Genomic DNA, 57202 nt, shown 5'->3' with positions numbered 1-57202 from the left:
CAGCACCTCCGCCGAGCCGTGCGGCCCGTCCTGGAGCCAGCTCGTGAGCGTCGTGTCCAGGAGCGCGAAGCGCGCGGCCCAGTCGGGGCACAGGCCCAGACGCTCGTCCAGGCCCCGGAACCGGCGCCCCAGCAGATCCGAGGGCTCCACCAACTGGTTGGCCAGCGCGTTCATCGGCGTACGGAAGAGCGTGTACGCCGCCCAGGGGGCGATCACCACCTCCACGCCGCTGAGCCGCCCGTCGTGCTCGCCGAGCCGGGCCCGCGACTGCATCCCGGCGTACACGGAGCTGTACGTCGACTTGGTGGCCCGCCCCGTGCCCGCGGCCTCCCACACGCTCAGGCGCTGCCCGAACAGGATCACCAACGTCGTCATGAAGTCGGGGAGTTCGAGCCGCCGCCGGGCCCTGGCCAGGTCGAACCGGAAGCCGCGGTAGCCGACGACGCCGGGCCTGAGCACGGGCGCCGGGCGGGCGGCGGCCCGCTCCCACGTTCCGTCAGGGCAGCACGTGTACCTCACCGGATCCCCCCGTCCCGTGTCCGACTCCGCCATTGTCAGCAGGAGGAGGGCGCCCCGGAGGCGGCGTTTTCGCGCCAGTGTCCCCGTCATGCGCATGCCGTTTATGCGCATGACGTGCGCTCTTCCGCGGGCGTACTTCCGCCCGTCACCCTGCATGAGCACGTAAGAGCCTGCGAGCGCACGCGGTCGGACAGGACGCCGGGTGCGCACCGCGCGTCCGGGACGAACCGAAGTCCGCCGAGAACCGCAGCCGTCGACAGTCGCAGCGGTCGACAGCCGCAGCCGTCAAGCACCGCAGCCGTCAAGCACCGCAGCCGTCACGCGCTGCGTCCGTCAGGAACCGAAGGAGCCCTTCCGTGCCCAAGGCCCGTATCCGCAGACCGAGCGTCCTCGCCGTCGCGACCGCCCTGGCCGCGCTCGCCGCCGCGGCCCCCGCGCAGGCGCACGCGCCCGGCGCCCTGCCCGCGCTCACCCCCCGGGCCGAGACGGCGCCGCTGTACGACGACGAGGCGGGCGGCAACTCCGACGCCGACGACCCGGCGATCTGGCGGAACACCGCGGACCCGGGCCGCAGCCTGGTCGTCGCCACCGCCAAGGAGGGCGGCCTGCGGGTGTACGACCTCGACGCGCGGCAGGTGCAGCACCTGCCCGCGCCCGCGGGGCCGGCACCCGGCGACGCCCCCGGCCGCTTCAACAACGTCGACCTGGTCCACGGTCTCAAGCTGTCCACCGGCCGCGCCGACATCGCGGTCACCAGCGACCGCGGCAACGACCGGCTGCGCTTCTACCGCATCGACCGCGACCGCCCCGGCGGCCCGCTCACCGACGTCACCGACCCGGCCGCCGCCCCCGTCTTCTCCGCCGACCAGGGCGAGATCAACGAACAGCGCACCGCCTACGGCCTCGCCACCTGGACCGACCGTGCCACCGGCCGCTCGTACGCCGTCGTGAGCAGGCGGGAGCGGACCCGCGTCGCCCTCCTGGAGCTGCTGCCCGGCCGTTCCGGCACGGTCGGCTACCGCACGATACGCACCCTCGACCTGCCGTCGGCCTTCCGCCTGCCGAACGGCACCTCCTGGACGCCGTGCGGCGAACCGGGCCAACTGCCCCAGGTCGAGGGCATGGTCGTGGACCCCGCCGACGGCACCCTCTACGCGGGCCAGGAGGACGTCGGCGTCTGGAGGCTGCGCGCCGACCTCACCGGCACGCCCGCCCTCGTCGACAAGGTGCGTGAGTACGGCGTGCCCGGCACCTACGACGAGGACACCGATGAGTGCGTGCCGGGCGCCGACCCCGGCTACGGCGGCAAGCGGCTCGCCGCCGACGTGGAGGGCCTCACGCTGCTCACCGAGCGCGACGGCGACGGCTACGTCCTCGCCTCCAGCCAGGGCGACAACACCTTCGCGGCGTACGACCGCGAACGCGGCGAGGGCAACGAGTACGAGGGCGGCTTCCGTGTCACCGCGGCCTCCACGACTCTCGACGGCTCCGAGGAGTGCGACGGGGCCGCCGCCCTGAACGCCCCGCTCGGCGCCAAGTACCCGCACGGGCTCCTCGTCGTCCAGGACGGCGACGAGACCCCGCAGGCGTCCGGGCGCGAGGCCACGGGCTTCAAGTTCGTCCGCCTCGACGACGTCGTGGACGCCCTGGAGGACTGAGCGCCGCCGGGGCGCCGGCAGCCGCGTGACGCGTGCGCGGCTGCCGGCGCCCCGGGGTTCGCGTGCTCGGGCTCGGGTGCGCCGGGTCCGGGCGGACTTCCGTGATCAGGCGGTGTGCAGGCGCAGCCCGTAGCGCCCGAGTATCTCGTTCACCGGCTGGTACCACGTCTCGCCGCCGCTGCTGCAGTTGCCCCAGCCGCCGGAGGTCACGCCCTGGGCCTGGTCGCCGCTGATGAACGAGCCGCCCGAGTCGCCGCCTTCGGCACAGACGCTGGTCTTGGTCAGCTGGTGCACGACCGTGCCGTCCGAGTAGTTGACGGTCTCGTTCTTGGCGAGCAGACGGCCGCAGTGCCATTTCGTGGTGGACCCGGAGCGGCAGATCGACGACCCGACGGGCGCCTCCGCCGAGCCGCGCACGAGCTGGTCGGGGATGGTGCCCCAGCCGAGGACGACCGGAACGGTCCACCAGCCGTGCCCGATGGACACGTACGCGTAGTCGTCACCCGGGAACGACGACCCCTGGAACGTGCCCATGGCGGACCCGTCCCAGCCGCGCACCGACGCGCCCGCGCGCCCGCAGTGCCCGGCCGTCACGAAGCCGCCGTGCACCGAGAAGCCGATGGAGCAGCGGACGTTGCCGGTGTAGTACGGGTCGCCGCCGACCGTCCCCGCGGCGAAGGTCCGCGGCCCCTCGGGAACCGTCGCCACCCGCACGGGCGCGGTGGCGCGGGCCTTCCGCAGGAAGCTGCTGACATCGTTGTCGCCGCGATGTCCGGCGACGACGTCGACGACGACACGGTTGGCCTTGTGGTCGACGCGCCAACTGGCCACGCCCGCGGGCGCGTCGAGCTTGTCGACGCGGGCCTTCGCCGCGTTCAGCTCCTTGGTGCTGTGCTCGACGAGGCGGGCGTCGGCGCCGGTCGCGCGGACGTCGGCGAGGGCGCCCCGCCGTGTCACGGCGACGGTGAGCCCGCCGCGCTTCTCGTCGAACCAGGCGCCGCCGAACGCGGCACCGGCGGCCTTGCGGGCCGCCCGTTCGGTCCTGGTGGCGCGCTGTTCGTCGGCGAGCCGCTCGCGGGCGGCGGCGGGGGTCAGGCCGAGGTCGCGCTCCATGGCGTCCAGGAGGGCGGCGGAGGCGGGGGGCCGGGAGGCGGGGGCGGTGGTCGGTTCGCGGTCGGCGGCAGCGGCGGAGGAGAGCCCGGTGCCGGCGCAGGTGGCCATCAGGAGCAGGGCGGACAGGCCGAGGCGGGTGCCGCCGGCGCGTCTCGCGGATGCGGTGCGTCTCACAGTGGGGGACCTCTCGTCGTTCCAACGGGGGTGGGGTGGACCAGAGTTGCTGAGAGCGCTCTCAGTTCGTGAGGGCAGAGCGTAGGGAGGCCGCGCGGGCAAGTCCATACCTTCGGCGCGGCTCGGCTCTTCGCGGGTCAGGTCTCGCGGCGGGAGCAGGGGGAGTCGTCGGGGCCCTTGAAGCAGGCGGTGATGGTCTTGCCGTCCGCCGTGGGGTGGATGCTCCAGGTGTCCGCGAGGGCGTCCACGATGGCCAGGCCGCGGCCGCTGACGCTGCTGTCGTCCGCGGAGCGCGGCGCGGGGGATCCCGGCCCGGAGTCGTGCACGGTGAGGTGCAGCCCTTTTCCGTCCCAGGTCAGCACCACCTGGGCGCTGGTGCGGGCGTGGTGGTGGGCGTTGGTGACCAGCTCGGACACCGCGAGGACCACGGAGTCCACCGCGTCCGGGTCCGCGCGCGCCCACCCCAGGGACTCCATGTGGGCGCGGGCCCACTCGCGCCCGGCCCTGACGCCCCGGGACACAGGGAAGGACTGGGCCCAGCCGACGGCCCGCAGCGAAGCATCCGACATGACGCACCCTCACACGGTTGGTTCAGCCTGCCCTCCGGGTACCCCGCCGCGTGCGCTTCAACGGCCCCCATGTACAGGGCACGGAGGCGAACACAGGGCACGGGAGGCGAATCGGTCCTCCGCCGTCCGCCCGCCGCTCCCGCGTGGCGGATTCGCGCGCATCGTGTGGCGGGAGCGGGGCACTCGCGGGGCCATGGGATTCGACGGTGTCGTACGCGACGGGACACGGCAGGCACGCCGAGTGGCGAAGGGACGTGGTGTCGGGGCGGCGGCGCGCGCCGGATTCGTGGCGCGGGGCGTCCTCTACGCGCTCGTCGGCGTCCTCGCGCTGCGCATCGCGTTCGCCGACGACGGCGGGAAGCAGGCCGACCGGGGCGGTGCCCTGACGGAGATCGCCGACAAGCCGTTCGGGAGCGCCCTGCTGTGGCTCCTCGGGCTCGCGCTCGTGGGCATGGCATTGTGGCGGCTCTCGGAGGCGCTGTTCGGGCAGGCGGGGCCGGACGGCCACCGGGCCAGGAAGCGGCTCGCGTCGGCGGGCAGGTCCGTGTTCTACGGCGTGGTCGCCTATTCCGTGCTCGCCTACGTCACCGGGGACAAGGGCAGCGGCAGCGGCTCGTCCGACCGCCAGAGCGACGATGTGACGGCGACCGCGCTCGGCTGGCCCGCGGGGCAGTGGATCGTCGGCGCCGTCGGCGCGGGCGTGGCCGCGACCGGCGTGTGGATCGCCGTCCGGGCGGTGCGGCGCAAGTACCACAAGCACCTGCGGATGCACGAGATGTCCACCCCGGTGCGGCGGACCGTGGACACCCTCGGAGTGGTGGGCGGCAGCGGCCGGGGCGCCGTCTTCGCCGCCGCCGGGGCCTTCGTCCTGGTGGCCGCCGTGCGGCACGAGCCGGGGGAGGCCAAGGGCATGGACGACGTCCTGCGCTCGTTCCAGGAAACCCCGGCGGGCCCGTGGCTGCTCGTGGCGGTGGCGCTGGCGCTGGTGGCGTTCGGTCTCTTCTCCTGGGCGTGCGCGCGTTGGCGGCGGGTGTGAGGGGGCTCGCCACCGGGGCGTGAGCGGCCCGGCCGGTCGCGTCAGCGCAGGGCGGCCGCGGCGGTGTGGAGGTGTTCGAGGGCGTCCAGGACGCGGGTGCCGCGATGCCAGGCCAGCCAGCGGCCGACCTGCTGCCCGACGGCCTCCAACTCGTCGAGCTGCGCGCGGGTGAAGCCGAGCAGGGGCCGTTCGTGGTGCGAGGAGACCATGCCGAGCACCGCTCCGCCCGGCCCCGTCAGGGGAACGCTGTGGCAACCGCGGCTGCCCGCCCGCAAGATGGTGCGGCGGGAGTCCTCGTCGAAGATGTCCGCGACGGCCACGTCCTTCACCGTCACCTGCCGCTGCTCCTCGGCGGCCCGCGCGCACGACGTCGTCGAGTCCTGCACGAAGGCGAAGAAGTCGGTGAACTCCCGGCTCAGCCCGGTGTGTCTCTCCAGGCGCAGCATCCCGTGCTCCACCACCTGCACGTTGCCCATCCCGGTCTGGGTGAGGTGCAGGACCCGCCGCAGCGTGGACTTCAGCACGGCACCGTGCCCGCCGCGGTCGCCCTCCGGCTCCACCAGGCCGGGCAGCGGCGGCGGGCTGTAGCGGGCCCGGCCGGGAAACCACAGCTCGGCGCCCGCGTCGGGTCCGGGCACCCGGACCACCGCGTCGGCCAGTGTGTGCAGCTTGATGTTCATCTGCTGCGACGTCCGGCGCAGCAGATCGAACGCGTCGCGGGAGGAGTCGAGGCCGTAGCGGGCCCTCAGCACGTCCTGGGCCCGCTCGACGCAGGCGTGCGCCAACTGACGGTTGCGCAGGGCGGTGTCGTGCTGCCGCGGTTCCGGCACCGCGTCGGCCGCGGGCGGTGCGGTGGCCTCGCGGCCGGAGTCGTTCGGGGGCGGGTCCAGGGGGTCCTGACTCACGGTTGGGTCTCCCTCGCAGCTCGGTCACAGTACACATCGGCGGTTCGCGGACACAGGGGTGTCCGCAGATCCTCGCGGCCGAACCTTTTCCCCGCTTCAGCCGTCAAGTCACCTGTTGATGTGCCTCTTTCCCAAGCACCCGCACCACGGTAGCGGCCGTCGCCGGTCCGCGCAGGGCTCTGCGTCACGCCGCCGATCCGCCGTGCGGCCCCGACCCGGCGGCCCCCTGGCCGTCCGCCGTCCGGCCCGCCGCCTCGACCAGGCCGGACTCATAGGCGGCGATCACCGCCTGCGCGCGGTCACGGACGCCGAGCTTGCCGAAGATGCTGGTGATGTAGTTCTTGACCGTCGAGACGCTGATGTCGAGCGCCCCGGAGATCTGCGCGTTGTCGAGCCCGGTCGCGATCAGCCGCCACACCTCGACCTCGCGGGGCGTCAGTTCGGCGAGGTCCACCGCGGGCGCGGCCTGCCGGGAGCGGTGCGGGGCCCGTACGTACGTGGAGATGAGCCGCGTGAGCAGGCGCGGGGCCACGGCCGCCTCACCGGCGTGCACGGTGCGCACCGCCGCGATCAGCTCCTCCGGCGAACTGTCCTTCGGCAGGAATCCGTACGCGCCCGCGCGCAGCGCCCCCACGACGTACTCGTCCATGTCGAAGGTGCTGAGCGCGAGCACCCGGCAGCGGGGCAGCACCCGCGCCAGCTCCTCGGTCGCCCCGACCCCGTCCAGCACCGGCATGCGGATGTCCATGACGACGACGTCGGGCCGCAGCCGGTGCGCGAGCGCGACCGCCCGCTCGCCGTCCTCCGCCTCGCCGACCACCTCGAACGCCGGGTCGGGGGAGAGGATCAGGGCGAGCCCGCGCCGCACCAGGGGCTGGTCGTCGGCGATGAGTACACGGACGCGGTCCGGCGGCTCGCTCGTCGGGACGGGGGCCCGGTCCCGGGTCCCGCTCATCGGGGCAGCACCTCCCCCTCGCCCGGCGCCAGCGGCAGGCTCGCCGTCACCGCGAAGCCGCCGCCCTCCAACGGCCCGGTCGTCAGGGAGCCGCCGTGCAGCGAGACGCGTTCCCGCATGCCGACCAGGCCGTACCCGGGGCGCGCCGAACGCGACGGCGCCTTGTGCCCCGCCGGCACGAGCGTGCCCCCGCCGTCGTCGCGCACCTCCACGTCGACCCGGTCGTCGCCGTAGGTCAGCCGTACCTCGGCCCGCGCCTCGCCCGCGTGCTTGCGGGCGTTGGTGAGGGCCTCCTGGACGATGCGGAAGACGGTGAGGCCCACGGTCGGCGGCAGCGGGCGCTCCTCGCCGTGGACGCGGAAGTCGGTGGGCAGCCCCGCGAGGCGGGACTCGGCGACGATGCGGTCGAGGTCGTCGGCACCGGGTTGCGGAGACGGGGGCGCGTCGTCCGGCTCGTCGTCCGCCCGCAGTACGTCGAGGAGCTGACGCATCTCGCGCAGCGCCATGCGGCCGGAGTCCTCCAACGTGACCAGGGCGCCCCGCGCGACCTCGGGGTCGTGCGCGAGATTGGCCCGGGCCCCGCCCGCCATCAACTGCATGGTGGTGATGTGGTGGGACACGATGTCGTGCAGCTCCCGGGCGATGCGGCGGCGCTCCTCGGCCACCGCCCGGTCGGCGAGGAGCCGCCGGTTCGCCTCCACGTCCCGCTGCCAGCGGTTGACCGCGGCCGCGGCGCCGATGACGAGGACCGTGGCGAGTGCCGTGCCCACGAGGTCCATCCGCGCGGGCCACGGCCCGTTGATCCGGTCGACGAAGGGCAGCGCGAGACTCGCCGCGCCCGCCGCCGCCGTCACCCGGACACTGCCGCCGCGCACCACCGTGAACAGGGCGACGACGAGTGCCGCCGAGAGACCACGCGGCCCCGCCATGACCAGACTGATCACCGTACCCAGCGCGAGCGCCCCGCCGAACGCCGCCACCGGATGCCGGCGCCGGAACAGCAGCGGCAGCCCCGACACGGCGACCGCGGCGAGCCCCGGCACCGTGGCCGGATTGCCCTCGTCCGCACCGCTCAGGGAGTAGCCGAACACGTCCAGGGCCGTCACACCGGCGACGACCAGACCGTCGGCGCGCGACCACGGCAGCGCGACGGCCCCCGGCGCCCGCTCGACGCGGTGTCGATCCGTCAGCATCGTGTTCCCTCTCCCTTGCCCGGCTCCGCTGCCGGGCCGGTGCCGGGTGCGCTGTGACGGTCGTACGAGAACCATTGTGGCACCGGGTGTCAGGGCGGGATCCGGCCCTGATGGGGAGCTCCGGACCAGGACCAGGGTCCTGGTCGGCGGCCGGCCACGGACCCCGGTCCCGGTGCCGTTCTCGTCCCTGGCCCGGACGAGAACGGCAGGCCCCGGTGATGGTCTTGAAGACGGCCGGGGACCCCCGGTGGCAGGCCGATGCCGGAGGAACGACGTGATCCGTGCCCTGACCGGGTTCTCCACCAGACATCCATGGAAGGTGATCGCCGTCTGGTCGGTGGTCGGCGTCCTCCTGGCCCTGGTGGGCCAGGCACTCATCCACCGCGTGACCCAGACCCAGACCGGGGACTTCCTGCCGGGCAGCTACGACTCGGCGGCGGCCCTGAAGGTCGCCGAGGAGAAGTTCGGCGAGAAGCCCGACGCGAACACCGTGACCCTGCTCGTCGCCCGCGCGGACGGCAAGCCGCTCACGGTGGCCGACCAGCGGCGCGTCCGCGAGCAGACGGCGGACCTCGGCAAGCGGCGCGTGACCATGCCCGAGGACGAGGACGCCGGGCCCACGGCGTTCCTGCGCGAGGACCACTCGCAGACCCCGCGCCTGCGCCCCGGCATGGTGGCGCCCGACCGGACCTTCCAGCTGGTCTCGGTCGGTCTGACCGGGAACTCCTCCGACCCCGGCCTCCAGGACGTGTTCCGGGAACTGCGGCACGACACCGAGGCCGCCTTCGCCCGCGACGGGATGCGCACCGGCTTCACCGGCGGGATCGCCGACACCGTCGACACCGCCGACGCCGAGGAGGACACCACGAGGATCACGGGCATCCTCACCTTCGGGCTGATCGTGCTCCTCAACGTGCTCGTGTTCCGCAGCGTCCTGGCCGCGATCGTGCCGCTGATCGCCGTCGCCGTGATCGGCGGCGCGGCGGCGGGTGTCGTGGTGGGCTTCGCGCTGCTCACCGGCGTCAAGCTCGACACCTCCACACCGCAGCTCATCAACGTCGTCCTGCTCGGCATCGGCATCGACTACTTCCTGTTCCTGCTGTTCCGCTTCCGCGAACAGCTGCGGGCCCGTCCCGGACAGCACCGGCGCGACGCGGCCGCCGAGGCCACGGGCCGGGTCGGCACCGCGATCACCTCGGCGGCCCTGACGATCGTCGCCGCCTTCGCCACCCTCGGCGTCGCCTCCTTCGGGCAGTTCCGTGTGCTCGGCCCGGCCATCGCCGTGTCCGTCCTCGTGATGCTCCTCGCCAGCCTGACCCTGATGCCCGCGCTGCTCGCCGTCACCGGACGCGCGATGTTCTGGCCGTCCCGGTCCCTGCGCCGCGCCCCCGAGGAGGGCTCCGCCGGGCGGTTCGGCGCGCTCGTCGCGCGCAGGCCCGTGACCCTCGTGCTCGCCTCGGTGGCCCTCCTGGGTGCCCTGGCCGCGGGCCTGACCGGCATCAAGATGAACTACGGCCAGCCCGGCGGCCCCGACGACACCCGGGCCGCGCGGACCGCGGCGGAGATCTCACGGGCCCTGCCCGCCGGAGTGTCCGACCCGACGACCGTGTACGTCACGGCGAAGGGCGGCGCGGAACTCACCCGCGCCGACACCCACGGCCTGACCCGCGCGCTCGCCCGCGTCAAGGGCGTGGGCAAGGTCGGCGCCCCCACCCTCGACAAGGCCCGCGACGCCGCCCGCATCGACGTGTACCTGTCCGCCGACCCGCAGTCCCAGAAGGCCCGCGACCTGGTCACCGGACCCGTCCGCGACGCCGTCGACCGGCACCGGCCGGACGGCACCGAGGCTCATGTCGGCGGCACCCCGGCGATCTTCGCCGATGTCTCCGAGGCCGTGGACAAGGACCTGCGGATCGTGTTCCCGGTCGCCGCCGTCCTGATCGCGCTGATCCTCTTCCTGCTGCTGCGCAGCCTGCTCGCCCCGGTGATCCTGATGATCTCCGTCGGCCTGGGCTTCGCGGCCACCCTCGGCGCGTCCACGCTGGTGTTCCAGCATCTCCTGGACAAGCCCGGCGTCGACTTCACGCTGCCGCTGGTCCTGTTCCTGTTCGTCGTCGCCCTCGGCACCGACTACAACATCCTGATCAGCGACCGCGTCCGCGAGGAGATGGAACGGCCGGGCCCGGCCCGCCCGGCCGTGGCGCGCGCCGTACGGCACACGGCACCCGCGATCGCCACGGCCGGCCTGGTCCTCGCGGGCTCCTTCGGCAGCCTCGCGGTGAGCCCGTCCTCGGGCACCCAGCAGATCGGCTTCGCCACGGCGCTCGGCATCATGCTCTCGGCGTTCGTCCTGTCCGTCGTCCTCGTGCCCGCCCTGGCCGCGCTGCTCGGCCGCGGCATGTGGTGGCCGATCCGCCCCGGCGGGGCCGGGCGTCACAGCTCCGCGCGGCACGCCGGGGACGCGGGCCCGGGGGATCCGGTCCGGGCGGGGCATGTGCCGCCCCCGCCCGGCGAGTTCTCGGTCAGGGAGTGACGCTCCCGGCGGCCGGCCTGGTGACGTTCTTGACGGGCAGGTCCTTGCTGGCCCCCGCGATGTAGTAGTCCTTCGGCGCGGAGAAGACCACGAACTCGTTGTCGTAGCCGCGGATCTTGGCGCGGACGGTGAACTTCCCGCTCGCGTCGGTCTTGGCCTGCGCGTTGTACGCCGACTCGTAGTACGTCCGCAGGAACACGCGGGTGCCGGCGACGGGGCCGTGCCCGGCGGGCCAGGTGACCTTGCCGGTGACGACGAGGGTGTCGCCCTTGCGGACCTTGGTGCGGTTGACCTTGTACGTGAGGGTGCTGGTGACCGGCTGGGCGGCGACCCGGGTGCCGCCGAAGTAGATCTCGTTGTCGTCGGGGTCGCCCGGGTCGTAGGACGCCTGGAACTCCACGCGGTGGCGGGGGAACAGGAAGACGCTGGGCTTGTTCTCCCAGCGGTCCGCCTTGACGTCGGGGAGCGTGAAGTCGCCCTTGGCGTCCGTGCGGACCGTGCCCAGGTTCAGGGTCTCCCGCTCGGTCGGGTCGATGGGGTCGCCCCACGGGTTCCAGGTGTCGTAGAGGACGGACTTGAGCAGCACGACCGGCGCGTCGGCCACGGGGGTGCCGTCGGCGCGGGTCACCGTGCCGGTCAGGTCGACGTCCCGGTGGGCGTAGTCGGTCGTGCTCTCGCTGCTGGTGAGGCTCACCGTGTACGGGGACGGGGGAGGGTCGTCGCTCGGGCGGGCGGTGTCCGCGGCGTGGGCGGGCGCCAGGCCGAGGGAGAGGGGGGCGAGGGTGGCGAGGGCGAGCGCGGCGGTCGCGGTCAGCCGGGCGACCGGTGGACGGGTACGCAGGTGCACGGGAACTCCGTTGGTGTCGTGGGTCGGTGACGCCGGTGCTCGCGGCGATGGCTCGCCTGTGGTCCCGGCGCAGGCTTCGACACGCGGCGCGGCACGGGTGGTTGTAGGGATCGCCGAGCGTGCATGCGCCGTACACGGGGCGTTCGACGGGGAGTTGACTGCCGGTACCCTTCGCGCTCGCTGTCCGCTTCCGGGGCCGGTGCCGCGGATCCCGGTTCACCCGCGACCGGCGTGAACCGTCAGACTGGCAGCGGGTTCTTCGCTCGACATGGCTCCGTCTCCCGTGAGGATTGATGAACGTGGCAAAGATTCTGGTGATCGGACTCCATCCGAGTGCGGTCGACTACAGCCTCTTTCCTGGCCTGGACGAGGCCACCCTGATCGCACTGGTCGAGCAGGGCCTCGGGGCCGTCCGGGCGGCGGGCTTCGACGCCCTGCACTGCGCGATCGGCGTGGACCCCGACGAGGCGGAGAAGACGGTGCGCGCGGCGGTGGCCGGGCATTCCGTGGAACTGGCCATGATCGGTGCAGGTGTCCGCACGCCGGCCGAGCACACCGAGCTTTTCGAGCGGGTGATCAACGTGCTGGTCGAGCTGGCCCCCGGGATCCGCTTCTGTTTCAACACCTCACCGGAATCGACGATCGACGCCCTGCGCCGCTGGAGCTAGGGCCTGTCGTCAAACTGCCGCCTGCGGGCAACGACGGCAGTTTGACGACAGGCCCTAGCCCCGCGCTGCCGCACCCGGGACCGCCGCGGCCGCTACCGGGACTGCCCCGGGGCGGCCGCCGCCCCGGGCGGGGCCAGGGTCTCCCCGGTGCTGAGCCGGGCGCGCACCCGTGCGTGCGCGTCGCGCGGCGCCGGTTCCGCGAGGGTCCTGCCCCGCTCGGAGACGTCCACGTCCCCCGTGACGTCGATGCCGGTGACCTCGCGGCTGCCCGCGGCCAGCAGATAGCGCCTGCCGGAGTCCGCCCGCCAGGTGGTGCTCGCCACGACGTGCTGGCCGAACCGGCCGCAGGCGGCGGTGGACCGGGCGCGGGCGATCACGGGAGCCGACGCGGTGTCCCGTGCCGCCGGTGCCTTGAACTGCAGGAGCACATCGCCCGGGCCGCGCCAGGTGGTGGCGCGGGCGCAGGACCACAGGGCACGCCCGTCGTCCTCCGGCAGGTCCTGCTCGGCGAAGTCCCAGACGTTGACCGACCGCGTGCCCCTGCGCAGCTCGGGCAGCTGGCAGGCGGTCCGGGCCCAGCCGGCGAGCGCCTGCGGGCTCATGGCCTCGCGGGGCTGGCGGGCGGGGGCGCCGGAGCCGGGCAGCGGCGTGTACGTGAGGTGGACGGGCAGCAGGCCGCCGAGGTCGGTGACCAGGAACGCGTGCTTCTCCACGATGCGTGAGGAGGAGCGCAGCTGCAGCGCGGGCCAGGCGTCGCAGGACCGGCCGATGGCGGGGTCGGGCACGGGCGCGGTGATCCCGTCGGCCGAGACCTTCAGGGGCGTGCTCGCGTCGTCGGGGCGCAGCAGGTCACGGGTGTGTGTCTCGGCGATCCACGGCGCGGTGAGGTACCGGGTGCGGCCGTCGTCACGGCTGACGGCGACCGCGGCGGCCGTGGTCACGTCGGCGTTGTCGGCGCGGGCGAAGTCGAGGGCGGGCTCGTCGCCGGAGGAGTTCTCGCTGTAACGGATGACGCGCTCCGCGTCGTGGAACAGCACGACGGTACGGCCGCCGACGACACCGGCGTACAGCAACCGCGGTGCGCGGCCCGGCGGTTCGGTGGACGTGGCCGGGGCGGACGTGACGCGCACGCCCCGGCCGGGGCGTGCCCAGACGGCGAGGGCGCGGACGAGCAGGGCGCGGTCGTCCGTCCGCGGCCCCCGGGGCGGCCAGGCGGTGAAGTCGACGCGGGCGGTGTCGGCCCACTCCGCGGCGGGGGCGCGGCGCAGCCGGTCGGCGGCGGCCGCGGCGGGCCCGGTCGAGGGGGCGGACTCCCGGTCGGCCTTCGCCTCCAGGCCGGTCAGGACCAGGCCGCTGAGGAGCAGCAGCGCCACCGCCGCCCAGACGAGCCGGGCCCGGCGCCTGCGCCGCAGCAGGTCGGTCGGCCTGGTCTGCACGGAACAGGCGTCGAACTCCCGGGAGCGCAGCAGCGTTTCGGCCGCCGGGCCCGCCATCTCCTCCAGGCGGTACGAGGCACGCAGCGCGTCCCCGGGCCGCTCGGCGCCCGCGGCGTCGAGCAGCTCCACGACCTCCGCGTCCGCGAGCCCGTCGAGGCGCCGCAGGACGAACGCGGCGCGGGCGGCGGGGGAGACCTGGGCGCAGGCCTGCCCGAGCGTGACCTCGTCGACCCCGCCCGCCCGCGGGAACAGCCGCAGCCCCCACACCACGGGCAGCACCAGGGTCAGCGCCCTCGGCGACGGCAGCCGTTTCGGCCAGCCGCGAGGACGCCGCTCGTACGCCAACGCCGCCCGTACCACGCGCAGCAGCAGCCAGGTGGCCCCGGCGGGCCCGCCTCCGGTGCGCTGCGCGGGGACCCGCGCGACCGTGTCCCGGGAACGGAAGCCCCAGGGGCCCGGCAGCGCGCGCTGCACCAGGGCGTGCGCGACGAGGACCCGGCGGTGCCGGGAGAGCGCGACCGGAAGGATCAGATAGGCGAGGCGCACCAGGTTGGTGTAGCGGTCGACGAGGGCCGCCTCGGCCTGGCCGAGAGAGATCCGCTGCGCGGGACCCGAGGTGCGGGCGTCGGACGTGGACATGGAGAGGCCGCCTCCCAAAGGCTGATGACATCGGCCGCTGCCCTCCGTCAAACGAGTGAATCTTGGGATGGTCACAGCCCGCGCCGCGGTACGCCGGCGGGCCGGCGTCACGCCGATGTGACGGGTGGGTCAGGAGCGGCGGACCACGACGATGTCGAACTCCAGCGTCACCTTCGCCGCGACCATGACCCCGGTCGCGGCGTTCCAGTTCACGCCCCAGTCCTTGCGGTTGATGGTGACGCCGCCCCGGAGGCCGACGCGGATGCCGTCCGCCGGGTCGTGCTCGGCGCCGGTCAGCTCGACGTCGACGGTGACCGGCTTGGTCACGCCCCGGACGGTCAGATCACCGGTGACCTTGAAGCGGGTCCCGTCGACCTGTGCCACCCGGGTCGACAGGAAGGTGATGAACGGGTGGGCGTCCGCGTCCAGGAACTTGGCGCGCAGGGGCTCGTCGCGCTTCGGGTGGTGCGTCTCGATGCTCGCGGCCCGGACGGTCAGGTCGGCACTCGACCGCGACAGGTCGTCGCCGTCCAGGTGCGCGCCGCCCTCGAACGAGTCGAAGTGGCCGCGCACCCTGGTGCCCATGGTGTGCCGGGCGACGAACCCGACCCGGCTGCGGGCGGCGTCGAGGACGTAGTCGCCGGCCAGCTCGCTGAGGGCGGTCGTGGTGGTCATGGCGGGTTGCTCCTAAGGGGCGAGGGGTGGGGCGGGGAGGTGGTGGGGCAGACGTCGCGCGGAGGTCGCCGCCGACGTCGCCGCGACATCTCATCCGACGACACAGCCCGGCGGGATGTGAGCCCGGAGGAGTCCGGGCGCGCCCAGGCGCTGCCCGCGCACCCCGTCCGTGACGCCGCCGCGCGCCCCCGGTCCGGCCGCCGACGCGCCGATCTCACATTTCGCGGGCCTGTCCCGTCGTACGGGTGACAGCGCACGCGACCGAGGGAGCCGACCGCACCATGACCACCCCTTCCGACTCCGGACCCGGCCTGCTCGACCCGGGCCTGGACGCGATCATGAGCGAGCGGCGGCAGCTGATCGGTGTCGCGTACCGGCTCCTCGGCTCGCTCGCCGACGCCGAGGACGTGGTGCAGGAGACGTACACGCGCTGGTACGCCATGTCCCGGCAGCGGCAGGAGGCCGTCGCGTCGCCCGGGGGCTGGCTGACGAAGGTCGCGAGCCGCATCTGCCTCGATCTGCTCCGCTCGGCACGGGTCAGGCGGGAGAGCTATGTGGGCGAGTGGATCCCCGAGCCGCTGCCCGGCCGTGCGGAGTGGGTCGACGGGCGGTCGGGCGCCGCCACGGCCACCGCCGACCCGGCGGACCGGGTCACCCTCGACGAGTCGATCACCATGGCGTTCCTCGTCGTCCTGGAGTCGATGACCCCGGCCGAACGTGTCGCGTTCATCCTGCACGACGTCTTCCGCTACTCCTTCGCTGAGGTGGCCGACATCGTCGGCAGGACCCCGGCGGCCTGCCGTCAGCTGGCCTCGTCGGCCCGGCGCCGGGTCCGCGACTCGGCGGCTCCCGCGACCCCGGCGGCCCAGCAGGCGGGCATCGTGCGGGACTTCAGGCAGGCGTGGGAGGCCAAGGACCTGACCGCCCTCATCGGCCTCCTCGACCCCGACGCCCTGGCGACCGGCGACGGCGGCGGCCGCGTCGCCGCCTCGCTCCACCCCGTGGCAGGCGGCCCGCAGATCGCCCGCGGCCTGATCGACATCGTCGGCCGGGTGCCGGACCTGGTCTTCCTGGAACGCACGGTCAACGGCCGCCCGGGGCTGGTGGCGCAGCAGGACGGCGCCACCGTCGGGGTGTTCGCGTTCGACGTCGCAGGGGACCGCATCACGCGCATCTGGGCGGTACGGAACCCGGAGAAGCTCAGGCCCTGGACGACGGGTTGACATCCAGGGCAGCCACCGCCGCGAAAGGGAGTTGAGCCGCTCCCTCGCCCTGGGAGAAGGTCTGACCATGGAATTCCTGTGCTACCACCGCGACCGGCCCGGCTCCCTCCCCCTGCGTGAGGAACTGCAGGAGGAGCACTGGTCCTACATGGACGGGTTCGCGAAGGAGCTGATCGCGCGCGGCCCGACCTTCGCCGCCGACGGCGAGACGCCCACCGGCAGCGTGCACATCGTCGACGTCCCGGACGCCACCACCGCCCGCGCGTTCGCCTTCGACGAGCCCGTGTACCAGGCAGGCGGCTTCCGCGACGTGCTCGTGCGGCGCTGGCGGAACCTCCTGGGGCGCACGATGTGGGACTTCCCCGGCGGACTGACCGGCGGCAACCGCTACTTGGTCCTCGGCCTCGGCTCCGGACCGGCCGCCGACACCGAGGTGACGCCCGACCGGGACGACCTGATCGCGTACGGTCCGCTCCTGTCGGACGACGGCTCCGCCTGGCTGGGCACGGCGGTGCTGATCGAGGCCCCGGACGCGGACGCGGCACGCGCCGTCCTGACCGCGGACCGGTACGCCGCCGTCGAGGTCCACGACTGGGAGTGCGGCGGACGCCGCTGACGCGCCTGTGCCCACGGCACCGCGGGACTCCTGGAGCCGACGGCCCCCAGAGGTGACCGTGATGGCCGAATGCCGTCTGTTCACGGGTGGGCGACGCCAATAGGCTCTGCGACCTTCACGTCGTGGGGGGTCTCGTGAACGGTCTCCGTGCGCTCCTGGTCTGCCTCGTGCTCGCCTGTGCCGCGGTGGTGTCGCCGGCCGCGCCCGTGCCGAGGGCCGCGGCGGCGACGCCGGGCTGGTCGGCGCTGCCCGTGCCCGCCGCCGCCTCGCCGGTGACGGTGCGGGACCTCGCCGCCCGCGGGCCGCGCGAGGCCTGGGCGACGGGCTACGAAGGCGATTTCACCGGCATGAAGCCGCTCCTGTACCGGTGGGACGGCGCGCGGTGGAGCCGGGACGCCACCTTCCCCGGCGCCGGCGGGCCGGGCTGGCTCGGCGAGGTGCAGTTCGTCGGCGACGAGGTGTGGATCCTCCACAACCGCGACGGGGAGGGCGAGATCCTGCGCCGCTCGGCGGCGGGGGAGTGGAGCGCCGTCCCGCTGCCGCAGACCCTGTGGGTCTACCAGGACTTCACCGCCGTACCGGGCGGCGCCTGGGTGGTCGGTGAGGACAGCACGGGACTCAAGGTGCTGCACTACGACGGCTCCCGCTGGACCACGGAGTCCACCCCGGACGACGTGCTGTTCCTGATGGGGGTCACGGCCCGCACCTCCACCGACGTCTGGGCCTGGGCGAGCACCCGCACCGGCGAGCGGACCGTCCTGCGTCACGACGGCACGGGGTGGCGGTACGCGGACGTGCCGCTGCCGCCGAACAGCAACGTGCACACGATCCTGCCCGAACGCTCCGGCCGGGTCACGATCGGCGGCAGCCAGTACACCGACGGCGTGGCGCGCACCTATCTCGCGACCTGGAACGGCCGTGCCTGGCGCACCACTTACCCGCCCCTGGGCGACACCTACACCGAGGACATGGTGCGCGGCCCGGACGGCGCCCTGTGGGTGCAGATGCGCAGCGACCGCGCGTTCCAGTCGAAGTACGCCCGCGTGGACGGCCCCCGCACCACCTTCAGCCGCGGCCCGGAACGCACGAACGCGATCGACGTGAAACCCCAGGCGCTGACGCGGGCCGGGTCCACGCTCCTTTCCATCGGCACCGTCGAGATCTACGGCTCGAAACCGAACCTGATGAGCGAGCGCCTTGGAGGCTGACCATGGCACCGAGACCGACCATGGCCCGCAGACTTCTCGTCGCGGCCCTCGCGGTCGCCATGACCGTCGTGGCCGTCATGTCCTCGGCCGCGGCACAGGCCCCGTCCTGGCAGCACGTTCCGGTCCCGGCGCAACTGCGCCCGCAGAGCGGCCTGAACGAGGCCGCGGCGTTCGGCCCCGACCGGGCCTGGGCGGTGGGCGCCGACGCCGTCGGCCGCGAGGCGCCGGGCTTCCCGCTGGTGCTGCGCTGGGACGGCGGCGCGTGGCAGCGCCAGAGCCTGCCCGGGATCCGCTGGCAGGGCGAGCTGCTCTCGGTCGCCGGGACCTCACCGACCGCGCTCTGGGCCGTCGGCCGCGACTCGGCGGGCGGCAGCCGCCTGCTCCGCTTCGACGGCAGGTCCTGGCGTGACAGCCGGCCGCCGAGCGGGGTCCGCCTCGACAAGGTCGTCGCGGGCGGCGGTGAGACCTGGCTGATCGGCGGCCGGGAGGGCGGCGCGCAGGCCCTGCTGCGCTGGGACGGACGCGCCTGGCAGGACCTGCCGGTGCCGCCGGGAGTCGTGTACGGCCTGCACATCAAGGCGGCCGACGACGTGTGGGCCGCGGGCGCCGCCAACGACGGCGCGGCCGTGGCGCACTGGGACGGCAAGGCGTGGCAGCAGACCCGCGTGGACGGGTTCCCGCGGTCGGCCGTCGGCAGCATCCTGGCGGTCTCGCCCACCGAGGTGTGGGCGGGCGGCACCGGTGGGTTCGTCGGCGGCCCGCCGGGCAAGCCGATTCCACCCCTGCTCGTCCGCTTCGACGGGCAGTCGTGGCACCGGGTGGCCATACCCGCCGACTTCGGCGGGATCACCTCGCTGGTGCCCGGCGCCTCCGGCGAGCTCGGCTGGATCGCGGTGGCCCGCTCGCTGAAGTGGGGCCCGCCGGGCAGCACGCCGCCGCTGATCCCCGGGCCCGACTTCCTCGCCTGGAACGGCCAGTCCTTCGCCGAGCACAGCGAACCGGTCGTGGCCGGGGAGGGCGACTCCTCGACGCTGCGTCTCGCGGCGGTGCCGGGCACGGCGACGGTGTGGTCGGTCGGCCGGGCCGGGGGGCCCGAGGGCACCTTCGCCCCGCGGATCCTGCGGTTCGGCTGAGCCGCGGCCTCCGGCGCGGCGACCGGTGTCTTCCGGTGCGGCGACCGGTGCCGTCCGGTTCCGCCGAGCCGTCGTACCGGACTCCGTCCCTCTCTCACCAGGAGCCCTGTCCTGACACCACCTGTGCCACTACATTTGGTGTCATGACTGCCATCACTCTGCGGATCCCCGACGCGATGGACCAGCCGCTGCGCGACGCCGCGGCCGACGCGCCGTCGCTGAACGACTACATCCTGCGCGCCGTGCGCCGACAGATGACGCTCGACGCCGGCCGCAAGCTCGCCCTGATCGCGCCGCTCGACCTCGACGGCGAGGGCGACTCCCTGTGACGATCGGCAAGGGCGACGTCTGGGACGTCGACACCGCCAAGGGCAACCGCACGGTGCTCGTCGTCAGCCTCGACGGCCTCGCCGAGGCCTACGGCGCCGTGGTCGCCCTGGTGCTGCACGCCCCGGCCGTGCACCCCGACACCGCGATGAGCGTGCGCCTGACCGCACCGGTCGACGCCTCGGTCGTCGCCGTCAACGTCCTGCAGCTCTCCGCGTCCCGCTTCGAGACGGGCACGCTGCTCGGCAACATCGGCCCCGAGCAGCAGTCCCTCGTCGACAACGCGCTCCGCGCCGTACTCGACCTCTGACACACAGGCATCCCGCCGCCGTGCCCCCGGCCGCCCCGCTGCTCCGTGATGCTGTGTAGTGGTACTCGGTACTACGCAGTACTGGAGGATCCGGAAGGGAGGCCCGCGATGGACGACCTGACCGAGATGTTGAAGGGCACGCTCGAAGGCTGCGTGCTCGAGATCATCAGCGGCGAGGAGACCTACGGGTACGCCATCACGCGTCGGCTGAACGAACTCGGCTTCACCGACGTCGTCGAGGGGACCGTCTACACCATCCTGCTGCGCCTGGAGAAGAACGGGCTCGTCCAGGTGACGAAGAAGCCGTCCGGGATGGGTCCCCCGCGCAAGTTCTACGCACTCAACGACGCGGGCCGCGAAGAACTCGGGAGGTTCTGGGTGAAATGGCAGTTCCTCTCCTCGCGCATCGACAAGCTCAAGGAGGGCGGGAGATGACTTTCTGGGAAACCATCACCGGCAGCGATCTCACCAGGGAGTACAAGGCGTTCGAAGCCCGGGCCACGGCGCTGCCTGTCGAACATCAGGACGCGTGGGAGCAGACCAAGCTGCACCTCACCCCCTACGGGGACCGGTCGAATTGCCCGACGGGCCGCTGCTCCCGGGGATCGTCGACTTCTTCGAAGGGGGAGTCGCGGCCGGAAAGGGCGTCCTGGAACTCATCGGCGACGACGTCGCCGCCTTCTGCGACGACCTGATCAAGGAATCCCGCACCAACGCGGACGTCTATCAGGAGTCCCTCGGCGGGAAGCCCGGCACGCCCGGGACGTAGGACCGCCCGGCAGCCGGAGCGCGTGAGACGGCGGGCGCCGGGACGGCTCTCTCAGCGCCCGCCGCCCGCCTGCGCCCGCAGCTCCCGGAAGAACCGACGCACGTCGTCGACGAGCAACTGCGGCTGCTCCATCGCCGGGAAGTGCCCGCCCCGGTCATGGTTCGTCCACCGCACGATGTTGTTGGTCCGGTCCGCGATGTGGCGCAGCGGTACGAAGTTGTCGTGCGGGAAGACGGCCAGCGCCGTCGGCGTCGGTGAGGGCAGTGGCCGGGTCCCCTGATAGTCGGCGTGTGCCCGCTCGTAGTAGATGCGGGCCGCCGAACCGGCCGTGCCGGTGAGCCAGTACAGCATGACGTTGGTGAGCATCTGGTCGCGGTCGACGGCCTCCTCCGGGCGCTCACGGGAGTCGGTCCACTCCTTGAACTTCTCCACGATCCAGGCCAGTTGGCCCACCGGCGAGTCCGTCAGGCCGTACGCCAGGGTCTGCGGGCGGGTCGACTGGATGTCCGCGTAGCCCTGCCGGTCCCGGCTCCACGCCTGGAAGCGCGCCCACGACTCCAGGGTGCGCTCGCGCTCGGCCACGCCGAGGGCCGCGAGCTCCGCCGCGTCGGGTTCCCGGGTGGGGGTAGCGTTCGGCAGCAGGTTCAGGTGCACGCCGATGACCCGGTCCGGCCGGATCCGGCCCAGCTCGCGCGAGATCGCCGCCCCCCAGTCGCCGCCCTGGACCCCGTACCGGTCGTGGCCGAGGCGCTCCATCAGCTGCCCGAATGCGGCCGCCACCCGCTGGAACTCCCACCCCGTGTCCCGGGTGGGGCCCGAGAAGCCGAACCCGGGGATGCTCGGCAGGACCAGGTGGAAGGCGTCGGCCGGATCGCCGCCGTGCCCGCGCGGGTCGGTGAGCGGGCCCGCGACCTCGATGAACTCGGCGATCGACCCCGGCCAGCCATGGGTCATCAGGAGCGGTGTCGCGGCGGGCTCGGGGGAGCGGACATGGGCGAAGTGGACGGTGGCGCCGTCGATCTCCGTGGTGAACTGGGGCCATTCGTTCAGCCGTGCCTCCGCCGCCCGCCAGTCGTACGTGTGCCGCCAGTGGTCCGCGAGTTCCCTGAGGTAGCCGCGCGGAATGCCGTAGTCCCAGCCCACCCCGGGCAGCTCGTCGGGCCAGCGGGTCCGGTCGAGGCGTTCGTGGAGATCGTCCAGGGCGTCCTGGGGGACGGCGATGCGGAACGGGTGGAGGGGCTGGCTGGTGGAGATGGCGGTGCTCCCGGGGTCCGGCGACGTCGTCATGCTCCGGGATGGTACGGGTGCCGGTCAGGACGCCCGCAGGGCAGGTTCCCGACGACGGCGACACCGTACGCGCCGCTCACACGCCCTGGTCGGGGCCGGACCGGATGCGGAACGTACGGCGGTAGGTGTCCGGCGGCACCCCGACCGTCCGGTTGAAGTGGCGGCGCAGCGTCGTGGCCGTGCCCATGCCGGTGGCCTCGGCGACGGCGTCGACGCTGTCGTCGGTGGTCTCCAGCAACTCCTGGGCGCGGTGGATCCGTTGCGTCAGGAGCCACTGCAGCGGCGTCGTGCCGGTCGCCGACCGGAACTGCCGGGTCAGCTGGCGAGAACTCATCCGCGCCCGGCGCGCGAGGTCCTCCACGGTCAGCGGCTCGTCGAGCCGCTCGACCGCCCAGGCGCAGAGCGCGGCGAGCGGATGGTCGGGCCGGGTCGGCACCGGCGTGGCGACGAACTGGGCCTGGCCGCCGTCCCGGTGGGGCGGGACGACCAGGCGGCGGGCGACGGCGTTGGCCGTCGACGAGCCGTGGTCGAGACGGACCAGGTGCAGACACAGATCGAGGGCGGCGGCCTTGCCCGCGGAGGTGAGCACGCTCCCGTTGTCCACGTACAGGACGTCCGCGTCGACCTCCACCCGCGGAAAGCGCTCGGCGAGCACGTCGGTGTGCGCCCAGTGCGTCGTCGCGCGCCTGTGGTCCAGGATCCCGGCGGCGGCCAGCACGAACGCGCCCGTGCACAGGGACGCCACGCGCGCGCCCGCCTCGTGGGCCGCGCGCACCGCGCCGATCAGGTCGGCGGGCGGGGCGACGTCGACGTCCGCCCAGGCGGGGACGATCACGGTGTCGGCGTGCCGGATCCGGTCGAGGCCCGCGTCGGGCTCCAGCGTGAACCGGCCGACCCGCGCCGCGCCCGAACCGCACACGACGAGGTCGTACCACGGCCCGGGCACGCTCGGCGGAGCGGAGCCGAACACCTCGTACGCGACGGTGAGTTCGAACGGCATCATGCCGTCGGTGAGGGCCAGCGCGACAGTTCCCATGTCGGAAATTGTACGGGGCATGTCGTTCCAGACACTCGTCGAGCCCGCCCGCGCCCGCCAGGATGGTCGTAGTGGATCACACGGAGACACGGGCAGACGGAGAACGGGGAGAGGTCGAGGTCATGGGTAGGGGACAGCGGGTGCTGGTGTTCGGCGCGTACGGGCACACCGGGCGGTTCGTGGTGGCGGAGCTGCGGGACCGCGGCTTCGTGCCGGTCCTGTCCGGCCGCGACGCGGACAAGCTGCGCGCCCTCGCCGCGGCGCACGAGGGGCTCAAGGCCCGCCCGGCGACGGTCGACGACGCGGACGCGCTGGACCGCGCGCTCGCCGGCACGGCCGCCGTGATCAACTGCGCCGGGCCCTTCGCGACGACGGCCGGCCCGCTCATCGAGGCGGCGCTGCGGGCGGGCATCCCGTACGTGGACGTGGCGGCCGAGATCGAGGCCAACGCCGACACGTTCGCGCGGTACGCGGACCGGGCCCGCGCCGAGGGCGCCGTGATCGTGCCCGCCATGGCCTTCTACGGCGGCCTCGGCGACCTCCTTGCCACCGCGGCGCTCGGCGACTGGACGGCCGCCGACGAAGTGCACCTCGCGTACGGCCTGAGCAGTTGGCACCCCACCGCGGGGACGCGCACCGCGGGCGCGGTCTCCCGGGAGCGCCGCGACAGCCGACGCGTCCTCTACACGAACGGGCGCCTGGAGTACCGCGACGACCAAGCACCCACCCTGAAGTGGGACTTCCCGGACCCGATGGGCACCCGGGCCGTCATCGGGGAGTTCACGATGGCCGACGCCGTCACCATCCCCAGCCATCTGCCCGTGCCCGAGGTGCGCGGCTACATGACGGTCGAGGCCGTCCGGGACCTCGCGGCCCCGGACACACCGGCGCCCGCCCCGGTCGACGCCAGGGGGCGCTCCGCGCAGACCTTCCTGCTCGACGTCGTCGTGCGCTCCGGCGGCGAGGAACGCCGTGCCGTGGCGCGGGGCCAGGACATCTACGCCGTCAGCGCGCCCCTCGCCGTGGAGGCGGTCGAGCGTGTCCTCGGCGGGAGGACCAGGACGACCGGGGTCGCGTCGGCGGGCGAGCTGTTCGACGCGGAGGACTTCCTGCGCGCGCTGTCCCCGCACGTCTCCTTCGAGCTGTTCCGGTAGGCGTCACAGCGAGAAGCCGCCATCGACGCCGAGGACCTGCCCCGTGATGTAGGCGGCACGGCGGGACACCAGGAAGGACACCAGGTCGGCGACCTCGTCGGGGGTGCCGGGGCGGCGCAGCGGGATCCTGTCGAGCTGCTCCTTGCGCTTCGCCTCGCCGAGGCCGTCGGTCATGTCGGTCGTGATCATGCCGGGCGCCACGCAGTTGGCCCGCACGCCGAACCGGCCGAGCTCCTTCGCGATCGACCTGGTGAACCCGATGATCCCGGCCTTCGACGCCGCGTAGTTCGACTGGCCGACGTTGCCGTAGATGCCCGCGACCGAGGAGATCGTGACGATGGTTCCGCTGTCGTGCCGCATCAGGGAGCGCGCCGCGGCACGGCAGACGTGGAACGTGCCGTCGAGATTCGTGCGGACCACCGTGTCCCACTCGTCGTGGGCCATCCGGGCCAGCTGCCGGTCGCGCACGACACCGGCGTTGGCCACCACCGCCCCCAGGGGGCCGAGTTCGGCCTCGGCCGCGGACACCAGTTCCTCGGCCTGGCCCGGGACCGAGACGTCGGTCCTGCGGGCGAGCACCCGCGCGCCGGCGCGGCGTGACTCGGCGGCGACCTCGTCGGCCTGCTCCCGGCTGGAGAGGTAGCAGAACGCCACGTCGAAGCCGTCGGCCGCGAGGCGGCGCACGACGGCCCGCCCGATGCCGCGCGAGCCGCCGGTGACGAGCGCGACCGGCCTGTCCCCTTCGGTCATCAGGTCGCCCCGACCTTGGCGGTGACGAGCCGGTGGATGGTCGTCAGCGACGTGAGGTCCGGGATCTCCTCCTCGTCGATCTTGATGCGGTACTTCTTCTCGATCTGGACGGCGACCTCCATCGCGGTCAGGGAGTCCACGTCGAGGTCGTCCTTGAGGTGGGCCTCGTCGGTCACTTCTTCGACGGGGAGTTCGAGCTCTTCGGCGATCAGCGCGCGCAGGTCCTCGAGATCGACTCCGGCTGTCCGGTGGTCCGCCATGGTGCGGCTCTCCTTTCGATCGCTGTTCGGACGACTCGGTCGCGGTTCACACGACGAGGGCTTCTCCGCCGTCGACTCCGATGACGTTTCCGGTGAGCCACGACGAGTCGGAGGAGGACAGGGTGACGATCGCCTCGGCGACGTCCTCGGGACGGGTCAGCCGACCGCCGGGGTTGATCTCCCGGCAGTGGGCGATGAGCTTGTCGCTGCCCGGGATCTTCCGCAGGGCCGGGGTGATCGTGGTGCCCGCCCGGATCGCGTTCACCGCCACGCCCCGGGGCGCGAGTTCCACCGCGAGGTCGCGGACGTGGGCCTCCAGCGTCGCCTTCGCCGCCGACACGGGCGCGTAGCCGGGAAGGACCCGGGTCCCGCCCGCGCTGGTCATGGCGAAGACCTTCGCGCCGCGCGGCAGCAGCTCCGCCTTCACCAGGTCCTGGATCCAGTACACGAGGCTGTGCCCCATGACGTCGACCGTCATCGTGAGCTGCTTGGGCGTGACCTCCGGGGCCTCGCCCTCCCGGCCGCCCGTCGTCGGCAGGAGGGACGTCAGCGTCCCGTAGGCGACCGAGTGCAGGACGACCCGGGTCCCGGCGCCGGACGTCAGGTCGCGGATGACGGGGACGAGCTCGGCGCGGGCCTGTCCCGCCGCGACATTGCGGTTGAAGAAGTGCGCCTCCACGCCGAGTTCACCGAGCGACTCGGCGTGCTCCAGCGCCCGCTGCTGCCCCTCGGCCAGGTCGAAGTGCACCCCGATGATGTTGCAGCCCGCGTCGGCCAGGGCCCGCGCGGTCTCCTTGCCCATGCCGCTGGAGACGCCGAGGACCAGGGCCCAGGATCCCTTGAGGGGAACGAACATGGCTTTCCTCCCTGCTGGTCGGGGCCGAGACGGTCAGGTGCGGGCTCTCGGTGCGGTGCGCGCGTCCGGCTCCCCGGCGCGGCGGGGCGCGACGGTCAGGTCGGCCCACGCGAGCGTGCCCTGGGCGGAGGCGGCGAGGACGGCGCGCCGGGTGGGGGCCGGGTGCTCCTGCGCGAACAGGCCGAGGACGCGCCGCAGGGGGACGAGGCACCCGGCCTGCGCCGGAGACGGCACGAGCACGACCTCGCGCCCGCCGCTGAGGCCGTCAAGCCACCGGGCGACGGCCGTCCCCACCGCGGAGTCGTCGAGGACGGCGTCGATCCGGCCCGGCGGGTCGGCGCCCGCCAACGGCCCGAGGACGGCGGCGACTTCGCGCGCGGCCGCGACGGGATCCAGGAACGCGCCGCGCGCCCGGCACGTGCCGTAGCCCGCGTCACCACTCACGACGGGCTCGCACTGCAGCACCGCGGCACCCGCCTCCGAGCGGGGACCGGTCGACTGGGCGGGCGACAGCGCCTCCTCGACCGCGCCCACCAGGACCGCCCGGGCCCGGCCCGCGGCGACCGCGCGGGCCGCTGTCCCCAGCGCCTCGAGACCGGCGGTGACGGGGGAGTTCACGGTGAGGTTGAAGCCGGTGATGTCGTGCTCCATCGACAGGCGGCTCGCGAACGAACTCATGGCGATGAAGGGGCTGCTGGACGGCGACATCTCCTCGGCGCCGTCGCGCATGATGATCTGGTCCAGCTCCTCCAGGAGAGCGGCGCCGGTGTTGTTGACGGCCACCGCCGCCGCCCGCAGGTTCCGCTCGGTCTTCGCGAACCGGTCCCCGGCGTCGCCGACCGCAAGCCTCGACGCGGCGAGGAGGTACTTGCAGGCGTCGGGCAGCCGCCGGTAGCCACGGCCGGGCAGCGCGACCTCGGCCCGGAACCAGCCGGGAACCGCCTCCCGCGCCGGATCCAGTGCTCCCTCGGGCCCCGGGACACCCGGCGCCACCAGTCCCAGGCCCACGACGGCCAGTTCACCTGTGCTCACCGGGTGCCCCCTCCGCATCCTCCGCGGCCACACCCTCGCCGAGCCGGGCCACGCCCTCGCCGACCCGGGCCACGCCCCCGCCGACCCGGGTCACACCCTCGCCGCCCCCGACCACGTCCCCGACTGCCCCGACTACGTCCCGGACGACGAGTGACGTGTTGTTGCCGCCGAACGCGTACGTGTTGACCAGGACCGCGGGCGCCCCCAACCGCACCGGACCCTCCTGCGGAACCCACACGTCGCACTCCGGGTCCTGCTCGATCGGGGTGTTCGCCGGGCTCGTCCGGTGGCGCAGCATCAGCGTCGCCGTGAGGCAGGCGAACGCGCCCGCCGCACCGGTCGTGTGACCGATCATCGCCTTGAGCGAGAAGAGCGGCAGCGCCCGCGTCCGCTCGCCGAACACCCGGTGCAGCGCCTGGCTCTCCACCACGTCGTTGAGCGGCGTGCCCGTGCCATGGGGGATGACGCAGCCCACATCGGAGCTGCTCAGACCGGCGTCGGCCAGCGCCTCGGTCATCGCGCGCACGATCTGGTCGCCGGACGGATCGGGGGCCGTCGGATGGTAGGCGTCGCAACTCCACGCCGCACCGGCCAGCTCGGCGTACGGCTCGGCGCCGCGCCGCCGGGCGTGCCCGGCCGCCTCGAGCACGAGCATGGCCGAGCCGTCGCCGAACATCGTGCCCGCCCGGTTCCGGTCGAACGGCCGACAGCGCACCGGATCCGCGGCCCCCAGCCGGTTGAAGGCCCCGATCCCCGCCCGCGTGACCCCCTCGGCCCCGCCGACAAGCACCGTCGTCGCCTCGCCCGCGCGGATCATGTCCAGGGCGATCGTCAGGGCGTAGCCACTGGCCGAACAGGCGTTGCCCACACTGGTCGACGCCGCCCGCGAGCCGATCTCCGCGCCCACGACAGCGGCCGCGGGCGTCAGCGTCGACCACGTGTTCCGGCCCGCGCTGCGCTGGATCTCCTGCATGTCCGCGTTGCCGAGCTCCACCCCGAGCACCACGGGAACACCGGCGCGCGCCGCCCGCTCCACCCCGGCGTCGGCGAGCGCCTGCTCGGCCGCGGCCACCGCCAGGCGCGGGCTGCTGCCCAGCTCCACCCCGGCGTGGCGCGCCGGTTGCGCGGGCACGTCCGCCCGGTCGACCAGATACATCTTCGTCGTCCGCATGTTGAGGTGCGGCAGCGGCACCTCGGCGGGCTCCCCGCCGCCCGCGAGCAGGCCGTCCCAGTGCGCGGCGACACCGGTACCCAGGCAGGAGATCGCGCCCAGGCCCGTGATGACGACACGTCGGTCGCCGTCGTACGTGGTCATGTGTGCCTCCCCCGAGAGGTCCTGAGGACCAGCGCCGAGACCGAGGTCCCGTCGCTCTCCCCGGCCCCGGCACCCGCGACGGCGAGCACCGCCTCACCTTCCGCGACGTCCGGCCCTTCCAGCCGCTCCACGGCCAGCGCGCACTGCACCACGCCCAGGGCGCCGGAGCACCGCCCGAACCGTGCGTTCGCCTCGTCGCCCAGTCGCGGGACCGCCGTGGCGCCCGCCGCCCGGACGGCCGACCGCTCGTCGCCCGCCCTGCCGTATCCGGCGATCTCCGCGCGGATCCGCGCACCGCGGCGCACGGCCTGCCGCACCGGCTCGATCACCAGGCCCACGGCCCCGTCGATCCATCGGGAACCGGCGGTCTCCCGGTGCAGTCGGGCCACCGCAGGGCTGTCCGGCTCCACGCCGATCACCAGGGCCGCCGTGGCCCGGCGCGCCGCGATCAGGTTCCGGGCCGCGGCCACGGCGTCGAGGCCGCCCGAAGCACCGTCGCACAGCGTCAGATTCGGGCCGCGGATGCCGTGGTCGAGCGCCACCCAGGCCGCCGAGACGGCGCTCGACAGCTGCGGTACCCGCATCGGGCCGATCTCCGAACTGGCCCCGGCGGTGAGCGTCGTGACGGTGTCGCACACCGGGTCCAGGTTCCCGAAGTTGCTGGAGACGACCACCGCCGCACCGCCCAGCTCGGGCGCGTCGAGCAGACCGGCGTCCTCGAGCGCCCGCCGCGCCGCCCGCACCGCGAACCGCGACGCCCTGTCCTTGTGCCGCATGCCCCGCACGGCCAGCGCGGTCACGGGGTCGAAGTCGGGTCCCGCCACCGCCCAGCCCACACCGGTGACAGCGGTCCGCACGGTCGCGCCCGCCCTCACCGCGGGGCCCCTTCCACGATCGCCACGGCGTTGATCCCGCCCATGCCGACGGCGTGCACCTGCGCGGTGCCGAGCGGTTCCGTCGCGGGCCGACCGGACACGATCCGCAGCTCGCGCGTCTCCTCGATCGGGTCGGTGAGGTCGCTGACCGGGGGCACGGTCCGGGACCGGATCGCCTCAAGTGCCACGACGAGGTTCAGCAGTCCCGCGCCGCCGGAGATGTGGCCCATGCCGCCCTTGATCGCCGTGACGAGCGGGCCGGGGTCGGCGCCCTTGAACACGTCCCGCAGCGCGACCGCCTCGGCCAGGTCGCTCTGCGGTGTGCCGCTCCCGTGCACGATCACCAGGCCGATGTCCTCAGGGACGACCGACGCGCGATCGTGCGCCTCCTCGATCGCGCGGACGATCCCCGCGGCGTCCGGCGCCGTCGGATGCGACGCGTCGCAGTTCATGCTCACGCCCCGGACCAGGCCGTGGACGCGGCCGGGGTGCGCACCGGCGCGGCGCAGCACCACCGCCACCGCGCCCTCGCCCATGATCATGCCGCGCCGGGACCGGTCGAACGCGCGGATCGTGTCCGGCGGCGGGAACTGGATCCGGTCGAACCCGCCGAACGAGCTCTCGGTGATGGCGTCGGTTCCCGCCACCACCACGGTGTCCGCCTCCCCGAGGGCGATCAGGTCGGTGGCCATCCCCAGGCCGTACAGCGAGGCCGCGCAGGCGCTGGCGATCGTCTGCACGTCGGACAGGCCGAGGGCGGCCCGCAGCGCCGAGGTGAAGTGCAGGTCCGTGGGGGACAGGTCGCCGTCGTGGCGCCACCACAGCTCGGCGGTCCGCATCTCCCGGTGCGTGGTCCCGACCAGGACCGGCAGGCCGGGCTCCGGTTCCGGCAGTCCCGCGTCGGCCAGCGCCTCCCGCACGACACGGACGAGCCAGCGGGTCGCCCGGAGGGGTTCGTCCACACCGGGGCGCACCCGGTCCGGCACCTCGTACGCCGCCCCCGCGCGGTACTTGGACCGGTCGAACACCGAGAGCGGCGCCGGGCCCGACCGCCCGGAGCACAGGGCGCCGTGGATCCCGGTGACGGTGTCGCCCAGCGCGCAGATCGCGCTCATGCCGCTGATCTCCCAGCTCATGTCCCGCCCTCCGGACCGCCGCCAGGATCGCCCTCCGGACCGCCACCCGGACCGGAGTCTCGACCGCCGCCAGGACCGCCCTCCGGACCGGAGCCCGGACCACCGCCGGGCGCACCGGCCCCGTCGCGCAGCCGGAAGCGTGCCAGCTTCCCGTTGGCCGTCACGGGGAGCCGGTCGATGGTCTCGACCCGGGACGGCCTCTTGTACGGCGGCAGGTCGACGCGCAGCGCCACCCGCACCGCCTTGCGGACCTCGTCCGGACGGGCCGGGTCCCGCGCCACGACGTAGACGGTCGCCTGCTCGAGCCCCGTGGTGTCCGTGCTGCCGACCACCGCGCAGTCGGCGACCTCGGCGACCTGCCGGACCACGTGCTCGATCTCGGCCGGTGCGATCTTGTAGCCGCCGAGCAGGAGCATGTCGTCGGCGCGGCCGACGTGGCAGAGGTCGCCGCCGGTCGCACGGAAGGCGATGTCCCCGGTGTAGACGCCGCCGTCGGCGAACGCGCGGGCGGTGTCCTCGGGCCGGTCCAGGTAGCCGAGCGCGGCCGACTCCGTCGCGATGTGCAGGCGGCCGTGGACTCCGTCGCCGACCGGTCGGCCGTCGTCATCGCGCACGGTCGCCGTCACCCCGGGCACCGGGAAGCCGATCGACCCCGGGTCTGCGGCCACGCCCTGTCCCACGGCGGCCGCCACGACTGTGTGCAGGACCTCGGTCGCGCCGAACCCGTTGAGCAGCGGCACCTCGAACATCTCGGTGATCCGGGCGGCCAGTTCGCCCGGCAACTGCTCTCCGGTGGCCACGGCGAGCCGCAGCGAGCCGGTCTCGACCGCCTTGCCCTGCTCGGCGAGCCTGAGCAGGCCCGCGTAGAGGCGGGGCACGGAGAACAGCACGGTCGGCCGGTACGTGTCGAGGGCCGCCGCCACACCGTAGGCATCCGCAGGACCGTCGAGGAGCACCGAACGCGCGCCCGCCGCGAACGGATGGAGCAGCGAGTTGCCGAACCCGTACCCGAACGACAGCTTCGCGGTGGACAGGACGACGTCGTCCGGAGTGAGCGCCAGCATGCTGCCGACGCCGCGCTGGATCGCGTGCACCGCCCGCAGGCAGTGTCGTACACCCCGGGGTCTGCCGGTGCTGCCGGAGGTGTACTGCACCAGCAGCTCGTCGTCCGCGCCGAAGCGGGTCGGCGGCGGGGCCTGGCCCGCGCGCCCGGAGCCGAGGCCGGGTCCAGGGCCGGTGCCGACCCCGATGATCGGCCCCACTCGCCCCACGCGCCCCACGTGCCCCACATGCCCAATAAGCCCCACGCTCCCCGCCGCCCGCCGCGCCACGTCGACCCCGCCCAACTCGGCCCGCAGCGCCGCCTCCTGCGCCCCGGCGACGTACAGCTCGACGTACTCCGCCCCGCAGTCCCGCACGATGAAGCCCAGCTCCGCGGGCCGCAGCATCGGGTGCAGGACGACGGGCACGCATCCGTGCCACCACAGGGCGAGCACGGCGGTGACCGCGGCCACGGAGTCGTCGGAGACGACGACCGCGCGACAGCCGGGCCGCACTCCGGCGGCCCGCAGGGCCCCGGCGCGGTCCGTCACCGCGGCCCGCATCCGCGCGTAGCTGACCTCGCCGACCCGGCGGTCCACGGCGCAGGGGCGGCTGCCGGGATGGCCGAGCAGCAGCTCGACGGGGTTCGCGGCGCCGGTGGCGGGGCTCATGGCACCTGATGCCGGTCGTGCAGCAGCCGCATCACGTCTCCGACGCTGTCCATCCGCGCGGCGTCCGCCGGGTCGAACTCCGCTCCGGTGGCCCGTTCGAGGGCCACGACGAACTCCGCCTTGTGCAGGGAATCCATCTCCAGGTCCCCGTAGAACGACTTGTCGATCCCGACATCGGCGACGTCGAGTTCCAGGACGCCCGCCACCAACTCCCGCACATCCCGGTCGGTCAACACGGCATTCTCGTCTCCTTCGCCGATTCGTGGTCGGAGCGCACGGCGCCGGTTCGGTCGCTCGCGCGGGCCCGCACGCTCAACTCATTTCTTGGCTTTTCTGATCGCCTCGGTGACGACCGACTCACTGGTCACCCGTCCGCCTTGGCGGACCGAGACACGGACCACGGCGGAGCGCTCGTCCATCGTGTCGAGCGTGGCCTCGGCACACACGTCACCGGGGCGCGTCATCGTCAGGTACGTCACGTTCAACTGGGTCGTGGCGAAGACCATGTCGTCCTCGAGAACGCTGAACAGGGCGAAACCGGCGGCCTGGTCGTGCATGCCCGCGACATGGCCGCCGAAGGCCACATTCGGCTCCACGCAGAGTTCGTCGGGAATGTGGAAGGTGACCGCGACGAACCCCGACCGCCACTCCATCGCCACGACCCGCAGACACAGGCGCTCGACATAGGGCGGCACCGGGGTGTTGCCGGCGGCGATCACATCGAGCATCTTCTGCCGCATCGTCACGGCACCCGACGGCGAGGATCCGTCCACGTGTGTTCCCACCTTTCCTGTCATGAAGTCGGACCGTCGTGGTCGGCACGGCTGCCGCGGGCGATGAGCCACACGAGCGCGGACGCGAGGGCGAAAGCCGTCACCACCACGACGAGCCCGAGCATCATGTCGGTCCGCAGACGCGGATAGTCGAGGTCCGTCAGCTCCCCGTGGAACCCCCGGAAGAACGCGAGCCCGATCACCGCCACCCCCAGCGAGGAGCCGAGCTGCTGGGCGGTGGAGAGCGCCCCGGAGACCGCCCCGGAATCGTCATGGCGGACCCGGGCCATCACGAAGTTCAACAGCGGCCCGAGCACCAGGCCGAGGCCCAGACCGGTGAGCACCATCGTCGGCGCCATCGCCCAGCCGAGATGCCGCCCCGAGCCGTTCCAGCCGATCGTGGCGATCATCAAGGCGCTGCCGATCACGCAGAGGGCGCAGCCGGCGAGCAGGGTGCGGGGCGCGGTGAAACGGGCCACGACACGGGCCGACCACAACGACGTGACCGTGCTCCCCACCGCGTACGGCGCCATGGCCGCCGCCGTCGCGAGCGCCCCGTAGCCGAGGCCGTATTGAAGGGTGATGGAGAAGTAGAGGAAGAAGGGTACGACCGCGGAGAAGTACACGAGATACAGGGCCAGGGAGAGACGGAAGGCCGGATCGCGCCACAGCCCCGGCCGCAGCAGCGGAACCTTCCCCTGCCTCTCCAGCATGGATTCGAGCCGGAGGAACACCACGAGCAGCACCGGCGCGCACAGGAGCAGCAGCCAGCCCCACAGCGGCCAGCCCTGGTCACGGCCGATCGTGAGCGGCACCAACAGCGCGATCAGGAGCAGGACGACGGTGACCGAGCCCGCGTGGTCGAGCCGCAGGCGCAGCCCCTTGTGCGCCGGGACCATCCGGGGTGCGAGGGCGATCAGGACGATTCCGACGGGCACGTTGATGAGGAAGATCGGACGCCACTGCAACCCGGCGACGTCCGCGGCGATGAGCAGCCCGGCGATGATCGGCCCCGCGATCGTCGCGCAGCTCACCACCGCGCCGAGCAGCGCGAACGCCCGCCCTCGCCGTACCGCGGGGACCGCGATGTGCAGCGTCGCGATGATCTGCGGATACAGCACGGACGCGGACAGGCCCTGCCACACCCGCGCGGCGATGAGCTGGCCGGGACCCTGCGCCAGACCGCAGGCGAGGCTCGCCAGGGTGAAGGACACGGCACCGATCATGAACATGCGCCGTCGGCCGTACAGGTCGCCGAGGCGGCCGCCGGTGATGAGCATCACCGCGTACGCGACCACATAGCCCGCGACCACCAACTGCACCTCAGGGACGCTCGCCCCGAGGTCGCGCTGGAGGCTCGGCATGGCGACGTTCACGATGGAGGTGTCGGCGAGCAGCATGAAGGCGGCGCCGAGCACGAGCGCCGCCGCCCTTCTCTCCGCCGGCAGGAACCGGTGGGAGACCGATGCAGCCGACGTGGCGGAGCCACTCATCCGAGGGGTCCGGTCGGGAGCAGCCGATGGCGGCGGACCTTCATCGTGCCGGTGAGCGGAAACTCCTCCCACGGCCGGTAGTCGACCCTGGTGTCCTCGGGCAGCCCCGCCTTGTCGCGGGCCTGCTGCCAGCGGTCCTCGTCGACCGGTTTGCCGTCGGCCGTGGCGGCCACCGCGGTGACCGTCCCGTCCCTGCCGACGATCACGACCTCGGCCAGGTCCGGCAGTTCGTCGAGCAGGACGTCCTCGGCGCGCAGGGTGCTCGCCACGCCGGGGACCTGGTCCACCTGCCGGTCGAGCAGCTCCAGATGACCGTCCGGGCGGAGCATGCCGATGTCGGCCATGGGCCACCAGCTGTCACGGCCGGGCAGCGGCGGGCGGCCGATCATCGATTCGGCGCGGGCGGGGGTGCGTACCTCGATCTGTCCGGGCGTCCCGGGCAAAAGCACGGCTCCGGTGTCGTCGACGACGCGGATCTCCATGCCGGGGAACGCGACGCCCACGTCACGTGAGTGGAGCCGGCCGGGCTCCCTGATGTCGGAGCGCCTGGTCATGAGAATCGTGACCGGGCCGGTCTCGGTCTGTCCGTACGCCTGGATGAAGGTCGGGTCGGGGTGGTCCGTCGCTTCGAGGAGTGTCCGCAGGGTGCGCGGGTGCAGCGCGTCGAAGCTGCTGATGTAGCGCTCCGCCGTGCTGAACGGGTTCGGTGTCTCGCGTGCCAGTGCTTCCCAGCGCAGGAACATGTTGGGCTGCGCTTCCAGGGTCTGCGGGCGGTGGCGCAGGAGCGCGGCGCGCACCGAGGCCAGGTCGGGGGAGGAGATGCCGAGGAACGGCACTCCGGTGTTGAGCGCCGTGAGGATGCCGGTCGACATCCGCACATGCACGAAGGACAGGCACTTCGCGCTGATCCCTGCGTAGTCGAGCGACTGCACCACATTGATCTGGGGCGCCACGTGGGCGTACAGCGAGTCCACCGTGTGTACGAGGAGTTTGGGCTTCCCGGTGGTGCCGGACGAATGCGTGATGAGGGTCGGGTCCGTGCCGGGACGGCGGGTGACCCGGTGGGTTCCCGGTTCATTGAGTGCGACCGCCCCGGTCAGTGCCGCTTCGGGCGAGAGCGTGAGGACGCCGGCCGTGATGTCGCCGAGCTGGTCCTGCCAGGGGCGCAGGGCGGCGGCGCCGTCGGCGTCGGTGAGGACGTGGGGCCGCTGGAGTTCTTTGAGGCAGTGCAGGAGATCGGCCGGGTCCATCGCCACCGACAGGAGCGCGGGCAGGGCGCCGACGCGGACGACGGCGCACTGGATGGCCTGGATGTCCAGGTGGTTGGCTTTGATCAGCGCGACGACCGCGCCCGGCCGCACCCCGGCGCCCCACAGCCGGTCGGCGTAGTCCGCGACCACGACCGCGAAGTCGTTCACCGATTCCGAGGTGCGGCACGCCGAGGTCCAGGGCGTGTCCGCGCACAGGGGGGTCTCACCGTGGTGCTCGGCGGCGCTCTCGGGCAGCAGGCCGAGATCTGCGACAGGGAGCACGGCATCCTCCTCCGCTAGGACCACTCTTGTGAAGTAGCACGATCCGGCGTCCCGTGCGGGAAGCGCCAGGGAGAGTTCATGGTTGGCCGGTCCACGACGCACAGGTCCGCGCGTCCGGCGAGGACGATCGTGTCGACGTCGGACGCGGGGATCGAGCCCGACGCGATCACCGCGCACGCGCTGCCGCCGCCTGCCTGGTTGCGGATGCGGTCCGCGTACGCGTCCGGGTCCGCGTACCCGTCGCGGTCGGCCCGCGTCCCCGCGCAGACGTGCACCGCCGTCGCGCCGCGCGCGGCGAACTCGTTCGCGATCCGGACCACCGCTTCGACACCGTCCCCGTCCGGGAACCATCGCGCCGGACAGATGCGCACGCCGAGCGGCCGCTCGTCCGGCCACACGGCGCGGATCGCGTCGAACACGTCGAGCGGGTGGCGCAGCCGCCTGTGCGAGGTGCCCAGGCTGCCGTGGGCGCAGTCCAGTTCCAGCAGGTCGAACCCGGCGCCACCGGGCGCGCCGGGCCCGGCTCCGGCGGCGCGCCGGGCCGCGGCGGCGAACGCGCGGCGCAGCTCGCCCAGGGCCTCGGCGGAGCCGTCAGGGCCGTAGTGGCCGAGGCGTACGCCGATCTTCGCCGGTGAGTGCGTGTGCACGAAGTCCACCACCCGCCGCCACCCGACCGCCTGTTCACCGCTGTACAGCCCGGCACCGCCGGGCCCGGCCCGGCCCGTGGCGGACACGGCCACCGGCCCCGTAAGGACCAGGCCCGCCCCGCCGAGCGCCGCCCCGCCCAGGTGCACCAGCTCAAGGTCCCCCGGCACGCCGTCGCGGGCGGGGACCCCCGGACCGGGGGACGCCACGACGCGGTTGACCACCTCCAGGCGGCCGAGCGTGAACGGCTGGAGCATCGGCGGGCTCGCCTCGCCACGCACCTGGCCGCCCGCCCCCTCACCGCCCGCCGCGTCTGCGAACCACCGCTCCGCCCGCGCGGTGAATTCGGGGTCCCGTCGGCGCAGGCCGGTGCAGGAGACCCGGCGGCTGCGGGTCAGCAGGTTGACCGCGAACTGCTGCGGCTCCTGGTGGGTGTAGCGGTCGACGTTCTCGAACCACTCCCGGCTGGCCCGCGCCGCGCGCTGGAGGGAGCCGACCGCCGGGCGGCGCTCGGCCTCGTACGCGGCGAGGGCCGCTTCCGTACGCGGCTGTTCGCACAGGTTCCGGGCGAGGGCCAGCGCGTCCTCCATGGCGAGCTTGGTGCCCGAGCCGACGGAGAAGTGCGCCGTGTGCGCGGCGTCGCCGATCAGGACGACGTTGCCGCGGCTCCAGGTGTCGCACCGCACCGTGGGGAAGCGGAGCCAGCGCGAGTTGTTCCCGTACAGCTTCTGCCCGTTGAGGATGTCCTTGCACAGCTCGGCGATGATGCCGATCGACCGTTCGTCGCTCTCTCCCGGCGCGAGCCGTGGGGCAGTGGCGGTGGCGAACCCGGCCGCGTGCCAGGCGCTTTCGGAGAGCTCCAGGATCAGGGTGCCGGCATGACGCGAGTCGGGATAGGCGTGCACCTGTGCGGCTCCGCCCGGCGTGTCGAGGACGTGGAACGCGAACGAGTCGAGTTCCAGGTCGGTGCCCAGCCAGATGTACCGGCAGGTCCCGGTGCGGACCGTGGGCCGGAAGGTCTCCGCGTACCGCTCCCGGACGAGGGAGTTCGCCCCGTCGGCGGCCACCACGACGTCGTGGTCGGCGGCGAGGGCGTCGACGTCGGTGGCCTCGCTGCCGTGGCGCACCGGAATGCCGAGCTGGGCGCAGCGCCGCTGCAGGGCGAGGAGGAGCCCGGCGCGGCTCATCGCGGCGAAGCCGTTGCCGCCCGCCGTGAAGGTGGTGCCGCGGTAGTGCACGTCGATGTCGTCCCACCGGGTGAGCATCGGCCTCATCTCGGACAGGACGGCCGGATCGGCGCGCTCGATCCCGTTCAGGGCCTGGTCGGAGAGGACCACGCCGAACCCGAAGGTCTCGTCGGGCGCGTTCCGCTCCCAGACGGTGATCTCGTGCCCGGGGTCGAGCCGGCGGGCCAGGGCGCTGAAGTACAGCCCACCGGGACCACCCCCGATCACAGCGATCCGCACCGGGACCTCCCGCGGTCTGCCGATGCGTCCAGGGCCTGCGCCGGCGCGTCCATCTAGGCCCCGCGGAGGGGGGACGAGGCGGCCGACGACGTCAGGATGTCCTCGATCATCTGCGGCGGGACGGTGGCGTCGTCGAACCAGCGGCCGCCGAGCGGCCGGGGGATCGGCATGATCTGGTCGTTGGTGTAGGCGAGGACCTTGCGGTTGTAGTGCCGGATCTCGTCGCGCAGGTCGGCGGGCAGCTTCTGGTCGAGCAGGAGGGCGCGTTCCATTTCCCCGAGGAGTTCCCGGGTCTCCTCGATGGTCCTCAGCACGGCCTTGCAGAATCCGGCGGGAAGCACTCCGTGTTCCCCCTTGATCTCCACCAGGCGCGTGATCGCCTCGTACGAGACGTCCTGCAGCGCGCGCCGGTCCAGCCACCGCGTCTCGTAGTTCAGCCGCCGGTACCACAGGGGTTCGACCATGGCCTGACGGTGTTCTTCGAGGGTGCGGTGGTGGATGCGGTAGCCGTGTTTCTCCGGTTCCTCGAAGAACTGGGAGCCCGGGTCGAGGAACGGCACCATCGGGCAGATGAGCGGAAGGGCGGCCCGGCCGCCGAACTTCCGGATGAGTCGCTCGGAGTACGCGATCGTGTCCATCACCGATTGCCGGTCCTGGTGGGGCATGCCGATGAAGAACCAGATCATGATTCCTTTCACGCCCGCGTCCAGGGCGCGCGGAATCCATTCCTCCATCTGCTCCATGGTGTAGTTGCCGCGCCCGGCCGCCTTGCTGATCTTCAGGTCGTGGGACTCGGGGGACAGCATGATGTAGGAATCCGTGGAATCGCCCATCTTCTGGAGGATGTCGAGGGGCGTCAGGCTGAACTGCTCGAAGTGGACGCTCTTGTAGCCGAGTTCTTTCACGGCGTCCAGATACTGGTGCATCCGCGTGCGGTTCTCGGAGTAGCACTGGAGGGCGTATATCGAGGTGCGCTTCGCGGCCTCGCGCATGGTGCGGAGCTCTTCGACGACGAGGTCGTTGTCCTTCTGCACCAGGGTCCTGCGGACCCCCATGATGTTGCGGTAGGCGAACCGCGATCCGCCGCACCAGCCGCAGTCGTGCGCGCATCCGGTGTTGGGCAGCGTCATGATGAGCTTGGGCGCCGAAGGGCCGCCGTCGGGGGCCTCGCGGTAGTACGACCAGTCGTTGCGGACGTTGTTGTAGTTGCTGTCCGGCGTGTGCGAGAAGCCGGTGGCCCGGACCTCGCCGTCGACCTTGTACAGCAGGTTCGGGATGGACCGGAAGTCCCTGTCGCCCCGCCGGACCCTGCTGACGAGTTCGGTGACCGGGTCGAGGGTGTCGTATCCCTGGACGACGACGTCGACACTCGGGTACGTGATGAGCTGGTCGGCGTAGTACGTCGCCGAGATGCCGCCGAAGACGGTGAGCGCATCGGGATGCACTTCCTTCACGACGGCGGCGAGTTCGACCGAACCGTGACAGTGCGCCATCCAGTGCAGGTCGAACCCGAAGATCGGGGCCTCGAAACGGGCGAGCAGCCGTTTGACGTCCAGTTCGGGATGCAGCAGCATCAGCGAGGCGACATTGACGATTTTCGTGTCGAATCCGGCTTCGGCGAGGCGCTGCTTTATCGAGAACCAGCCGATGGGATAGATCTCGTACACCGAGGTGACATTGACGCTGTCGCTGTCGCTGAGATAGGCGAACAGCATGTCGTCGCGCTCACGGAATTCATAGACGCTGGGCGCGTGCAATAAGAAGAGATCAGCTTCAAGGCGCGATGTTGACGGCTGCTCCGTGATGGCCATTCACGGCCTCCCCTGGCTCGCTCGTCGCCAGCAAGATTCACCATGGTTTCCGCCCGCTGAAAGGTTTGTCAAGGGTCGTACGACCGGCGCCGTAATGCCATGAAGCGTTACTGGTCAACAGAAGTCCGCAACCGGAATCTGACCAGTGCATTTCAAGTGTCGGAAGTTGCCGAATTGATCAGGGCGGTGTGCCGGTAATTGATCCGGCGGCGATTCGGCGGCGATTCGGCGGTTACCGATCGTATCGGCGGATGCGATAGCGAAGACCGGATGTGGAGGTCTGCCAGCCTTTGTCCTCGGTGACCTTCCACATCGGGCCGAGGGTCGGAGCGTACGTGTCGCCCCGCACCGGTGCGTCGACCTCGGTCACCGAGAGCGTCGTGGCGTGCTCCAGGGCCGCCCGGTAGATCTCGCCGCCGCCGATCACCCACGCCGTGGCGGGGACGCCGGGCGCCGACGCCGTGGTCGCGCGTTCCAGGGCCTGTGTGATGGACCCGGCGCGTTCCGCGCCCTCGGCCGACCAGAGCGGATCGCGCGTCACCACGACGTTGCGCCTGCCGGGCAGCGGACGGAAGCGCGCGGGCAGCGAGTCCCACGTCTTGCGGCCCATCACCACGGGATGCCCGAGGGTGGTGGCCTTGAAGTGGGCCATGTCCTCGGGCAGCCGCCACGGAATGCCGTTGTCCGCACCGATCACGCCGTCGAGGGACTGCGCCCAAATCAGCCCGACGGTCATGCCGCCCGTCCCGACGCTCCCACCGCTCCGCCCGGCGTTCATACCGCGACCGGGGCCTTGATGGCCGGGTGGTGCCGGTAGTCGACCACTTCCACGTCGGAGTAGGCGTAGTCGAAGAGCGAGTCGGCCTGGCGCAGCCGCAGCCGGGGGAACGCGTACGGGGCGCGCGAGAGCTGCTCGGTCACCTGCTCGACGTGGTTGTCGTAGATGTGGCAGTCGCCGCCGGTCCAGATGAAGTCACCCGGCTCGAGGCCGACCTGCTGCGCCACCATGTGCGTGAGCAGGGCGTAGCTGGCGATGTTGAACGGGACGCCGAGGAACAGGTCCGCGCTGCGCTGGTACAGCTGGCAGGAGAGCTTGCCGTCGGCCACGTAGAACTGGAAGAAGGCGTGGCACGGAGCGAGCGCCATCTTGTCGAGCTCGCCGACGTTCCAGGCGGAGACGATCATCCGGCGGGAGTCCGGGTTCCGGCGCAGCGTGTCGAGGACCTCGCTGAGCTGGTCGATGTGCCCGCCGTCCGGGGTGGGCCAGGAGCGCCACTGGGCGCCGTAGACGGGGCCGAGGTCGCCCTTGGCGTCGGCCCACTCGTCCCAGATGGTGACGCCGTGCTCCCGAAGCCAGCCGACGTTGGAGTCGCCGCGCAGGAACCACAGGAGTTCGTACACGATGGACTTCAGGTGCACCTTCTTGGTGGTGACCAGCGGAAACCCCTGGGAGAGGTCATAGCGCAATTGGTGCCCGAAGATGCTTCGGGTGCCGGTGCCCGTCCGGTCGGCCTTGGCCGTCCCGGAGGTGAGCACCGACTTCAACAGGTCTTCGTACTGGGTGTCCGCCACAGGCGTCGATTCTACGGGCCACCTGCGGGTGCACTCGACGACCGTGCCTCCGCGCGCGCCGGGACCCCCGTGCCCGGCTCTCCCCACGCCCCGCTTCCGCCACCCGCTACTCGAAGCGCGTGGTGTCCCCGGCGCCCCGGCGCACGATCTCGATGTCGCCGCCGGAGAAGTCGATGACCGTCGTCGGCTCCGTGCCGCAGTCCCCGGAGTCGAGCACCGCGTCCACGACGTGGTCGAGGCGCTCCTTGATCTCCCAGCCCTGCGTCATCGGCGCGTCCTCGCCGGGCAGCAGCAGGGTGCTGGAGAGCAGCGGCTCGTTCAGCTCGGCGAGGAGTGCCTGGGTGACGACGTGGTCGGGGATGCGGACGCCGACCGTCTTCTTCTTCGGGTGCAGGAGCTGGCGCGGCACCTCCTTCGTCGCGGGCAGGATGAAGGTGTAACTGCCGGGCGTCGCCGCCTTGATCGCGCGGAACACGTCGTTGTCGATGTGCACGAACTCGCCGAGCTGCGCGAAGGTCTGGCACACCAGCGTGAAGTGGTGGCGGTCGTCGAGGTTCCGGATCGAGCGGATGCGGGCGATGCCGTCGCGGTTGCCCAACTGGCACCCCAGCGCGTAGCAGGAGTCCGTCGGGTACGCGACGAGTGCGCCGGACCGGATGCTGTCCGCCACGGTGGTGATGGTGCGCCGCTGGGGGTTCTCGGGGTGCACGTCGAAGTACTTGGCCATCCGCAGAGTCTAGGCGCGGGCGGGTGGGCCCGAAGGGCAGGACGTGGCCGATGGGGCACGCGCGCGATGGCCGAGTGACGGGGGGTGCGGTCCGGCACCCTTGCGCCGGACGTGGCCCGTGTAGTCACCTAACCGTCATGGGGAAGAGGAGCATTGCGTCACTGATCGCCGTCATCGCCGCGGGAGCCCTGGTGACGGGCACGCCGAACCCACGGGCGGAGGCCGCCGCGCCGGATCCCGACGGCCCGGCGCCGACGGGCTCGTCCCGGGCGGGCACGGCCGGTTCCGCGGGCCTGCCGGACCGCTACCTCGACACGGTGACGATCCCTCAGCTGCAGGCGCGCATGGCGGACGGTTCGCTGACCTCGTCCGCGCTCACCCGTGCCTATCTGCAACGGATCAAGACCGTCGACCCCAAGATCCACGCGGTCCTGCGCACCAACCCGAAGGCACTGCGGCAGGCCGCCGCCAGCGACGCGAGGCACCGGAGCGGCAAGCCCCTCGGCCCGCTCGACGGCATCCCCGTGCTGCTCAAGGACAACGTGAACACCCGCGACATGCCGACGACCGCCGGGTCCCTCGCCCTGGCCGGGAGCCCGCCGGGCACCGACGCCGTCCTCGTGACCAAGCTGAAGGACGCCGGGGCGGTCATCCTGGGCAAGGCCAACCTGTCCGAATGGGCCAACTTCCGGGCGGCCAAGCCCACTTCCGGGTGGTCGGCGGTCGGCGGCCAGACCCACAACCCCTTCGTGCTCGACCGCAACCCCTGCGGCTCCTCCTCCGGGTCGGCCGCCGCGCTCGCCGCCTCCCTGTCCCAGGTGGCCATCGGCACCGAGACGGACGGCTCGATCGTGTGCCCGGCCGGGATGAACGGCGTGGTCGGCCACAAGCCGAGCCTCGGCCTGGTGAGCCAGAGCGGCGTCGTACCGATCTCCGCCGAGCAGGACACCGCGGGCCCCATGGCGCGCAACGTCGTCGACACCGCGCTCACCCTGTCGGTGCTCTCCGGCGACGCCACGCCCCGCCTCGGCGGCACACTGGGCTCGCTCGGCGACGCCGGGAAGCTCCACGGCGACCTGCGCGGCAAGCGCATCGGGCTGTGGCGGCTGCCCTCGCTCGGCCCCGAGGTCGACGCCGTCATGACCCGCACCGCACGGAAGCTGCGCGCCGCCGGAGCCGAGGTCGTCGAGGTGACGCCGCCGTACCAGGAGCGGATCGCCGAGCTGGAGTTCCCGGCGCTCCTCAGCGAGTTCCACCGGGACATCGAGGCCTACCTCGGCACCCGCAAGGGCCCTCGCGACCTCGCCGCGCTCATCGAGTTCAACCGCACCCACCCCGCGGAGCAGACCTGCTTCGCCGGGCAGGAACTCTTCGAACAGGCCCTCGCGGCGCCGCCCACCACGGACCCCAAGTACAAGGCGATGCGGGCCGAGTTGAAGGATCTCTCCAGCCGTTCGCTGGACGAGACCATGGCCGCCCACGACCTCGACGCCATCGCCGCGCCCACGAACCCGCCGGCCTGGACGACCGACTGCGCCCGGGGCGACAACGACATCATCCCGTCCTCCACGCCCGCGGCCGTCTCCGGACACCCGTCCCTCTCGGTGCCCGCGGGCCAGGTGAACCAACTGCCCGTCGGCCTCCTCCTGATGGCGGGCGACCGCCAGGACGCCGAACTCCTCTCGCTCGGGGCGGCGGTGGAGCGCCGCCTGAACGCCTGGCGGGCGCCGAAGTACCTGCCGACGCTGGGACGTTGACGCTCCACGGACCCTGACGCTCCCCGCCCACCGCTCTCCGGTCCACCGCTGTCCAGCACTCTCCCCGTCCACCGCGGTCCACCGCACCGCAAGAGGCGTACGCCTCCCCGCCCTCCGCGTCTCCTGTGCGCCTGCCACGCCCGGCGCACGGGGTCGGGGACCCGGCGTGGGAGGCGTGTGTTGTTCCGGGGCACGCCCCTTGGGGCGATCCGCACCACCGTCTGCGTCCGACCGCCGCCCAGGCGGGGTTCCCCGCTGCCTCCCGGGACTGTTTGGCTAGCCCATGCAGCTCGTGCAGCCCGCACACCCCGGCGGCATACACCGTCACGACGCTGCCGCCATGGCGCCGCCCTCCCCGGACTCGTCCCTGACCGCAGCCGCCCGACGACCACGCCACAGTCCCCGAGCTCACCCCCGTACCGCGTCCGGCCACCGCGGCCGATGATCGCGAAGCCGCTTCCGAAGTCGTACTCAAGTCGCGCTCAAGGACCCTGGAGGACCCTGACGTGGTCCAGGGGACGTCAGGTGCGGCCGCGGCGTCCCACCCGCCCGCGGGCGCCGTCCGCACGGCCCCGAACGCGCCCACGCGCGTCCGTGCCCGTCAGCTCACCTCTGCTCTCGTCGACTGACGTCCGCGCACACCCGTAGACGTCCACAGCGGCCACGCGCCGCCGCACACGTCTGCCCGCACACCCGCGCACCAGCCCGTCCACGCACCTCCGCTCATGTCCGTTCACGAACAGGGAGGCAATGTGACCACGTCCGAAAGCGCTGCCGGACCCAGCACCGACCAAGGCGACGAGTCCGCCGCCGAGGCACAGCGCACCAGCCTCAGTACCCTCGCGGCGCGCCAGCTCTCCACGACCACCAAGTCCGAACCGCAGATGCAGGCCATCACCTCGCGATGGCTGCTGAAGATGCTGCCGTGGACGGACGTCAGGGGCGGCACCTACCGGGTCAACCGGCGGCTCCAGCTCAAGGTCGGCCGAGGGCGTGTGCAGTTCGAGCAGAACGGCGCCGACGACATCAAGGTCATCCCCGAGACCCTCACCGAACTGCCCGTCCTGCGCGGCTACTCCGACACCGGCGTCCTCAAGAAGATCGCCGACCGCCTCCGGGTGCGGCAGGTGCGCGTCGGAGAGGTGCTCTTCGACGCCGGACAGCCCGTCACCGAGACCTACCTCGTCGTGCACGGCCGCTTCACCCGCTACGCCACCGGCAAGTTCGGCGAGGAGGAAGTCATCGGCGTCGTCACCGACGGCGACCAGATGGGCGACGAGGCCGTCGGCAGGCCCGACCCGCTCTGGCTCACCTCGGTGCGGGCCGAGACGCCCGGCGTCCTCCTCGTGCTGCCCTGGGACTCCCTGCAGCAGATCGTGGAGGGCGCGCCCTCCCTCGCGGCGCACCTGGACGCGTACGCGGAGCAGCAGAGCAAGCCCATGAACCGCAAGGGCGAGGCCGACGTCCCCGTGCAGGCGGGACACCACGGGGAACCCACTCTCTCCGGCGGCTACGTCGACTACGAACTCGCGCCCCGCGAGTACGAACTGTCGCTCACCCAGACGGTGCTGCGCATCCACACCCGGGTCGCCGACCTCTACAACAACCCGATGGACCAGACCGAGCAGCAGCTCCGCCTGACCATCGAGGAGATCCGCGAACGCCAGGAGTGGGAGCTGGTCAACAACCGCGAGTTCGGGCTCCTGCACAGCGTCGACTACGGCCAGCGCATCAGCACCTACACAGGTCCGCCCACACCGGACGACCTCGACGAACTCCTCGCCATGCGCCGCAAGACCAAGCTGTTCCTCGCCCACCCTAAGGCGATCGCGGCGTTCTTCCGCCAGTGCAACAAGCGCGGCCTCGTGCCGGGCACCGCCACCGTCGACGGGCACGAGGTGCCCGCGTGGCGGGGCGTGCCGCTGTTCCCGTGCGGCAAGATCCCGATCAGCGAGGAGCACACGACGAGCATCATCGCGCTGCGCACCGGCGAGGCCGACCAGGGCGTCGTCGGGCTGCACCAGACGGGCATCCCCGAGGAGTACCAACCGAGCCTGAACGTCCGGTTCATGGGCATCAACGACGCCGCGATCATGCGCTATCTGGTCACCGCCTACTACTCGCTCGCCATCCTCGTCCCCGACGCGGCCGGGATCCTGGAGAACGTGCAGATCGGTCGGACCGCCGAGTGAGCGCACCGCCCGAGTCCGGCGAACCCACCACCCTCGTGCCGGAGGAACCACTGATCCCCGCACCGCCGCAGCCACCGGTCGCCACCGCCGACCGGCCCGCGATCCACACGCCGGAGCCCCAGCCCGCCCGGCCCCCCTGGCGACCGCCGGGCCCGCCGAACCCGGCCCGTTCCCTGCGCGCCACCCGCAGGGGCGGCCCGATCCCCGGCCTGCACCACCGCCCCGCCGTGCCCGCCGACCCCGCCAAGGTCGCCGAGGTCGACCGCAGGCTCGAGGCCTGGGCGCACGAGTACGACCTGTTCCCCGCGGCCTGGAAGGGCGACTTCGCGGGCTTCCAGTTCGGCCGGGCCGTGGTGCTCCAGCATCCGGGCGCCGTCGACGTGGAGCGGCTCACGGCCGCGGGCAAGCTGCTGCTCGCCGAGAACCTCGTCGACAGCTGCTACTGCGAGGCCGACGAGGGCAGGGGCGGCACTCCGCGCGGCCTCGGCGGTCGGCTCGTCCTGGCCCAGGCGGCGATCGACCCGTTCCACGGCGCCCCCGCGGTGGAGGAGCAGTGGCGCCGAGGCGTCCAGGCCGACGGACCGCTCCGCTCGTACCACCTCGCCATGAAGGACTTCGCGGCCTTCGCCACGCCCAGCCAGAGCGACCGGTTCGTGCACGACATCGCCCGGCTGCACCTCGGCTACCTCGGGGAGGCGGCCTGGGCCGAGACCCGGTACGTGCCCAAGGTGTGGGAGTACCTGGTGATGCGGCAGTTCAACAACTTCCGCCCCTGCCTGTCGATCGTCGACGCCGTGGACGGCTACGAACTGCCCGAGCCGGTCTACGCCCGCCCGGAGATCCAGCGGATCACCGCGCTCGCCTGCAACGCCACGACCATCGTCAACGACCTGTACTCCTTCACCAAGGAGCTGGCCGGCGACCCCACCCACCTGAATCTGCCCCAGGCCATCGCCGCCAACGAACGCTGCGGCCTCAAGGCGGCGTACCTGAAGGCCGTGGAGATCCACAACGAGGTGATGGCGGCCTTCGAGGAGGAGTCCGCGGTCCTCGCTGCCACCTCACCGCTCGTCGAGCGCTACGCCAGGGGCCTCGCCGCCTGGGTGGCGGGCAACCACGAGTGGCACGCCACCAACACCCACCGCTACCACCTGCCCAACTACTGGTGAATCCCGTCACCGGCGGGTCCGCCCGCCCGACCCGTCGCCGCCCGCACCATGAGGAGACCCTGTTGACCATTGCCGACGCCCGGCCCACCACCGCCGTACCGGTGCCCGCCCAGTCCACCTACCAGAACCGCGTCGCGGACTACTGGAACGCCGAGGAGAACCCGGTCAATCTCGAACTCGGGAGGATCGACGACCTCTACCACCACCACTACGGCATCGGAGCGGCCGACCGGTCCGTGCTCGACGTGGCCGACCCCGCGGCCCGGCAGGAGCGGATCACCGCCGAGCTGCACCGGCTCGAACAGGCCCAGGCCGACCTGCTCGCCTCCCACCTCGGCCCCCTCTCGCCCACGGACCGTGTCTTCGACGCGGGCTGCGGGCGCGGCGGGGGCTCCGTGGTGGCCCATCTGCGCTACGACTGCTACGCCGACGGCGTCACGCTCTCCGAGAAGCAGGCCGACTTCGCGGGCGAGCAGGCCCGCAAGCGGCACATCGACGACAAGGTGCGCTACCACCACCTGAACATGCTCGACACCGGCTTCCCGACCGGCGCGTTCGCGGCGTCGTGGAACAACGAGTCGACGATGTACGTCGAGCTGGAGCTGCTGTTCGCCGAGCACGCCCGGTTGCTGCGCCGCGGCGGCAGGTACGTGACGATCACCGGCTGCTACAACGACACCTACGGGCGGGCATCGCGCGAGGTGTCCCTCATCAACGCCCACTACATCTGCGACATCCACCCGCGCTCGGAGTACTTCCGGGCGATGGCGCACCACCGCCTCGTACCGGTGCACGTGGAGGATCTGACGGCCGCCGCCATGCCCTATTGGGAGCTGCGGCAGGAGGCCGACCATCTGGTGACGGGAATCGAAGAAACGTTCCTGAACGCCTACCGCAACGGCAGTTTCCAGTATCTGCTGATCGTCGCCGACCGCGTGTGACGCGCCGCGCGCCGCGGCTGTGACATGGCGGCGCGAAGAAGGCCGGGCCCTCGTGAGGGCCCGGCCTGTGGTGCGGGAGGGCGCGGTGCGCGCGGGTCAGTGGGCGGTGTTGGAGGCCCAGACCGCGCGGCTGCCGTCGTAGATCACGACATTGCCGTCGTCCTGGACGACCAGGCGGGAACCGGGGCGTCCCGCGGTGTTCGAGGCCCAGACCGGCGCTCCGTTACGGGTGTAGACGACGAAGTTGCCGTCCTCCTGCAGGCGGGCGGTCCAGCCCTTGCCGACCGTGCGCGAGGCCCATCTGGCCCGGTTGAACTCGTCGTAGACCACGAGGTTGCCGTCGGACTGCATGACCAGTCTGGCCGTGTTGGAGCTGACGGACTCGTTGTGGTTGAGGGTGAAGGGGGCGTAGCGCACTTGATCCGAGAGGATTCCCGCCCGTGCCTTGCCGCTTGTGGCGGCGCTGTGGTCGGTGGGAGCCGCACTCGCCTGGCCGACGAGGGCCATCGAAGCGAGTGCGGCGGTTACGAGAAACGTGCCGGCTTTCTTCCCCACGAAAGGAACTCCTTGAGTCAGGCAGTTCTTCCAGCGGTGCCCTGTTGGGCGCCGCATCCGGACGATGCCATCGCTTTCGCACCGGAAGGCAAGGCTCCGGGACAGTTGGCGGTTTGATGTCCTTCAATGACCGGAAGGCGCGGGATGGGAAATGCGCCGCCCATATGACCCAAGAGGCCGATATTTGGCTTCCCGAAAGGGAGTGGTTCCGCCAGGATCTGCCGGGCCGGTCGGCCTTGGGGCCGAATTCCCCACTCTGAGGAGGACGCGTGCGTAAAAGAGCGTTGGTCAGCGTTGCCGCACTTGTCATGGCCCTGATTGCGCCGACGGTCGCGAGTGCGGCGGAGACCCGGTTCACCGAGGTCCCGGGCGTCGAGGGCCTTTACCGCGTCACCGGAACCGACGGTGACAGGGCCGCGCGCGACGCGTACGACCGGTGCGGCGCGGGGACCTGCTTCTTCCAGCACTACAACGGCGAGGGACTGATCTGGATCGTGCCCAGCTGCGGCCAGCACCGGGTCCCCGGCTATCTCGACGGGAAGGCCACCTCGGCCTGGAACAAGACCTCCACCACCGTCATCCTGTACGACGGCATCTACTCCGGACGCCTGGGCCCGATGCCGGGCGGGTTCAAAGGCAACCTCGACCCGCGCCACGACAACAAGATGAGCTCGGTCGACGCGGCCTGCTGAGCCGCGGGCGCACGAAAAACGTCCAGGTCGGCCGATTCCGGCCGACCTGGACGTCGGTGCTGTGCGACGTCGGTGCGGTGCGGCGACCTCAACGGTCACCCGACGTCAGGGACTTCTCAGCCGAGGTCGAACCGGTCGAGGTCCATGACCTTGCTCCACGCGGCGGCGAAGTCGCGCACGAACTTCTCCTTCGCGTCGTCGCTCGCGTAGACCTCCGCGAGCGCCCGCAGCTCGGAGTTCGAGCCGAAGACCAGGTCGGCGCGGGTGCCGGTCCACTGGACCGCGCCGCTCGCGTCGCGGGCCTCGAACTCGTCCTGCGCCGAGGACGTCGACTTCCAGGTCGTCCCCAGGTCGAGGAGGTTGACGAAGAAGTCGTTGGTCAGCGTGCCCGGCTTGTCGGTGAGGACGCCGTGCTTCGACTGCCCGTGGTTGGCGCCCAGGACACGCAGACCGCCGACGAGGACGGTCAGCTCGGGGGCGCTCACCGTGAGCAGGTTCGCCTTGTCGAGCAGCAGGTACTCGGCCGGGAGGCGGTTGCCCTTGCCGATGTAGTTGCGGAAGCCGTCGGCGGCGGGCTCCAGGGCGTCGAACGACTCGACGTCCGTCTGCTCCTGGGTGGCGTCGACACGGCCCGGCGAGAACGGCACCTGGACCTCGACGCCGCCGTCCTTGGCCGCCTTCTCGACGGCCGCGGTGCCCGCGAGGACGATCAGGTCGGCCAGCGAGACCTTCTTGCCGCCCGCGGCGTCGAAGGCCTCCTTGACGCCCGTGAGGGTGCGCAGGACCTGGGCCAGCTCGTCCGGGTTGTTGACCTCCCAGTTGCGCTGCGGCTCCAGGGCGATACGCGCGCCGTTGGCGCCGCCGCGCTTGTCGCTGCCGCGGAAGGACGAGGCCGCGGCCCACGCGGTGGAGACCAGCTGGGCGACCGTGAGGCCGGAGCCGAGGACGCGCTCCTTGAGGTCCGCGATGTCCGCGGCGTCGATGACCTCGCCGGTGCGCGCGGGCAGCGGGTCCTGCCAGAGCAGCTCCTCGGCGGGGACCTCCGGGCCGAGGTAGCGCACGACCGGGCCCATGTCACGGTGCGTCAGCTTGTACCAGGCGCGGGCGAAGGCGTCCGCGAACTCCTCCGGGTTCTCGTAGAAGCGGCGCGAGATCGGCTCGTAGATCGGGTCGAAGCGCAGCGAGAGGTCGGTGGTGAGCATCGTCGGAAGGTGCTTCTTCGACGCGTCGAAGGCGTCCGGGATGACCGCCTCGGCGTTCTTCGCCACCCACTGGTTCGCGCCGGCCGGGCTCTGGGTGAGCTCGTACTCGTACTCGAAGAGGTTCTTGAAGAAGTGGTTGCTCCACTGGGTCGGCGTCTCGGTCCAGGTCACCTCGAGGCCCGAGGTGATGGCGTCCTTGCCGACACCCGTGTTGTACGTGCTCTTCCAGCCGAGGCCCTGCTGCTCCATCGGGGCGGCCTCGGGGTCGTTGCCGACGTTGTCCGCGGGGCCCGCGCCGTGGGTCTTGCCGAAGGTGTGGCCGCCGGCGATGAGGGCGACGGTCTCCTCGTCGTTCATCGCCATCCGGCGGAACGTCTCACGGATGTCGCGGGCCGCGGCGATCGGGTCCGGGTTGCCGTTCGGGCCCTCGGGGTTGACGTAGATGAGGCCCATCTGGACCGCGCCGAGCGGGCTCTCCAGCTCGCGGTCACCGGTGTAGCGGGCGTCGCCCAGCCACTCGGTCTCGGGGCCCCAGTAGACGTCCTCCTCCGGCTCCCACACGTCCTCGCGGCCCCCGGCGAAGCCGAAGGTCTTGAAGCCCATCGTCTCCAGGGCGACGTTGCCGGTGAGGACCATCAGGTCGGCCCAGGAGATGCTCTTGCCGTACTTCTTCTTGACCGGCCACAGCAGTCGGCGGGCCTTGTCGAGGCTGGCGTTGTCCGGCCAGCTGTTGAGCGGCGCGAACCGCTGCTGACCGGCGCCGGCGCCGCCGCGGCCGTCGCTGATGCGGTACGTGCCCGCGCTGTGCCAGGCCATGCGGATCATCAGCGGGCCGTAGTTGCCGAAGTCGGCGGGCCACCAGTCCTGCGAAGTGGTGAGTACGTCGGCGATGTCCCGTTTGACGGCCGGCAGGTCGAGGGAGCTGAACGCCTCGGCGTAGTCGAACTCCTCGCCGAGCGGGTTGGCCACGGCGGGGTTCTTGGCGAGGATCTTCAGATTCAGCCGGTCCGCCCACCACTGGCGGTTGCCGCCGCCCTGCGTGGGGTGCGGTGCTCGGCCATGGGCGACCGGGCAGCCTCCGCCCTCCTCGACCTTCGCGTCGGTGACGATTGCGTCCGGGTTCTCAGCCATGGGAAGCCTTTCGAACTGAGTGAATCGTGGTGCTGGAGGAGTGCGCGCGAGGAACGGTGACCGCCGGACGAGGTCTGGCGGGGGAGGTGGGGCCGACCGAACCGGGCCGTCCCGCTCCCTTGGTCATCGTAGGAAACCGATCCTACGATGGACGCTGTCCAGGTCAAGAAGCTCAACTGATTCATATTGATTCAGAATCCGTACGGCTGCCGGTAAACTCGGCGTACGCCACCGAGCCTGAATGGGTGAACCGATATGAGCGACCTGCTGGAGCGACTGCGAGGGCGTGGCTGGCGGGTGACCTCCCAGCGGCGTGTCGTCGCGGAGGTCCTCGACGGCGACCACGTGCACCTGACGGCCGACGAGGTGCACGCCCGCGCGGCGCACCTGCTGCCGGAGATCTCCCGGGCGACGGTCTACAACACCCTGGGCGAGATGGTCTCCCTCGGCGAGGTCATGGAGGTCTCCACCGACGGCCGCGCCAAGCGGTACGACCCCAACGCCCACCACCCCCACCAGCACCTCGTGTGCTCGAACTGCGGCGCCATCCGCGACGTCCACCCGAGCGGCGACCTCCTCGCCGACCTCCCCCAGGACCAGCGCTTCGGCTTCACGGTGTCGCAGGTCGAGGTCACTTACCGGGGGCTCTGCCCCACCTGCGCCTAGATCGCGCTCCATCCCCGCGATCTCCGCCGCCCGGCCGGGCGTGTCCGGCCGGGACGCCTCTCGGGCCGCGACGCCTCAGGGGTCGTGACGCCTCGTGGGAGCGCCGCCGCACTGTGGCCGGAATTGTCGTCTGACGAGTGTTCAATTCCGGCTGATACTCAGGGCTCGGGCGATCCGTCCCGCATTCCCCACGTCCGGAGGCCGCTGATGCACCAGACCAGTGTTCCGACCACCGCCGTGCTCACCGCCTGGCTCTCGGGTGCCGAGAGCGCCTACGGCCAGGCGAACCCCGCCGGGCCGCTGTACGTCGGCGGCACCGCCGCCGAGGCCGCGCTCACCGATCCGAGTGACTCCCTCTACGGCTTCTGCTCCAGCCCGAGCGGTTCCCACGGCAGTTGGTGCTGCTGACCCGACGAGGGGGCGTGGGGGATCGCGCGTGACGTCGCGTGCCCGGACCTGTCGTGTGGTTCCTCGCGCCCTGTGGTCGGTGGTCTGTGGTCTCCGCAGAGTCCGCGTCGGTCCGCGGTCTCGCCGTTGGTCCGGTGTGTCTGAGTGGCGGTCTTCGGACAGGGGGATGGTGGACGGTGAGCGGATCGGCGGCGGGGCACAGACCTGAGCAGCGGCACGAGGCGGACTGGTTCGCCCAGCCGGTACGCGCCATCGCCCGCCCCTGGCACGACGACCTCGCCCGGCGCCTCGCCGCCGTGGACGGGCTCGGCCGCGCCGAGCGGGGCGTGATCCTCGACGCCGGGCACACCTCCCTGCTGCGGTCCTTGCACGCCAAACTGTCCCGCCTCTTCCTGATCGAGCTGCACGCCCTGCGCATGACGGCGGCCGGTGTGCGCGACGGCGAGGGCGCCGGGGCCGGGTCCGACACACAGACCTGGGCCGCGTTCATCGAGCAGGCGTGCCAGGAGGGTTACGTCGACCGGCTCGCCGAGCGCTATCCGACCCTCGGCGCGCGGATCGCGGCGGTGGCACGGCTCTCCGTGGCCGCGACGGCCTCCTTCGCCGAACGGCTGGGCGCCGACCGGGAACTGCTGCGGCCCCTGCTCGGCGCGCCCGCGGGGGAGTTACGGGCGCTCGCGTTCGGCGCGGGCGACAGTCACCGGGGCGGCCTGACCGTCAGCCGGGCCGACTTCGCCGCCGGAAGCGTCATGTACAAGCCGCGGCCGTCCGGCACCGATGTCGCCCTGGGCGCCCTGCTGGACGAGCTGTTCGCGGACTTCCCCGACGCCCCGGCGCCGGACCGCCGCATCCGGGTGCCGCGCACCCTGGCGCGCGAGGGCTACGGCTGGGCCGAGTTCGTCCGCCACCGCTACTGCGCCGACGACGCCGAGCTCGCCGCGTTCTACCGGAACGTCGGCCACTGGCTGGCCGTGCTTCGCTTCACCGGCGGCACCGACATGCACGCCGAGAACATGATCGCCGCGGGCCCGGTGCCGGTGATCGTGGACGGCGAGACGCTGTTCGACGCCCCCGCCCCCTTCCCGCCCAGCGGCCAGGGCGACGCGGTCGACGTGGCGGCCGCCGCGATCCGCCGCACCGTCCTGCGCACCGGACTGCTGCCCGTGCGCGGCACCGGCTTCGCGCTCGCGGGCGTGGACATCTCCGGCGTCGGGGCGCTGCCCGGCCAGCAGCCGCTGATCCCGAACCCCGTGATCGCCGACGGCGGCACCGCGGCGGCCCGCTTCGAGGTGGACCTGGTCGCGATGCCCACGGCGGGCAACCACCCGAGCCCCACCCCCGTACTGAGCGCGTACTGGGACCGGATCCTGGCCGGCTTCCGGGAGATGACCGCGCACCTGCACCGGCCCGGCACCGACCCGCACCGACTCCTGCGCCGGTTCGAGGGCGCCCGGGCGCGGCGCATCCTGCGGCCCACGCAGGCCTACGTCGACATCGGCCGGATGCTCTGGCACCCGGCCTCCCTGCACGACGAGACGGCGGCCGTCGAGCGCGCCCGGGACATCCTGCGCCGCAACGCCGAAGTGCTGCCCGGCGCGCCGAAGGACCGCGCGGCCATCGACGCCGAGATCGCCGACCTGCTGGTCGGGGACGTGCCGATGTTCGGCTTCACCGTGGACGCGGCCGCCGTCGGTGCCACCGTCACGGACTGGCGCGGCGCCGATCTCGCCTTCGAGGAGTCGGTCATCCAGGACGCGCTGGTGGGCGCGTACCTCAACGAGCGTTCGCTGCCCGCGCGGGTGCAGGCGGCCGCCCACGAGCCGCACGCCCGGGACCGGGAGCGGCGCCGCCGGGCCCTGGCCGCGCGGATGGTGCGGCAGCTGTGCGACGGGGCGGTGCGCGGCGACGACGGCACGGCCACGTGGATCAGCCCGGTGTTCACGCCCGCGGGTTGGTCGATCAGGGTGCTGCCCGCCGACCTCTACACCGGGCAGGGCGGGGTGGCGCTGACGCTCGCGGAGTACGAGAGCGAGGTACGGGCGGGGCGGGCGGATCCGGTGCCGGGTGCCGGCGAGGTGTTCGAGGGGGCGCTGCGGGTCCTCGTCGCCGTGGAGGACCGGACGGCCACGCCGTCGGCGGGGGCGTTCAGCGGCGCGGCGTCGCAGGTGTGGACGTGGCTGGCGCTGCACCGGGTCCTCGGGGACGACTGGCTCCTTGAGCGGGCGGCGGCGCGGGCCGAACTGCTCGCGCCGTCGGGGCGGTTGGTCGAGGACGACGTCGAGGTGGACCTTCTGAACGGGGTCGCGGGCGCGGTCGTGCCGCTGCTCGGCCTGGCCGCGGCGACGGGGCAGGACCGGTGGCTGGCCGCCGCCGCGCACATCGGGCGCCGCCTGGAGGGTCTGGCCACGGTCGAGGAGGGCGGGGCCCGCTGGACGACACGGCTCAACCCCGAGGGCATCGGCGGCTTCGCGCACGGTGCCACCGGCATCGGCTGGGCGCTGACCAGGCTCGCCCTCAGCGACGCGGGCACGGCGGCCGACCGGGGCGGGTGGCGGCGGCTGGCCGAGCGGGCCTTCGCCTTCCAGGAGTCCCTGTACCGGCCCGCGGACGGCAACTGGCTCGATGTGCGCGTCGGCGCCGAGGAGGACTTCTTCACCAGCTGGTGCCACGGCAGCACCGGAATCGGCGTCGGCATGCTCGACCTGCACCGGCGCACGGGTGATCCGGTGCACCTGGACATGGTCCGCCGTGCCGCGTGTGCCGGCGCGGCGGAGGGCTTCGGCTGGAGCCACACCCTGTGCCACGGAGACCTCGGTCTCTGGGAATTCCTCACGTCCCTGGACTTCGACGGCGCGTCCGACGTGGAGTTCGGCAGTGCGTCCGACCTCGACGGGGAAATCCTCACCGGTCTCGAACAGCGCGGGCCGGTCGGCGGTTTGGCACGTGAGGCGTTCTCGCCGAGCCTCATGTCGGGCCTTTCGGGCGTCGTGCACACACTGCTGCGCATGCACCATGGTGCGGCACTGCCGAACCCTCTTCTCCTTGACTGACCAAGCGGTTTCGAGGGCCTTGCAGGGAAAGATTTGACTTGTGATCCATGTCACATCTCACCCGTGAAAGATCTTGGTCCGGCATATCCACACAGCTGTTTGGTTGTGGCACGATGCCAACGGATTGCTCATGGTCCAAGTAACCGATTGCGAAACTTTCGACGTAGGTCTTGTCTTGCTGAGAACGACTTCTTGATGGTGTTGGCTTGACGTAATTCGGGGGATGCAAGAGTGCCGTCTTTCATTGTTGTTGGATACCGTGACGACCTCGACCGCGCGGTGCGGAGTCGCGGTTTTGATCCCTACTACCTCGTACAGGCACCGATGAGCCCGCCGCCGGGGCGGAGGTTCACGAGCGTCGCCGACATGGAGAACGCCCAGGAATTGCTGAGAGCAGTGCTCTCCGCGCGCATCGACGATGTGGCGGGCGTGCTGAGCGTGCATGAGATGGGCGTGTTCGGGGCTGCTTATCTACGGCAGCAGTTGGGTCTTCCCGGGAACAAGGACTCGAAGACGACCCTTTATTTTCGGGACAAGTATCTGCAGAAGAGCGGACTGCCGGACAGTGTCAGGCGCGCACGGTGCCGCTATGTCGCGCCGGGGACTTCTTTCGCCGACCTCGCCGCCGATCTGGGTGACGTGTTCGTCGTCAAACCCGCGACCGGAGCGGGTTCTCTGCGTACGGAGATCGTGCGCACTCCTGACGAATACGAGCGAGCCCTCGGGGAGTTGCCGGGCCACTCGGACGTGAGTGTGGTCGCCGAGTCCTTCATCGATGCCCCGGAGGTCTACACGGACGGTATCTGGGAGGGCGGGGAGCTTCGCTGGTCGTCCATGAGCAGCAATCACATCGCGCCCCTCAGCGCCGTCAAGGGCGGTGTCCTCGCCGCGCACGTCCTGGACAGAAGGCGGCAGCCGGACCTGTTCCGACAGGCGGAGGAACTCGCCGGGCAGGTGCTCACCAGCCTCGGCGCACCGGATTGCGTCTTCCACATGGAAACGTTCGTCGAGGAATCGGGGCTGACCCTGGGAGAATGCGCGATCCGGCTGCCGGGAGCACTGTCCCCGAACGTCAACAAACTCACCTACGGCGTCGACCTCTTCGACGCCGAGATCAGCCTCGCGCTCGGGGAGAAGATCACTCAGGAGCTGGACGGCGGAACACCGGAGCGCTTCTACGGCTACATCCTGCTGCGTCGCTCCCAGGCCCTGACGCAGGCGGACTTCGAGCGCGCCTTCACCTTCGACGAGATCGACTACCCCTCGTCGCCCGATGCGCCGCTCGGCCCCTACGGCCGCGTCGGGCAGGCCGTCGTGTCCGACGAGGACGAGCTGCAACTTCAGAAAACGATCGAGGACATCGTGCGTTTCAACGAGCTCGGCTGAGCCTGACGGATCCGTCAGGCCCGGCCGGCAGAAGCATCGCGGCAGGCTGCATTCGGGGGAGACAAGAATGCCGACAATGATCGTCATCGGGTACCGGGAGGATCTGCACCGGGCG

General features: G+C 72.3%; 52 protein-coding genes and 1 pseudogene (2 of these 53 cut by a window edge). 23 read left to right on the top strand and 30 right to left on the bottom strand.

From position 1 onward, the window contains the following. Positions 1-519: the 5' portion of a helix-turn-helix transcriptional regulator gene (locus tag AB6L24_RS01290; RefSeq protein WP_405651006.1), read on the bottom strand. 366 nt of this gene lie to the left of the window's left edge; only the first 519 of its 885 coding nucleotides appear in the window; its start codon is at positions 517-519; its stop codon lies beyond the left edge, outside the window. A gap of 356 nt (positions 520-875) precedes the next feature. Between AB6L24_RS01290 and AB6L24_RS01285 the strand changes: the two genes are divergently transcribed. After that, positions 876-2177 carry a phytase gene (locus AB6L24_RS01285; RefSeq protein ID WP_405651004.1) on the top strand — a complete coding sequence of 434 codons (1302 nt, stop codon included), beginning with the start codon at positions 876-878 and terminating at the stop codon, positions 2175-2177. 105 nt (positions 2178-2282) lie between these two features. Here the strand turns inward: AB6L24_RS01285 and AB6L24_RS01280 are convergent, their stop codons facing one another. After that, positions 2283-3398 (bottom strand): S1 family peptidase, encoded by a 1116-nt coding sequence (locus AB6L24_RS01280; RefSeq protein WP_405656992.1) that lies wholly within the window; start codon positions 3396-3398, stop codon positions 2283-2285. 203 nt (positions 3399-3601) lie between these two features. After that, positions 3602-4033, bottom strand: coding sequence for an ATP-binding protein (locus AB6L24_RS01275; protein WP_405651002.1), 432 nt, complete (start codon positions 4031-4033; stop codon positions 3602-3604). 193 nt (positions 4034-4226) lie between these two features. On the opposite strand from AB6L24_RS01275, the gene AB6L24_RS01270 reads away from it, so the two are divergent. Then, positions 4227-5069: a DUF1206 domain-containing protein gene (locus AB6L24_RS01270; protein WP_405650999.1), complete on the top strand. Its 843-nt coding sequence runs from the start codon at positions 4227-4229 to the stop codon at positions 5067-5069. Positions 5070-5110: 41 nt separating this feature from the next. Here the strand turns inward: AB6L24_RS01270 and AB6L24_RS01265 are convergent, their stop codons facing one another. The 3 genes from AB6L24_RS01265 to AB6L24_RS01255 form a co-directional block, all read right to left on the bottom strand. Further along, complete coding sequence (locus AB6L24_RS01265; protein WP_405650997.1) at positions 5111-5974, bottom strand: ANTAR domain-containing protein; 864 nt, start codon at positions 5972-5974, stop codon at positions 5111-5113. A gap of 184 nt (positions 5975-6158) precedes the next feature. Next, entirely contained in the window at positions 6159-6929 is a 771-nt protein-coding gene (locus AB6L24_RS01260) for a response regulator (RefSeq protein WP_405650995.1), read from the bottom strand. Continuing rightward, entirely contained in the window at positions 6926-8122 is a 1197-nt protein-coding gene (locus tag AB6L24_RS01255; RefSeq protein ID WP_405650993.1) for a sensor histidine kinase, read from the bottom strand. Before AB6L24_RS01255 ends, AB6L24_RS01260 begins: the two co-directional genes overlap by 4 nt. A 274-nt stretch (positions 8123-8396) precedes the next feature. On the opposite strand from AB6L24_RS01255, the gene AB6L24_RS01250 reads away from it, so the two are divergent. After that, a complete protein-coding gene (locus AB6L24_RS01250) occupies positions 8397-10655 on the top strand; it encodes an MMPL family transporter (RefSeq protein WP_405650991.1) in 2259 nt (752 codons plus the stop codon). On the opposite strand, the gene AB6L24_RS01245 is transcribed toward AB6L24_RS01250, so the two are convergent. Next, a complete protein-coding gene (locus AB6L24_RS01245) occupies positions 10645-11502 on the bottom strand; it encodes an acyl carrier protein (RefSeq protein ID WP_405650989.1) in 858 nt (285 codons plus the stop codon). The two genes, AB6L24_RS01250 and AB6L24_RS01245, sit on opposite strands and share 11 nt — an antisense overlap. 293 nt (positions 11503-11795) lie before the next feature. Here AB6L24_RS01245 and AB6L24_RS01240 point away from each other — a divergent pair, with 293 nt between their 5' ends. Then, complete coding sequence (locus AB6L24_RS01240; RefSeq protein ID WP_405650987.1) at positions 11796-12170, top strand: hypothetical protein; 375 nt, start codon at positions 11796-11798, stop codon at positions 12168-12170. A gap of 92 nt (positions 12171-12262) precedes the next feature. Here the strand turns inward: AB6L24_RS01240 and AB6L24_RS01235 are convergent, their stop codons facing one another. Next, positions 12263-14245, bottom strand: a complete 1983-nt coding sequence (locus tag AB6L24_RS01235) for a hypothetical protein (protein WP_405650984.1) — start codon at positions 14243-14245, stop codon at positions 12263-12265. A 129-nt stretch (positions 14246-14374) separates the two neighbouring features. After that, complete coding sequence (locus AB6L24_RS01230) at positions 14375-14920, bottom strand: YceI family protein (RefSeq protein ID WP_405650982.1); 546 nt, start codon at positions 14918-14920, stop codon at positions 14375-14377. A gap of 281 nt (positions 14921-15201) precedes the next feature. On the opposite strand from AB6L24_RS01230, the gene sigJ reads away from it, so the two are divergent. From sigJ to AB6L24_RS01190, 8 genes and pseudogenes are all read left to right on the top strand, one after another. Next, a complete protein-coding gene (sigJ, locus tag AB6L24_RS01225) occupies positions 15202-16143 on the top strand; it encodes an RNA polymerase sigma factor SigJ (protein ID WP_405650980.1) in 942 nt (313 codons plus the stop codon). Positions 16144-16210: 67 nt separating this feature from the next. Beyond that, a complete protein-coding gene (locus AB6L24_RS01220) occupies positions 16211-16759 on the top strand; it encodes a YciI family protein (RefSeq protein ID WP_405650978.1) in 549 nt (182 codons plus the stop codon). A 134-nt stretch (positions 16760-16893) separates the two neighbouring features. Next, the gene (locus AB6L24_RS01215; protein WP_405650976.1) at positions 16894-17967 is read left to right on the top strand and encodes a hypothetical protein; all 1074 of its coding nucleotides are present in this window, start codon (positions 16894-16896) and stop codon (positions 17965-17967) included. 2 nt (positions 17968-17969) lie between these two features. Then, complete coding sequence (locus AB6L24_RS01210) at positions 17970-19100, top strand: hypothetical protein (protein ID WP_405650974.1); 1131 nt, start codon at positions 17970-17972, stop codon at positions 19098-19100. 143 nt (positions 19101-19243) lie between these two features. Next, the gene (locus tag AB6L24_RS01205) at positions 19244-19429 is read left to right on the top strand and encodes a hypothetical protein (protein ID WP_380850313.1); all 186 of its coding nucleotides are present in this window, start codon (positions 19244-19246) and stop codon (positions 19427-19429) included. After that, positions 19426-19737 (top strand): hypothetical protein, encoded by a 312-nt coding sequence (locus AB6L24_RS01200; RefSeq protein WP_405650971.1) that lies wholly within the window; start codon positions 19426-19428, stop codon positions 19735-19737. The genes AB6L24_RS01205 and AB6L24_RS01200 overlap by 4 nt, the downstream gene beginning before the upstream one ends. Positions 19738-19845: 108 nt before the next feature. After that, positions 19846-20172, top strand: a complete 327-nt coding sequence (locus tag AB6L24_RS01195) for a PadR family transcriptional regulator (RefSeq protein WP_405650969.1) — start codon at positions 19846-19848, stop codon at positions 20170-20172. Next, positions 20169-20506, top strand: a pseudogene (locus AB6L24_RS01190) (DUF1048 domain-containing protein). The gene AB6L24_RS01195 and the pseudogene AB6L24_RS01190 overlap by 4 nt, the downstream one beginning before the upstream one ends. A gap of 51 nt (positions 20507-20557) precedes the next feature. Here AB6L24_RS01190 and AB6L24_RS01185 read toward each other — a convergent pair. Next, the gene (locus AB6L24_RS01185; RefSeq protein ID WP_405650967.1) at positions 20558-21793 is read right to left on the bottom strand and encodes an epoxide hydrolase family protein; all 1236 of its coding nucleotides are present in this window, start codon (positions 21791-21793) and stop codon (positions 20558-20560) included. Between the two features lie 76 nt (positions 21794-21869). Further along, positions 21870-22829 (bottom strand): helix-turn-helix domain-containing protein, encoded by a 960-nt coding sequence (locus AB6L24_RS01180; RefSeq protein WP_405650965.1) that lies wholly within the window; start codon positions 22827-22829, stop codon positions 21870-21872. 122 nt (positions 22830-22951) lie between these two features. On the opposite strand from AB6L24_RS01180, the gene AB6L24_RS01175 reads away from it, so the two are divergent. Next, positions 22952-23983, top strand: a complete 1032-nt coding sequence (locus tag AB6L24_RS01175; RefSeq protein WP_405650962.1) for a saccharopine dehydrogenase family protein — start codon at positions 22952-22954, stop codon at positions 23981-23983. 3 nt (positions 23984-23986) lie between these two features. Here the strand turns inward: AB6L24_RS01175 and fabG are convergent, their stop codons facing one another. The 17 genes from fabG to AB6L24_RS01090 form a co-directional block, all read right to left on the bottom strand. After that, entirely contained in the window at positions 23987-24733 is a 747-nt protein-coding gene (gene fabG / locus AB6L24_RS01170; protein ID WP_405650960.1) for a 3-oxoacyl-ACP reductase FabG, read from the bottom strand. Continuing rightward, a complete protein-coding gene (locus tag AB6L24_RS01165; RefSeq protein ID WP_405650958.1) occupies positions 24733-24993 on the bottom strand; it encodes an acyl carrier protein in 261 nt (86 codons plus the stop codon). Before AB6L24_RS01165 ends, fabG begins: the two co-directional genes overlap by 1 nt. 46 nt (positions 24994-25039) lie before the next feature. Then, a complete protein-coding gene (locus tag AB6L24_RS01160) occupies positions 25040-25849 on the bottom strand; it encodes an SDR family oxidoreductase (protein WP_405650956.1) in 810 nt (269 codons plus the stop codon). A gap of 33 nt (positions 25850-25882) precedes the next feature. Continuing rightward, a complete protein-coding gene (locus tag AB6L24_RS01155) occupies positions 25883-26881 on the bottom strand; it encodes a beta-ketoacyl synthase N-terminal-like domain-containing protein (RefSeq protein WP_405650954.1) in 999 nt (332 codons plus the stop codon). Next, positions 26868-28196, bottom strand: coding sequence for a beta-ketoacyl-[acyl-carrier-protein] synthase family protein (locus AB6L24_RS01150; RefSeq protein WP_405650952.1), 1329 nt, complete (start codon positions 28194-28196; stop codon positions 26868-26870). The genes AB6L24_RS01155 and AB6L24_RS01150 overlap by 14 nt, the downstream gene beginning before the upstream one ends. After that, positions 28193-29071 carry a beta-ketoacyl synthase N-terminal-like domain-containing protein gene (locus AB6L24_RS01145; RefSeq protein ID WP_405650951.1) on the bottom strand — a complete coding sequence of 293 codons (879 nt, stop codon included), beginning with the start codon at positions 29069-29071 and terminating at the stop codon, positions 28193-28195. Before AB6L24_RS01145 ends, AB6L24_RS01150 begins: the two co-directional genes overlap by 4 nt. Beyond that, a complete protein-coding gene (locus AB6L24_RS01140; protein WP_405650948.1) occupies positions 29068-30207 on the bottom strand; it encodes a beta-ketoacyl synthase N-terminal-like domain-containing protein in 1140 nt (379 codons plus the stop codon). The genes AB6L24_RS01145 and AB6L24_RS01140 overlap by 4 nt, the downstream gene beginning before the upstream one ends. Further along, complete coding sequence (locus AB6L24_RS01135; RefSeq protein WP_405650946.1) at positions 30204-31919, bottom strand: class I adenylate-forming enzyme family protein; 1716 nt, start codon at positions 31917-31919, stop codon at positions 30204-30206. The genes AB6L24_RS01140 and AB6L24_RS01135 overlap by 4 nt, the downstream gene beginning before the upstream one ends. Continuing rightward, the gene (locus AB6L24_RS01130) at positions 31916-32155 is read right to left on the bottom strand and encodes an acyl carrier protein (RefSeq protein ID WP_100112324.1); all 240 of its coding nucleotides are present in this window, start codon (positions 32153-32155) and stop codon (positions 31916-31918) included. The genes AB6L24_RS01135 and AB6L24_RS01130 overlap by 4 nt, the downstream gene beginning before the upstream one ends. A gap of 81 nt (positions 32156-32236) precedes the next feature. Further along, positions 32237-32692: a PaaI family thioesterase gene (locus tag AB6L24_RS01125; protein WP_405650944.1), complete on the bottom strand. Its 456-nt coding sequence runs from the start codon at positions 32690-32692 to the stop codon at positions 32237-32239. A gap of 20 nt (positions 32693-32712) precedes the next feature. Beyond that, positions 32713-34185 carry an MFS transporter gene (locus AB6L24_RS01120; protein WP_405650942.1) on the bottom strand — a complete coding sequence of 491 codons (1473 nt, stop codon included), beginning with the start codon at positions 34183-34185 and terminating at the stop codon, positions 32713-32715. Beyond that, on the bottom strand, positions 34182-35717 hold the full coding sequence (locus tag AB6L24_RS01115) for a class I adenylate-forming enzyme family protein (RefSeq protein WP_405650940.1): 1536 nt from the start codon (positions 35715-35717) through the stop codon (positions 34182-34184). The genes AB6L24_RS01120 and AB6L24_RS01115 overlap by 4 nt, the downstream gene beginning before the upstream one ends. Positions 35718-35731: 14 nt before the next feature. Then, positions 35732-37828, bottom strand: coding sequence for an FAD-dependent monooxygenase (locus AB6L24_RS01110; protein ID WP_405650938.1), 2097 nt, complete (start codon positions 37826-37828; stop codon positions 35732-35734). A 53-nt stretch (positions 37829-37881) separates the two neighbouring features. Beyond that, positions 37882-39639 (bottom strand): B12-binding domain-containing radical SAM protein, encoded by a 1758-nt coding sequence (locus AB6L24_RS01105; RefSeq protein ID WP_405650936.1) that lies wholly within the window; start codon positions 39637-39639, stop codon positions 37882-37884. A gap of 232 nt (positions 39640-39871) precedes the next feature. Beyond that, positions 39872-40375, bottom strand: coding sequence for a dihydrofolate reductase (locus AB6L24_RS01100; protein ID WP_405650934.1), 504 nt, complete (start codon positions 40373-40375; stop codon positions 39872-39874). A gap of 38 nt (positions 40376-40413) precedes the next feature. After that, the gene (locus AB6L24_RS01095; RefSeq protein WP_405650931.1) at positions 40414-41211 is read right to left on the bottom strand and encodes a thymidylate synthase; all 798 of its coding nucleotides are present in this window, start codon (positions 41209-41211) and stop codon (positions 40414-40416) included. 106 nt (positions 41212-41317) lie between these two features. Further along, positions 41318-41938, bottom strand: a complete 621-nt coding sequence (locus AB6L24_RS01090; RefSeq protein ID WP_405650929.1) for an L-threonylcarbamoyladenylate synthase — start codon at positions 41936-41938, stop codon at positions 41318-41320. A gap of 137 nt (positions 41939-42075) precedes the next feature. On the opposite strand from AB6L24_RS01090, the gene AB6L24_RS01085 reads away from it, so the two are divergent. The 4 genes from AB6L24_RS01085 to AB6L24_RS01070 all read left to right on the top strand — a co-directional run bounded on the left by AB6L24_RS01085 (position 42076) and on the right by AB6L24_RS01070 (position 47997). Continuing rightward, entirely contained in the window at positions 42076-43695 is a 1620-nt protein-coding gene (locus AB6L24_RS01085) for an amidase family protein (protein ID WP_405650927.1), read from the top strand. A 752-nt stretch (positions 43696-44447) separates the two neighbouring features. Further along, a complete protein-coding gene (locus AB6L24_RS01080; RefSeq protein WP_405650925.1) occupies positions 44448-45887 on the top strand; it encodes a family 2B encapsulin nanocompartment shell protein in 1440 nt (479 codons plus the stop codon). Between the two features lie 101 nt (positions 45888-45988). Further along, on the top strand, positions 45989-47056 hold the full coding sequence (locus AB6L24_RS01075; protein ID WP_405656991.1) for a family 2 encapsulin nanocompartment cargo protein terpene cyclase: 1068 nt from the start codon (positions 45989-45991) through the stop codon (positions 47054-47056). Between the two features lie 62 nt (positions 47057-47118). Then, positions 47119-47997 carry a geranyl diphosphate 2-C-methyltransferase gene (locus AB6L24_RS01070; protein WP_405650923.1) on the top strand — a complete coding sequence of 293 codons (879 nt, stop codon included), beginning with the start codon at positions 47119-47121 and terminating at the stop codon, positions 47995-47997. Positions 47998-48093: 96 nt separating this feature from the next. On the opposite strand, the gene AB6L24_RS01065 is transcribed toward AB6L24_RS01070, so the two are convergent. Beyond that, positions 48094-48552, bottom strand: coding sequence for a hypothetical protein (locus AB6L24_RS01065; protein WP_405650920.1), 459 nt, complete (start codon positions 48550-48552; stop codon positions 48094-48096). Positions 48553-48860: 308 nt separating this feature from the next. Here AB6L24_RS01065 and AB6L24_RS01060 point away from each other — a divergent pair, with 308 nt between their 5' ends. Next, positions 48861-49244: a peptidase inhibitor family I36 protein gene (locus AB6L24_RS01060; protein WP_405650918.1), complete on the top strand. Its 384-nt coding sequence runs from the start codon at positions 48861-48863 to the stop codon at positions 49242-49244. A 116-nt stretch (positions 49245-49360) separates the two neighbouring features. On the opposite strand, the gene katG is transcribed toward AB6L24_RS01060, so the two are convergent. Then, positions 49361-51577, bottom strand: a complete 2217-nt coding sequence (gene katG, locus AB6L24_RS01055; RefSeq protein WP_405650916.1) for a catalase/peroxidase HPI — start codon at positions 51575-51577, stop codon at positions 49361-49363. Positions 51578-51832: 255 nt separating this feature from the next. On the opposite strand from katG, the gene AB6L24_RS01050 reads away from it, so the two are divergent. The 5 genes from AB6L24_RS01050 to AB6L24_RS01030 all read left to right on the top strand — a co-directional run. Then, positions 51833-52243, top strand: coding sequence for a Fur family transcriptional regulator (locus AB6L24_RS01050; protein WP_405650914.1), 411 nt, complete (start codon positions 51833-51835; stop codon positions 52241-52243). A 207-nt stretch (positions 52244-52450) separates the two neighbouring features. Continuing rightward, entirely contained in the window at positions 52451-52651 is a 201-nt protein-coding gene (locus AB6L24_RS01045) for a DUF6229 family protein (protein ID WP_289943152.1), read from the top strand. Positions 52652-52827: 176 nt separating this feature from the next. After that, positions 52828-55701: a type 2 lanthipeptide synthetase LanM family protein gene (locus AB6L24_RS01040; protein WP_405650911.1), complete on the top strand. Its 2874-nt coding sequence runs from the start codon at positions 52828-52830 to the stop codon at positions 55699-55701. 231 nt (positions 55702-55932) lie between these two features. Continuing rightward, positions 55933-57087, top strand: a complete 1155-nt coding sequence (locus AB6L24_RS01035; protein ID WP_405650908.1) for an acetyl-CoA carboxylase biotin carboxylase subunit family protein — start codon at positions 55933-55935, stop codon at positions 57085-57087. A gap of 67 nt (positions 57088-57154) precedes the next feature. Next, positions 57155-57202, top strand: partial view of an acetyl-CoA carboxylase biotin carboxylase subunit family protein gene (locus tag AB6L24_RS01030; protein WP_405650906.1) — the 5' portion only. 1113 nt of this gene lie beyond the right edge of the window; only the first 48 of its 1161 coding nucleotides appear in the window; the start codon lies at positions 57155-57157; the stop codon falls past the right edge of the window.

The organism is Streptomyces sp. RK9 (assembly GCF_045070545.1).
Classification (GTDB): Bacteria; Actinomycetota; Actinomycetes; order Streptomycetales; family Streptomycetaceae; genus Streptomyces; species Streptomyces alboflavus.
The sequence above is the reverse complement of the archived record's forward strand: the minus strand, read 5'-3'. Positions and strand labels throughout refer to the sequence as shown.

Bases quoted from the DNA above. Each gene is read 5' to 3' on its own strand.
- AB6L24_RS01280 (WP_405656992.1), bottom strand. From the start codon at position 3,398: ATGGCCACCTGCGCCGGCACCGGGCTCTCCTCCGCCGCTGCCGCCGAC.
- AB6L24_RS01275 (WP_405651002.1), bottom strand. From the start codon at position 4,033: ATGTCGGATGCTTCGCTGCGGGCCGTCGGCTGGGCCCAGTCCTTCCCT.
- AB6L24_RS01270 (WP_405650999.1), top strand. From the start codon at position 4,227: ATGGGATTCGACGGTGTCGTACGCGACGGGACACGGCAGGCACGCCGA.
- AB6L24_RS01260 (WP_405650995.1), bottom strand. From the start codon at position 6,929: ATGAGCGGGACCCGGGACCGGGCCCCCGTCCCGACGAGCGAGCCGCCG.
- AB6L24_RS01255 (WP_405650993.1), bottom strand. From the start codon at position 8,122: ATGCTGACGGATCGACACCGCGTCGAGCGGGCGCCGGGGGCCGTCGCG.
- AB6L24_RS01240 (WP_405650987.1), top strand. From the start codon at position 11,796: ATGAACGTGGCAAAGATTCTGGTGATCGGACTCCATCCGAGTGCGGTC.
- AB6L24_RS01235 (WP_405650984.1), bottom strand. From the start codon at position 14,245: ATGTCCACGTCCGACGCCCGCACCTCGGGTCCCGCGCAGCGGATCTCT.
- AB6L24_RS01230 (WP_405650982.1), bottom strand. From the start codon at position 14,920: ATGACCACCACGACCGCCCTCAGCGAGCTGGCCGGCGACTACGTCCTC.
- sigJ (WP_405650980.1), top strand. From the start codon at position 15,202: ATGACCACCCCTTCCGACTCCGGACCCGGCCTGCTCGACCCGGGCCTG.
- AB6L24_RS01220 (WP_405650978.1), top strand. From the start codon at position 16,211: ATGGAATTCCTGTGCTACCACCGCGACCGGCCCGGCTCCCTCCCCCTG.
- AB6L24_RS01210 (WP_405650974.1), top strand. From the start codon at position 17,970: ATGGCACCGAGACCGACCATGGCCCGCAGACTTCTCGTCGCGGCCCTC.
- AB6L24_RS01205 (WP_380850313.1), top strand. From the start codon at position 19,244: ATGACTGCCATCACTCTGCGGATCCCCGACGCGATGGACCAGCCGCTG.
- AB6L24_RS01195 (WP_405650969.1), top strand. From the start codon at position 19,846: ATGGACGACCTGACCGAGATGTTGAAGGGCACGCTCGAAGGCTGCGTG.
- AB6L24_RS01185 (WP_405650967.1), bottom strand. From the start codon at position 21,793: ATGACGACGTCGCCGGACCCCGGGAGCACCGCCATCTCCACCAGCCAG.
- AB6L24_RS01180 (WP_405650965.1), bottom strand. From the start codon at position 22,829: ATGGGAACTGTCGCGCTGGCCCTCACCGACGGCATGATGCCGTTCGAA.
- AB6L24_RS01175 (WP_405650962.1), top strand. From the start codon at position 22,952: ATGGGTAGGGGACAGCGGGTGCTGGTGTTCGGCGCGTACGGGCACACC.
- fabG (WP_405650960.1), bottom strand. From the start codon at position 24,733: ATGACCGAAGGGGACAGGCCGGTCGCGCTCGTCACCGGCGGCTCGCGC.
- AB6L24_RS01165 (WP_405650958.1), bottom strand. From the start codon at position 24,993: ATGGCGGACCACCGGACAGCCGGAGTCGATCTCGAGGACCTGCGCGCG.
- AB6L24_RS01160 (WP_405650956.1), bottom strand. From the start codon at position 25,849: ATGTTCGTTCCCCTCAAGGGATCCTGGGCCCTGGTCCTCGGCGTCTCC.
- AB6L24_RS01150 (WP_405650952.1), bottom strand. From the start codon at position 28,196: ATGACCACGTACGACGGCGACCGACGTGTCGTCATCACGGGCCTGGGC.
- AB6L24_RS01140 (WP_405650948.1), bottom strand. From the start codon at position 30,207: ATGAGCTGGGAGATCAGCGGCATGAGCGCGATCTGCGCGCTGGGCGAC.
- AB6L24_RS01135 (WP_405650946.1), bottom strand. From the start codon at position 31,919: ATGAGCCCCGCCACCGGCGCCGCGAACCCCGTCGAGCTGCTGCTCGGC.
- AB6L24_RS01120 (WP_405650942.1), bottom strand. From the start codon at position 34,185: ATGAGTGGCTCCGCCACGTCGGCTGCATCGGTCTCCCACCGGTTCCTG.
- AB6L24_RS01105 (WP_405650936.1), bottom strand. From the start codon at position 39,639: ATGGCCATCACGGAGCAGCCGTCAACATCGCGCCTTGAAGCTGATCTC.
- AB6L24_RS01100 (WP_405650934.1), bottom strand. From the start codon at position 40,375: ATGACCGTCGGGCTGATTTGGGCGCAGTCCCTCGACGGCGTGATCGGT.
- AB6L24_RS01090 (WP_405650929.1), bottom strand. From the start codon at position 41,938: ATGGCCAAGTACTTCGACGTGCACCCCGAGAACCCCCAGCGGCGCACC.
- AB6L24_RS01085 (WP_405650927.1), top strand. From the start codon at position 42,076: ATGGGGAAGAGGAGCATTGCGTCACTGATCGCCGTCATCGCCGCGGGA.
- AB6L24_RS01060 (WP_405650918.1), top strand. From the start codon at position 48,861: ATGGCCCTGATTGCGCCGACGGTCGCGAGTGCGGCGGAGACCCGGTTC.
- katG (WP_405650916.1), bottom strand. From the start codon at position 51,577: ATGGCTGAGAACCCGGACGCAATCGTCACCGACGCGAAGGTCGAGGAG.
- AB6L24_RS01050 (WP_405650914.1), top strand. From the start codon at position 51,833: ATGAGCGACCTGCTGGAGCGACTGCGAGGGCGTGGCTGGCGGGTGACC.
- AB6L24_RS01045 (WP_289943152.1), top strand. From the start codon at position 52,451: ATGCACCAGACCAGTGTTCCGACCACCGCCGTGCTCACCGCCTGGCTC.